This is a genomic window from Micromonospora sp. NPDC047134 (assembly GCF_040643455.1).
Lineage (GTDB): Bacteria > Actinomycetota > Actinomycetes > Mycobacteriales > Micromonosporaceae > Micromonospora.
Genome location: NZ_JBEYUI010000027.1, coordinates 1 through 57671, shown reverse-complemented (window position 1 = coordinate 57671; position 57671 = coordinate 1). Strand labels below are relative to the sequence as shown.

The 57671-nt window shown below is 71.6% G+C and carries 53 protein-coding genes (1 of these 53 running past the window's edge); 45 read left to right on the top strand and 8 right to left on the bottom strand.

Going from position 1 to position 57671, the window contains the following annotated elements:
- The 3 genes from alaS to mltG all read left to right on the top strand — a co-directional run.
- Positions 1-1009, top strand: partial view of an alanine--tRNA ligase gene (gene alaS / locus ABZ795_RS25045; protein WP_357532101.1) — the 3' end only. Its footprint begins 1670 nt before the window's first position; 1009 of the gene's 2679 nt are visible here — the last part of the coding sequence; the start codon falls outside the window, past its left edge; the stop codon is at positions 1007-1009.
- A gap of 72 nt (positions 1010-1081) precedes the next feature.
- Positions 1082-1540, top strand: a complete 459-nt coding sequence (gene ruvX / locus ABZ795_RS25040; RefSeq protein ID WP_357532100.1) for a Holliday junction resolvase RuvX — start codon at positions 1082-1084, stop codon at positions 1538-1540.
- On the top strand, positions 1541-2737 hold the full coding sequence (mltG, locus tag ABZ795_RS25035; RefSeq protein ID WP_357532099.1) for an endolytic transglycosylase MltG: 1197 nt from the start codon (positions 1541-1543) through the stop codon (positions 2735-2737).
- A gap of 30 nt (positions 2738-2767) precedes the next feature.
- Here mltG and ABZ795_RS25030 read toward each other — a convergent pair whose 3' ends face one another.
- Positions 2768-4024, bottom strand: a complete 1257-nt coding sequence (locus ABZ795_RS25030) for an endo-1,4-beta-xylanase (RefSeq protein WP_357532098.1) — start codon at positions 4022-4024, stop codon at positions 2768-2770.
- A 45-nt stretch (positions 4025-4069) separates the two neighbouring features.
- Between ABZ795_RS25030 and ABZ795_RS25025 the strand changes: the two genes are divergently transcribed.
- The 14 genes from ABZ795_RS25025 (at position 4070) to ABZ795_RS24960 (ending at position 20576) form a co-directional block, all read left to right on the top strand.
- Positions 4070-4903: a shikimate dehydrogenase gene (locus tag ABZ795_RS25025; RefSeq protein ID WP_357532097.1), complete on the top strand. Its 834-nt coding sequence runs from the start codon at positions 4070-4072 to the stop codon at positions 4901-4903.
- A gap of 194 nt (positions 4904-5097) precedes the next feature.
- Positions 5098-6810: a glycosyl hydrolase gene (locus ABZ795_RS25020; RefSeq protein WP_357532096.1), complete on the top strand. Its 1713-nt coding sequence runs from the start codon at positions 5098-5100 to the stop codon at positions 6808-6810.
- A gap of 227 nt (positions 6811-7037) precedes the next feature.
- The gene (locus ABZ795_RS25015; protein WP_357532095.1) at positions 7038-8960 is read left to right on the top strand and encodes a hypothetical protein; all 1923 of its coding nucleotides are present in this window, start codon (positions 7038-7040) and stop codon (positions 8958-8960) included.
- 149 nt (positions 8961-9109) lie between these two features.
- Positions 9110-10705: a lipopolysaccharide biosynthesis protein gene (locus tag ABZ795_RS25010; protein ID WP_357532094.1), complete on the top strand. Its 1596-nt coding sequence runs from the start codon at positions 9110-9112 to the stop codon at positions 10703-10705.
- A gap of 75 nt (positions 10706-10780) precedes the next feature.
- On the top strand, positions 10781-12058 hold the full coding sequence (locus ABZ795_RS25005) for an O-antigen ligase family protein (protein ID WP_357532108.1): 1278 nt from the start codon (positions 10781-10783) through the stop codon (positions 12056-12058).
- A gap of 67 nt (positions 12059-12125) precedes the next feature.
- Positions 12126-13724: a lipopolysaccharide biosynthesis protein gene (locus tag ABZ795_RS25000; protein WP_357532093.1), complete on the top strand. Its 1599-nt coding sequence runs from the start codon at positions 12126-12128 to the stop codon at positions 13722-13724.
- A gap of 7 nt (positions 13725-13731) precedes the next feature.
- Positions 13732-14634 (top strand): sulfotransferase domain-containing protein, encoded by a 903-nt coding sequence (locus ABZ795_RS24995; RefSeq protein ID WP_327026761.1) that lies wholly within the window; start codon positions 13732-13734, stop codon positions 14632-14634.
- A 37-nt stretch (positions 14635-14671) separates the two neighbouring features.
- Positions 14672-15919 carry a hypothetical protein gene (locus tag ABZ795_RS24990; protein ID WP_357532092.1) on the top strand — a complete coding sequence of 416 codons (1248 nt, stop codon included), beginning with the start codon at positions 14672-14674 and terminating at the stop codon, positions 15917-15919.
- A 71-nt stretch (positions 15920-15990) separates the two neighbouring features.
- Entirely contained in the window at positions 15991-16470 is a 480-nt protein-coding gene (locus ABZ795_RS24985) for a UDP-N-acetylglucosamine--LPS N-acetylglucosamine transferase (protein WP_327026759.1), read from the top strand.
- Positions 16471-16520: 50 nt separating this feature from the next.
- On the top strand, positions 16521-17144 hold the full coding sequence (locus ABZ795_RS24980; protein ID WP_357532107.1) for a glycosyltransferase: 624 nt from the start codon (positions 16521-16523) through the stop codon (positions 17142-17144).
- Complete coding sequence (locus ABZ795_RS24975) at positions 17141-18061, top strand: glycosyltransferase family A protein (protein ID WP_327026758.1); 921 nt, start codon at positions 17141-17143, stop codon at positions 18059-18061. The genes ABZ795_RS24980 and ABZ795_RS24975 overlap by 4 nt, the downstream gene beginning before the upstream one ends.
- Positions 18062-18096: 35 nt before the next feature.
- Positions 18097-18750: a class I SAM-dependent methyltransferase gene (locus ABZ795_RS24970; protein WP_357532091.1), complete on the top strand. Its 654-nt coding sequence runs from the start codon at positions 18097-18099 to the stop codon at positions 18748-18750.
- Positions 18751-18888: 138 nt separating this feature from the next.
- Positions 18889-20067 (top strand): chorismate synthase, encoded by a 1179-nt coding sequence (gene aroC / locus ABZ795_RS24965; RefSeq protein WP_357532090.1) that lies wholly within the window; start codon positions 18889-18891, stop codon positions 20065-20067.
- Positions 20064-20576, top strand: a complete 513-nt coding sequence (locus ABZ795_RS24960) for a shikimate kinase (protein ID WP_357532089.1) — start codon at positions 20064-20066, stop codon at positions 20574-20576. The genes aroC and ABZ795_RS24960 overlap by 4 nt, the downstream gene beginning before the upstream one ends.
- Here the strand turns inward: ABZ795_RS24960 and ABZ795_RS24955 are convergent.
- Positions 20569-21354 (bottom strand): cytochrome c oxidase assembly protein, encoded by a 786-nt coding sequence (locus ABZ795_RS24955; RefSeq protein ID WP_357532088.1) that lies wholly within the window; start codon positions 21352-21354, stop codon positions 20569-20571. The genes ABZ795_RS24960 and ABZ795_RS24955 overlap by 8 nt on opposite strands.
- Positions 21351-21893 carry a DUF2243 domain-containing protein gene (locus ABZ795_RS24950; protein WP_327026753.1) on the bottom strand — a complete coding sequence of 181 codons (543 nt, stop codon included), beginning with the start codon at positions 21891-21893 and terminating at the stop codon, positions 21351-21353. Before ABZ795_RS24950 ends, ABZ795_RS24955 begins: the two co-directional genes overlap by 4 nt.
- Positions 21894-22024: 131 nt before the next feature.
- Between ABZ795_RS24950 and aroB the strand changes: the two genes are divergently transcribed.
- From aroB to nusB, 4 genes are all read left to right on the top strand, one after another.
- Positions 22025-23119 (top strand): 3-dehydroquinate synthase, encoded by a 1095-nt coding sequence (gene aroB / locus ABZ795_RS24945; RefSeq protein ID WP_357532087.1) that lies wholly within the window; start codon positions 22025-22027, stop codon positions 23117-23119.
- The gene (gene aroQ / locus ABZ795_RS24940) at positions 23116-23556 is read left to right on the top strand and encodes a type II 3-dehydroquinate dehydratase (RefSeq protein ID WP_327026751.1); all 441 of its coding nucleotides are present in this window, start codon (positions 23116-23118) and stop codon (positions 23554-23556) included. The genes aroB and aroQ overlap by 4 nt, the downstream gene beginning before the upstream one ends.
- 396 nt (positions 23557-23952) lie before the next feature.
- Positions 23953-24510 (top strand): elongation factor P, encoded by a 558-nt coding sequence (gene efp / locus ABZ795_RS24935; RefSeq protein WP_327026750.1) that lies wholly within the window; start codon positions 23953-23955, stop codon positions 24508-24510.
- Positions 24511-24533: 23 nt separating this feature from the next.
- A complete protein-coding gene (gene nusB, locus ABZ795_RS24930) occupies positions 24534-24944 on the top strand; it encodes a transcription antitermination factor NusB (protein WP_357532106.1) in 411 nt (136 codons plus the stop codon).
- A gap of 79 nt (positions 24945-25023) precedes the next feature.
- Here nusB and ABZ795_RS24925 read toward each other — a convergent pair whose 3' ends face one another.
- A complete protein-coding gene (locus tag ABZ795_RS24925; protein ID WP_117229180.1) occupies positions 25024-25512 on the bottom strand; it encodes a transcriptional regulator in 489 nt (162 codons plus the stop codon).
- Between the two features lie 317 nt (positions 25513-25829).
- Between ABZ795_RS24925 and pyrR the strand changes: the two genes are divergently transcribed.
- The 18 genes from pyrR (at position 25830) to ABZ795_RS24835 (ending at position 46890) form a co-directional block, all read left to right on the top strand.
- A complete protein-coding gene (gene pyrR, locus ABZ795_RS24920; protein ID WP_327026749.1) occupies positions 25830-26417 on the top strand; it encodes a bifunctional pyr operon transcriptional regulator/uracil phosphoribosyltransferase PyrR in 588 nt (195 codons plus the stop codon).
- Positions 26414-27340: an aspartate carbamoyltransferase catalytic subunit gene (locus ABZ795_RS24915; protein WP_327026748.1), complete on the top strand. Its 927-nt coding sequence runs from the start codon at positions 26414-26416 to the stop codon at positions 27338-27340. The genes pyrR and ABZ795_RS24915 overlap by 4 nt, the downstream gene beginning before the upstream one ends.
- On the top strand, positions 27337-28614 hold the full coding sequence (locus ABZ795_RS24910) for a dihydroorotase (protein WP_357532086.1): 1278 nt from the start codon (positions 27337-27339) through the stop codon (positions 28612-28614). Before ABZ795_RS24915 ends, ABZ795_RS24910 begins: the two co-directional genes overlap by 4 nt.
- Complete coding sequence (carA, locus tag ABZ795_RS24905) at positions 28611-29774, top strand: glutamine-hydrolyzing carbamoyl-phosphate synthase small subunit (RefSeq protein WP_357532085.1); 1164 nt, start codon at positions 28611-28613, stop codon at positions 29772-29774. The genes ABZ795_RS24910 and carA overlap by 4 nt, the downstream gene beginning before the upstream one ends.
- Complete coding sequence (gene carB / locus ABZ795_RS24900; RefSeq protein ID WP_357532084.1) at positions 29767-33126, top strand: carbamoyl-phosphate synthase large subunit; 3360 nt, start codon at positions 29767-29769, stop codon at positions 33124-33126. Before carA ends, carB begins: the two co-directional genes overlap by 8 nt.
- Positions 33127-33264: 138 nt before the next feature.
- Positions 33265-34305 carry a quinone-dependent dihydroorotate dehydrogenase gene (locus tag ABZ795_RS24895; RefSeq protein ID WP_327026744.1) on the top strand — a complete coding sequence of 347 codons (1041 nt, stop codon included), beginning with the start codon at positions 33265-33267 and terminating at the stop codon, positions 34303-34305.
- Positions 34306-34446: 141 nt separating this feature from the next.
- On the top strand, positions 34447-35721 hold the full coding sequence (locus tag ABZ795_RS24890) for an adenosylmethionine--8-amino-7-oxononanoate transaminase (RefSeq protein ID WP_327026743.1): 1275 nt from the start codon (positions 34447-34449) through the stop codon (positions 35719-35721).
- Positions 35722-35798: 77 nt separating this feature from the next.
- Entirely contained in the window at positions 35799-36635 is an 837-nt protein-coding gene (gene pyrF, locus ABZ795_RS24885) for an orotidine-5'-phosphate decarboxylase (protein WP_327026742.1), read from the top strand.
- 171 nt (positions 36636-36806) lie between these two features.
- Positions 36807-37124: an integration host factor, actinobacterial type gene (gene mihF, locus ABZ795_RS24880; RefSeq protein ID WP_327026741.1), complete on the top strand. Its 318-nt coding sequence runs from the start codon at positions 36807-36809 to the stop codon at positions 37122-37124.
- Between the two features lie 25 nt (positions 37125-37149).
- On the top strand, positions 37150-37683 hold the full coding sequence (locus ABZ795_RS24875) for a guanylate kinase (RefSeq protein ID WP_357532083.1): 534 nt from the start codon (positions 37150-37152) through the stop codon (positions 37681-37683).
- A 51-nt stretch (positions 37684-37734) separates the two neighbouring features.
- Positions 37735-37998, top strand: coding sequence for a DNA-directed RNA polymerase subunit omega (rpoZ, locus tag ABZ795_RS24870; protein WP_007075826.1), 264 nt, complete (start codon positions 37735-37737; stop codon positions 37996-37998).
- A gap of 14 nt (positions 37999-38012) precedes the next feature.
- Entirely contained in the window at positions 38013-39239 is a 1227-nt protein-coding gene (coaBC, locus tag ABZ795_RS24865) for a bifunctional phosphopantothenoylcysteine decarboxylase/phosphopantothenate--cysteine ligase CoaBC (RefSeq protein ID WP_357532082.1), read from the top strand.
- Positions 39240-39332: 93 nt separating this feature from the next.
- Positions 39333-40526, top strand: coding sequence for a methionine adenosyltransferase (gene metK / locus ABZ795_RS24860; protein ID WP_327026738.1), 1194 nt, complete (start codon positions 39333-39335; stop codon positions 40524-40526).
- 65 nt (positions 40527-40591) lie between these two features.
- Positions 40592-42595 carry a primosomal protein N' gene (locus ABZ795_RS24855; RefSeq protein ID WP_357532081.1) on the top strand — a complete coding sequence of 668 codons (2004 nt, stop codon included), beginning with the start codon at positions 40592-40594 and terminating at the stop codon, positions 42593-42595.
- A gap of 293 nt (positions 42596-42888) precedes the next feature.
- The gene (locus ABZ795_RS24850; protein ID WP_357532080.1) at positions 42889-43878 is read left to right on the top strand and encodes an AAA family ATPase; all 990 of its coding nucleotides are present in this window, start codon (positions 42889-42891) and stop codon (positions 43876-43878) included.
- Between the two features lie 107 nt (positions 43879-43985).
- Complete coding sequence (def, locus tag ABZ795_RS24845; protein ID WP_327026735.1) at positions 43986-44546, top strand: peptide deformylase; 561 nt, start codon at positions 43986-43988, stop codon at positions 44544-44546.
- Between the two features lie 5 nt (positions 44547-44551).
- Positions 44552-45478, top strand: coding sequence for a methionyl-tRNA formyltransferase (gene fmt, locus ABZ795_RS24840; protein WP_357532079.1), 927 nt, complete (start codon positions 44552-44554; stop codon positions 45476-45478).
- Positions 45475-46890: a transcription antitermination factor NusB gene (locus ABZ795_RS24835; RefSeq protein WP_357532078.1), complete on the top strand. Its 1416-nt coding sequence runs from the start codon at positions 45475-45477 to the stop codon at positions 46888-46890. Before fmt ends, ABZ795_RS24835 begins: the two co-directional genes overlap by 4 nt.
- Before the next feature lie 42 nt (positions 46891-46932).
- On the opposite strand, the gene ABZ795_RS24830 is transcribed toward ABZ795_RS24835, so the two are convergent.
- Both ABZ795_RS24830 and ABZ795_RS24825 read right to left on the bottom strand, forming a co-directional pair.
- Positions 46933-47817, bottom strand: coding sequence for a septum formation family protein (locus ABZ795_RS24830; RefSeq protein ID WP_357532077.1), 885 nt, complete (start codon positions 47815-47817; stop codon positions 46933-46935).
- Between the two features lie 58 nt (positions 47818-47875).
- Positions 47876-48763: a septum formation family protein gene (locus ABZ795_RS24825; RefSeq protein ID WP_327026731.1), complete on the bottom strand. Its 888-nt coding sequence runs from the start codon at positions 48761-48763 to the stop codon at positions 47876-47878.
- A 245-nt stretch (positions 48764-49008) separates the two neighbouring features.
- Here ABZ795_RS24825 and rpe point away from each other — a divergent pair, with 245 nt between their 5' ends.
- The 6 genes from rpe (at position 49009) to ribH (ending at position 54639) form a co-directional block, all read left to right on the top strand.
- Positions 49009-49689, top strand: a complete 681-nt coding sequence (gene rpe / locus ABZ795_RS24820) for a ribulose-phosphate 3-epimerase (protein ID WP_357532076.1) — start codon at positions 49009-49011, stop codon at positions 49687-49689.
- A gap of 1 nt (position 49690) precedes the next feature.
- On the top strand, positions 49691-50671 hold the full coding sequence (locus ABZ795_RS24815) for a response regulator (protein WP_327026729.1): 981 nt from the start codon (positions 49691-49693) through the stop codon (positions 50669-50671).
- 378 nt (positions 50672-51049) lie between these two features.
- The gene (gene ribD / locus ABZ795_RS24810) at positions 51050-52111 is read left to right on the top strand and encodes a bifunctional diaminohydroxyphosphoribosylaminopyrimidine deaminase/5-amino-6-(5-phosphoribosylamino)uracil reductase RibD (RefSeq protein WP_357532075.1); all 1062 of its coding nucleotides are present in this window, start codon (positions 51050-51052) and stop codon (positions 52109-52111) included.
- A gap of 2 nt (positions 52112-52113) precedes the next feature.
- Entirely contained in the window at positions 52114-52758 is a 645-nt protein-coding gene (locus tag ABZ795_RS24805; protein ID WP_357532074.1) for a riboflavin synthase, read from the top strand.
- 94 nt (positions 52759-52852) lie between these two features.
- Entirely contained in the window at positions 52853-54133 is a 1281-nt protein-coding gene (locus tag ABZ795_RS24800; RefSeq protein WP_327026726.1) for a bifunctional 3,4-dihydroxy-2-butanone-4-phosphate synthase/GTP cyclohydrolase II, read from the top strand.
- A 5-nt stretch (positions 54134-54138) separates the two neighbouring features.
- Complete coding sequence (gene ribH, locus ABZ795_RS24795) at positions 54139-54639, top strand: 6,7-dimethyl-8-ribityllumazine synthase (protein ID WP_357532073.1); 501 nt, start codon at positions 54139-54141, stop codon at positions 54637-54639.
- Positions 54640-54664: 25 nt separating this feature from the next.
- On the opposite strand, the gene ABZ795_RS24790 is transcribed toward ribH, so the two are convergent.
- A complete protein-coding gene (locus ABZ795_RS24790) occupies positions 54665-55189 on the bottom strand; it encodes a hypothetical protein (protein ID WP_357532072.1) in 525 nt (174 codons plus the stop codon).
- Positions 55190-55419: 230 nt separating this feature from the next.
- Positions 55420-57411, bottom strand: coding sequence for an acyl-CoA dehydrogenase (locus tag ABZ795_RS24785; RefSeq protein WP_357532071.1), 1992 nt, complete (start codon positions 57409-57411; stop codon positions 55420-55422).
- Positions 57412-57671: the final 260 nt, after the last annotated feature.

Here is a 57671-nt window from a genome sequence, read left to right as displayed (position 1 = left end):
GGTGCGGGCCGGGGAGACCGGGTACGCCGAGATCGACACCAGTCGGCGGCGGGCCATCTCCCGGTCGCACACCGCGACCCACCTGGTGCACCAGACCATGCGCAACTTCCTCGGCGAGTCCGCCACCCAGGCCGGTTCGCTGAACGCCCCGGGTCGGCTGCGGTTCGACTTCAACACCGCCACCGGGGTGGCCCCTAGCGTGCTGCGGGACGTGGAGCAGCAGGTCAACGAGGTGCTCCTGGCCGACCTGGAGGTGCACGCCTTCGTCACCTCGCTGGACGAGGCCCGCCGCATCGGGGCGATGGCCCTGTTCGGCGAGAAGTACGGCGAGCAGGTCCGGGTGGTAGAGGTCGGTGACTACGCCCGGGAGCTGTGCGGCGGCACCCACGTGTCCCGTTCCGGTCAGCTCGGCCTGGTGAAGATCCTCTCGGAGTCCTCCATCGGGTCCGGGGTCCGCCGGGTCGAGGCGCTGGTCGGCATGGACGCCTTCAACTTCCTGGCCCGGGAGCACCTGCTGGTGGCCCGCCTGGCCGAGCTGTACCGGGTCCCCTCCGAGCAGGTGGCCGACCGGGTCGAGCAGACCGTCACCCAGCTGCGCGACGCGGAGAAGGAGCTGGAGAAGCTGCGCGCCCAGCTGGTGCTCGGGGGTGCGGCGGCCTTCGCCGCCCAGGCCAAGGACGTCCGCGGGGTCGCCTACGTCGGCATCGAGGCGCCGGAGGGTGCGGCCGGCAACGACGTACGCACCCTGGCCCAGGAGATCCGTGGCCGGATCGATCCGGCCCGGCCGGGGGTGGTCGCGGTGGCGGCCCGCTCCGGCGGCAAGGCCTCCCTGGTGGTGTCGGTCAATCCCGCCGCCCGTGGGCGGGGGCTGGCCGCCAACGACCTGGTCAAGGCGGCGTTCTCCGGTCGTGGTGGGGGCAGCCCGGATCTGGCTCAGGGCGGTGGCCTGCCCGAGTCGGAGGTGCCGACCCTGCTGATGACGGTCGAGAAGGCGATCGCCGAGGCGTGAGTCATCGGCACAGCGGGCCAGGGCGGACCGGTGGGTCCGCCCTGGCCTCTTTCTACCCAGAGGTGACTTTCGGTGACTGAGCTGTCCCGTGGTGTGCGGCTGGGGGTGGATGTCGGCCAGGTCCGCATCGGGGTCTCCCGGTCCGACCCGCACGGGGTGCTGGCCACCCCGCTGGTCACGGTCGCCCGGGAGCAGAATCCCAGGCCGGACGCGGTGTCGAGCGATCTTGCCCAGCTCGCCGCGTTGGTCGTCGAGCACGAGGCCGTGGAGGTGGTGGTGGGCCTTCCGGTCAACCTCGCCGGTCGACATGGGCCCGCAGCCGAGCACGTCAAGGCGTACGCTCGACAACTGGCCGAGGTGATATCGCCTGTCCCGGTGACGTTGACCGACGAGAGGATGTCCACGGTCGTGGCGAGTCGTAGGCTGGCCGAGCGAGGTGTCCGGGGGAAGAGACAACGTGCGGTGGTCGACCAGGCCGCCGCGGTGGAGATTCTGCAGAGCTGGCTGGACGCGCAGCGGAGGCGGACGTAGATGTTTGACGAGCTGGACCTCGGTCACGACGAGCAGGATCGGGGGGACAAGGGCAAGCACCGCAGGGGTCGTAAGCGGGGCGGTCGCTCCGGCGGGGGCCGGGGCAAGACCGCGCTTGCGCTGCTGCTGGCCCTGGTGCTGCTCGGCGGCATCGGCGGCGGTGCCTTCTACGGTTTCGACCGGATCCAGAACTACTTCGTCACCCCCGACTACGACGGCGCGGGCGCCGAGGAGGTGACGATCCAGATCCCGCAGGGCGCCTTCCTGGCCGACATGGCCGTGGTGCTCCGCGACGCGGACGTGATCAAGAGCACCAAGGCGTTCATCGAGGCCGCCGAGAAGAACTCCCGCAGCCGCAACATCCAGTCGGGCACCTACAAGCTGCGCAAGCAGATGAGTGGTGAGCTCGCCCTGGCCGCGATGCTCGACCCGGCCAACCGAATCGTCAACGGGATCACCATCCCCGAGGGACGCACCGCCAAGAGCATCTTCAAACTGCTCAGCGACAAGACCGACATCCCGGTCAAGGAGTTCGAGGCCGCCGCGAAGGACCCGGAGAAGCTCGGCGTACCGGACTGGTGGTTTAAGCGGGAGGACGGCAAGAAGGCCAAGAAGTCCATCGAGGGCTTCCTCTTCCCGGACACCTACGAGATCCCGCCGAACTCCACCGCCGAGACCATCCTCGGGCAGATGGTCGACCACTTCCTGAGCGTCACCGGGCAGATGGAGTTCGCCGACCGGGTGCAGAAGGAACGCGGCGGGATCAGCCCGTACGAGGCGTTGATCGTGGCCTCGCTCGCCCAGGCCGAGGCCGGCACCAAGAAGGATCTCGGCAAGGTCGCCCGGGTCGCCTACAACCGGGTCTACTCGGAGACCTTCCCCTGCGGTTGCCTGGAGATGGACGTCACGGTCAACTACTACTTCGAGTCGATCGGTCAGGAGGGCAAGACCTCCGGCCAGATGACCGCGGCCGACCTCGACAACCCGAAGAACCCGTACAACCGCAAGCTGCGCGGCATGATCCCGACCCCGATCAACAATCCGGGCAAGGAGGCCCTCGAAGGTGCGATGGCCCCGCCGAACGGCGACTGGCTCTTCTTCGTGGCGATCGACAAGGCGGGCAACTCCGCCTTCACGAAGGACTACAACCAGCACCTGAGGAACATCGATAAGGCCAAGGAGGCCGGCGTCCTGTGACGAGCCGGCCTCCGCACGGCGTGGCGGTGGTCAGGCCAGGTCGATCGTGGCAGTGGTGTCGGCCGCGTCGATGGTGAAGTGCGTGGTGCGCTCACCAGCCGAGACGGTGTAGTCGCCGAGGAAGCCTGCGACGGTGAGGGTGCCGTCGGCGTCGGTACGCATGGGGGTCGGCGGTAGCCACCATTCGCCCTTGATCAGGGCTTCGAGGGCGTCGTACGACGGCTTGCGGCTGCCGTCGGAACGAACGAGGCCGGCGGGGGCACCCAACCACGCGCCCCGGTCGGTGAGTCCCCAGTAGTTGACCGCCTGCACGGCGGGGTGGGCGAGCAGGGACCGGTAGTGCCGGACGATCTCCTCGGCCTGCCGGGCCTCGCCTTCGGGGGTGCTCGGCCACTGCGGGACCTGGTAGTCGTTCAGGTCCTCGATCTCCGGCGGCATGAGGTGGCCGGAGACCAGCGTGGTCTCGGTCAGGTGCAGCGGCAGGCCGTAGCGGGCGAACCGGTCGAGCATCTCGTGCGTGTACTCCTCGCCCCGGTAACCCTGGTGCATGTGGGTCTGCAGGCCGATCGCGTCGAGGCGGACGCCGGCTTCGAGGACGCCCTCGATCAGGCACTCGTAGGCCGAGCTGAGGTCGAAGTCGTTGAGCACCAGGGTCGCCGCCGGGTTGGCCGCACGGGCCTCCTCGAACGCCATCCGCACCATGTGGATGCGGCCCCGGGCCCGGGCCAGGTCAGTGATGGCGTTGTCCCCGTTGCCGAAGACGGGCATGATGACCGCCTCGTTGATCGCGTCCCAGGTGTCGATCAGACCGGCGAACCCACCGACCAGGTCACGGATCCGGGCCCGTTGCAGCGCCTCGACCTCGTCGAGGTCGAGGCCGAGCAGCCACGGCGGCTGCACGGTGTGCCAGACCAGCGGGTGGCCCTTGACCGTCACGCCGTGACCGGCCAGCCAGCGGGCGGTCCTGGTCAGCCGCTCGGTGTCGGGTGCGCCGCGTCGTGGCTCGTAACTACCCCAGTAGAACGGCAGCGTGGCGGTGTTGAACAGGTTGAGCCACAGCTCGCCGAGCCGGTCGAGATCGGATGAGTCCGTACCGCCGAAGGGCTGGCCGCCCCCGGGGCCGGGACCCCCGACCAGGTCGACGAAGTCGAAGCCGATGTTGCCGAAGGCGAAGGCGTGCCGCCGCTGCTCGACCGTCACGATCTGCTCGGCGAGCGGCCGTCGATCCGGCCCGCGCATGGTGAGGGTGGTCTTTCCGGTGCGGTGTCGCAGGCTGCTGTCGGACATTGTTGGATGTTAGGTGACAGTCGTCCCTGCGGTGGAGGAGCCTCGTTGGCGGTCACGGTGCACAAGGCGGCGGTGGTGGGCAAGCCGATCGCGCACTCGCTCTCCCCGGTGATCCACAATGCCGGCTACGCCGCCGCCGGGCTCGACGGGTGGTCGTACACCCGGATCGAGTGTTCGGCGGCCCAGCTGGCGGATCTGGTCGCGGGCCTGGGCCCGGAGTGGGCCGGGTTGTCGGTCACCATGCCTGGCAAGGAGGCGGCGCTCGCGGTGGCCGCCGAGGCCTCGCCGGCCGCCGCCGCCGTCGGCGCGGCCAACACGTTGGTACGCCGACCCGACGGTTCCTGGTACGCCGACAACACCGACGTCACCGGCATGGTCGAGGTGTTGACCGAGGCGGGGGTGGGTCCCGGCGCCATGGTCACCGTGCTGGGGGCCGGTGGCACCGCCCGGGCGGCCCTGGCGGCGGCGGCCCGGTTGCGGGCGGCCGGGGTCACTCTGGTCGCCCGCCGGCCGGAGGCGGTGGCCGAACTGGCACCGGTGGCGCACACCCTGGGTCTGGCCCTGACTGCCGCGCCCTGGTCGCAGGCGGCGACCCTGACGGACGCCGAGGTGTGGATCTCCACTGTGCCCAAGGGGGCCGCCGACGAGTTGGCCGACACGGTGGCCTGGCGTCCCACAGCGGTCCTCTTCGACGCCATCTACGATCCCTGGCCCACCCCACTGGCCGCCTCGGCTGCAGCCGCCGGCTGCCGCATCGTCTCCGGTCTGGATCTGTTGCTGGCACAGGCGATCGGCCAGTTCGAGCACTTCACCGGGGTGCCGGCCCCGCGGGCGGCGATGGCTGCCGCCCTGGCCGCCGTCCGCGCGGACCATTCCTGACCCGAACCGGGGGGGCGCGGTGTGGCCCGGTCCAGTCCCCCGAAATTGAAGGTGATCACGCAGCGGAAGCACCTTCCTGGGTGGAGTCTTAGGTAAGGGTTAAGACGCGCTTAGGTCCCCCTGTCATGCCCATGCTCTGTGGTGTACACCGATACGCTGCTCAGCGTTACCGCCGCAGACGCAAGGAGTTCTTCGTGACCAGGCGTGGACTGCATCGGCTCATCCGGCACCCCGGTCCTCGGCGCAAGGCCGTCGTCCTAGGTGCCCTCGGCGTCACGGTCGTGCTCGGACTCACCGCGACCATGGTGCCCCTGCTGGCCGACGACAACCTGTCCATCCCGGTGGTCGCCGACACCACGGCCACCTCGGTGGTGCAGGACGGGGACAACAGTGTCAAGACGACCCTGGCGACCTGCCCGGCCCGCTGCGACGGGAACACCCGTGGTGGCCGGGAGGCCGTGCTCGCCTTCATGGTCACCTCCCTGCCGAAGAACGCCACAAACGTCCGGGCGAAACTGCGGGTGCACACCTGGCAGGCCTTCAAGGCCACGGTGACCGCACACGCCTCGAATCTGGACGCCACCGCGCAGCGGCCCGCGCCGCAGCGGGCGGGTACGGTCCTGGACACCCTGACCGGGGTGGGCAAGGGCTTCAACGAGTGGGACGTCTCCGGGCTGGTCACCGGTAACGGCATCTGGACGTTGTCGCTGGCCCAGGCCGGGTGGGACACCCGCATCTACTGGGCCTCGGCCGAGAACCGCAACGCGGATCTGCGGCCCAACCTGGTGGTGACCTACGACCTGGCCGCCCGTCCGCCGTCGGCGCCGCCGAGCGCCACCCTGCCGGCCACCCCGGCACCGACGGCCACGGTCGCGCCGAGCGCCTCGCCCAGCGTGTCGCCCAGCCGGGCGCCGAGTCCCACCCCGTCGGCTCCGAGCACCACCCGACCCCCGGCCGACTCCGGCAAGTGTGGACAGGTCTCGGAGAAGCTGGTGCCCTCCTGTGGCGCCTGGTGGGGGATGTACTCACCGACCAACCCCCAGACCTGGGACCACGGTAGGGCCATCACCGATGTCGAGGCCCAGGTGGGTCGCAAGTTCGACATCGTGCACCGGTACCACGACTTCTCCAACAACGGCAGCAACGGCGCCTTCCCGGACACGTACCAGCAGCAGCAGATGCGTGAGGGCCGGCTGATGTTCTTCGCCTGGGAGAGCCGGGTGTTCTCCCAGGGCACGGTGTTGACCTGGAAGGACGTGTACAGCGGCCGGTACGACGAGACCATCGACGCGGTCGCCGGGCGGATCCGGGCGGTCGGGCAGCCGGTCTTCATCGGCTTCGACCACGAGCCGGAGGACGAGCCGGCCAAGGGCAGCGACGCCGACTTCGTCAAGGCCTGGCGGTACGTGCACGACCGGTTCGGCGCGGCCGGCGTACGCAACGCGGTCTGGGTGTGGACGATGATGGGCTGGTCCGGGCACTACGACCGGTACCCCGGGCTCTACCCCGGTGACCGGTATGTCGACTGGGTGGCCTGGGACCCGTACAACTTCCACGTCTGCAACGGCAGCACGGTCTGGAAGAGCCCGAGCACCACCATCGGATCCTTCTACCGCTGGCTGGACGAGAAGGGCATCGGCGCGGGCAAGCCGCGGATGCTGGCCGAGTTCGGTACGAACTTCGACGCGGCGGATCCGAACGCCAAACGGCGGTGGTTCGAGGAGTTCCCGGCGGCGCTGAAGGCCCACCCCAAGATCAAGGCAGCGATCTACTTCAATTCGCCCGGCGTGACGACCACGACCAAGACCTGCAACATGACGATGAATCACGACGCGGCATCGCTGGCCGGATTCACCGCCGCAGGACGGGACAGCTACCTCCGGCAGCCCACGGGAGGGAGCCGCTGACCGCGACCGGACAGCCGTTTGCGACACTCGGTGGCTGCTGAAGCCCCTCGCGTCGCTACTGTCCGACAACCGATGCACCGACCGCCCAATCGGCGGATGTCGCCCTGCTGGGTGGACGCGAGAGGCTACCGGCGCTATCCCGTCCACCCTGGAGGCGAAGCGTGCCCACCATCTCCTTCCAGCGGCATCCCACCCGTAGCCGTAGAGCACGGGTCGGAGCCGTAGCGTTGGTAACTCTCGCGGCCGTACTGGCCGTGCCGAAGGCGGCCGAAGCGGCCGTACTGCCCGTGCCGGAAACCGGCACCCTGGTGTCGACGAATCCGGTAGACCAGACCCCGCACGCCCGTGACGGTGAGGCCCGCGCCTTCGCCGAGGTGGGCGACGACGTGTTCGTGGGTGGCAACTTCACCCAGATCCGGCAGACCGCCAGTTCTCCCTGGATCACCCAGCGTTACCTGTTCTCCTACAACCGCAGCACCGGCACCATCAACGCCACCTTCGTGCCGGACCTGGACGGCGCGGTCAACTCCCTGATCGCCGGGCCGGGCGGCACGCTGATCGTCGGTGGGACCTTCAAGAACGTCAACGGGGTGTCGCGTCGGAACCTGGTCGCCCTGGACCCGGCCACCGGCGAGACCATCGCCAGCTGGGTCGGCCGTTCCGACGGCGGCATGATCCGCGACATGGTGCTGCACGGCAACGACCTCTACCTGGCCGGTGCCTTCAACTGGATCAACGGCACGGCGCACTCCGGCATCGCCCGGATCAACGCCAGCACCGGTGCGATCGACCCGACCTTCAACGTCAACGCCACGGTCGGTCGGCACGGCACCAGTTCGTACGCCTGGACCATCGACATCACCCCGGACGGCAGCACCCTGGCCGTCGGCGGCAACTTCATGTTCGTCGACGACCTGCCCCGCAACCAGATGGTGCTGATCGACCTGACCGGCACCCCCAGCGTCATCGACTGGAGCACGGAGAGGTTCGTGTCGCCGTGCGGGGCGCCGACCACCTTCGTGCACTACGTGCAGGACCTGCGCTTCGGTGGGGACGGCAGCTGGTTCGTCGTCGGCACCAACGGTGGCACCGGCTGGCCGGCCGCCTACTGCGACGCTCTGGTCCGATTCGAGACCGCCAACCGGGGACCGAACCAGGTGGGCACCTGGGTCAACTACACCGGAAACGACACCATCACCTCGGTCGAGGTGGCCGACAACATCATCTACCTGGGCGGGCACTTCCGCTGGCTGAACAACCCCAACGCCAGCGACCGGGCCGGCGCGGGTGCGGTCGACCGGCTGGGTATCGGCGCGGTCACCCCGGCCACCGGCATGCCGGTCAACTGGAACCCCGGTCGCCGGGGCGGCAACGCCCTGCCTTCGGGGGCCAGCAACTGGGGCTCGCAGGTGCCGGTGATCTGGCGGGGCAGCACCGGTCTGTACTTCGGGCACAACTCCGACGGCATGGCCAACGAGTACCACGGTCGACTGGGCATGTTCCCGATCGCCGGTGGTCGGACCATCACTCCGCGGAACCCGTCGGCGGCCAGCTCCGGCAACCTGTACCTGGGTGTCACTGCGGGCGAGTTGGAGCGGGTGCCGTTCGACGGCACCACCGTCGGCACCCCGACCACGGTCAGCCAGCCCAACTACACCGGTGCCGGCGCGACCTGGGGTCTGGGGGACCGGATCTACTGGTCGCGGACCGTCCCCGGCAGCCCCACCGGCAGCCGGATCGACATCTCGATGTTCAACGGCGGCAATGTCGGGGTCCCGTGGGAGGCCTCCGGTTTCAACGACTGGTACAACCCGGCGAACCTGACCGGCGCCTTCTTCCTCGACGGTCGCCTCTACTACACCCGTACCGGGGCCAACGGGCTCTACTACCGGTACTTCGAGGTGGACGGCAACTACCTGGGCGCCACCGAGTTCAGCCTGCCGACCACCGGCGTGACCTGGTCGGCGGTGCGGGGGCTGGCCTGGGTCGACGGCAAGATCGTGTACGGTCACACCGACGGCAGTCTGCGCAGCGTGCCGTTCGACCCGACGGCCGCGCCTGCGGTCAACGGTGCGGACAGCACGGTGCTTACCACGGCCGCGGACGGACTGTCCTGGTCGATCCCCCGAATGTTCTTCGCGGTGCAGTAGGGGTGTACCCGTTGTAGCAGAAGGTCGGTAACTTGTTCAGGTCGGGCCGGCGGCGGATTCCGTCGCCGGCCCGAGCGTTGGGCGGAGCTGTCCCGCGGGCCGCTGCACCCGCGATGCTCCTTTTCGACAACGTAGCGACGGTGGCGTTCATGACTGATGCACAGCCCGGTGGTTGGTCCGGCGGTACGGTTGCGGCTCGTACGGTCACACTGACCGATATGTTGCGGGTTCCGCTGCACCGGATCCGGCTGGTGGCCGCGGTGGCGGTGCTGGGCCTGCTGGCGGCGCTCGGGTACGTCCTGCTGGTGCCGGGCGCGGTCAGTGCGAGCGCGGTGGTAGCGGTCCGTCCGGTGGTCACGGACGCCTTCACCCCCAGCGGGGCGGCGGCCGACCGGGCGGTGAACATGAACGTGGAGAGCGGCATCGCCACCGGCACGGAGGTGGTCCAGCGGCTGGCCGACGCGGGTGACCTGCATCCCCGTGAGGTGCGCAACGCCCTGGACGTGGAGGTACCCGCCGGGGGGCAGATCCTGCGTTTCACCTTCACCGCGAACTCCCCCGAGGCGGCGGTGTCCAGTGCCAACCTGGCCGCCCAGTCATACCTGGAAGTACGCCGGGCGATGTACGAACGGCAGCGCGAGGAGATGCTGCGTTCCTACGACGAGAGCATCGAGAAGGTCGCCGCCCAGCAGACCGCCCTGCAGAAGCGGGTGGCCAACGCCCGCGACGGGGCCCGGGACGCGGCCGTCGCCGAGCTCGCCGGCGTGAACAACCAGTTGACCCAGCTCAGCTCGGCCCGTACCGAGATCGCCGCGGTCGACGTCAATCCGGGCTGGGTGACCCAGACCGCGGAGAAGGCCCTGGTCTCCGCCGGTGGGCGGGGTCCTCTCTACCTGGCGGCCGGGCTGCTGGGTGGGCTGCTGCTCGGTGTCGTGCTGGCCTTCGTCTGGGAGTCCATGGACCGGCGGATCCGTTCGGTCGACGACGGGCGGGACGCCACCGGCCTGCCGCTGCTGGGCACGGTACGGGGGCAGGGGCTGTTCGGCCGGCGCCGACCGGTGGACGCCGACATCCGCTATGTGGCGATGGCCATCGCGGAGCGGGTCCGCGAACCGGCCCGGGTGGCCCTGCTGACGACCCGGGAGGATCAGACCACCCTCACCGCCGGTCTGGCGGTGGCCCTGGCGGCCACCGGCCGGGAGGTCTACGTGGCCGACGACAGCGGCCGGCTGGACCGGTTGCGGGCGACCGTGATGACGGACCGGGGTCGGCTGCCGGCCGCGGTCAACCAGGCCCGACCCACCATCCCCAAGCCCCGCCCGGACGGCACCGGCCCCATCGACGACATCACCGAGCAGATCGCGGTACGCCGTCCCTCCCCGCATCCCAACCCGGCCCGGCCCGGCACCGACCCGGAGGCGACCATGATGCTGCCCCGGATGAGCGGTGGCCCGGTGACCGCGAAGAGTCCGGTGGCCGAGCACCCCGACGAGGTGCCGGTGGGCGGCGGTGGGGTCCGCTTCGGCACCTGGCGACAGCGGGCCGCCAAGGGGCTGGTGCTGTTCAACGCCCCCCCGGCCGAGGCAGACGAGCGTGGCGTGGCCGCCGCCCGGCAGGGCACCGCGGTCGTGGTGGTCGAGCAGGACCGGACGAAGCAGGACGATCTGCGCCGTCTGGCGGAGCGACTGCGGGCCGCCGGAGTGGCCCCGCTGGGATTCGTGCTGACCCGCAGCGGCCGGGGGTGAGCGGTGCCCATCCTCAGCCCGCCGTCGGTCGAGGAGCCGGCCGGCGAGCGACCGGTGGCCCGGCTGGCCGCCCCGATGCTGCCCCGGCTGCCGGTGTGGCCCCTGGTGGTGATGTTCGGGCTGGTGCCGGTCTGGTGGGCGGCCGGAGCCTTCTATCTGGGCTGGTCCCTGCTGGGCGCGGTGCTGCTGGCCCTGCTGCTGGTGCGGGGTCGGGTGCCCCTGCCGCCGGCCACCGGGGTGTGGTTGTTGTTCCTGGCGCTGGTCGTGGTCAGTGCCACCCAACTGACCTCGGTCGGCTCGTTGCTCGCCTTCGGTCTGCGGCTGGGCTTCTACGTGACCGCCCTGGTGGTGGGGGTCTACGTGTACGCGGTGGCGCGGCAGGGCATCGACCTGGCCGCCCTGCTGGTGCCGATCTGCCTGTTCTGGTTCGGGTTGGTCCTGCTCGGCTGGTTGGGGGTGCTGGCGCCCCGGTTCAGCCTCAGCACACCGATGGAGATGCTGCTGCCCGGTGGCGTCTCCGGCAACCCCTACATCCAGGACCTGGTACGGGTCCGGGCCAGCGAGTTCAGTCCCCGCGCACTGAATCCCATCTTCCGGCCCTCGGCGCCGTTCCCGTACACCAACAACTACGGCAGCGCGTACGCGATGACCCTGCCGTGCGTGGTGGCCTTCGTCATGCTCCGTCGGCACGGCCTGCTGCGCTGGGCGTTGATCGTCTCCCTGCCGCTGTCGCTGGCCCCGGCCTTCTTCACCCTCAACCGGACGATGTTCGTCAGCCTAGGGGCGGGTCTGCTGGTGCTCGGGCTGCGGGCCGCCCGGCGCGGCAACGTCCGGGTCGGCGCCTCCGTGGTCGGTGTGCTGCTCATCGGTGGACTGGCCACCCTGTTCATCCCGGTCACCGAGATGATCGACAACCGGGTCGAGTCCAGCGACACCAACAGCGACCGGTTCGCCCTCTACGGGGAGGTGCTGCGGCGGGTGGCGGAGTCACCCTGGCTCGGCTACGGGTCACCGGCCACGGTCGACACGATCAGCGCCCCCGTTCCGGTGGGCACCCAGGGTCAACTGTGGATGGTGCTGTTCTGTCACGGCGTACCGGCGTTGTTGTTCTTTTTGGGGTGGTTCGTGCTCGCGGCGGTGCTCTGCGCCCGGGCCCGGTCGGCGGCCGGGCAGTGGCTGGCGGTGATTCCGGTGGTGTGTCTGGTGCAGATGCCGTTCTACGGCATGGCCAGCCCGAACCTCGCGGTGGCCTTCTTCGCCATCGCCCTCACCATGGCCCTGGTGGAACGGGAGGCCCGACCCGCCGGCCCGGCCCTGCCCCAGCCGTCGGCGGCGCCGGAGGCGGTGGCATGAGCGAGCCGGTCGTCAGGTGCGGCGCGGTGGTCCCGCCGGGCCCCATCCAGTCCAGCGGAAGGCCCTCATGAGCATTCCCGTGCACCCGGCCCCCCAGCCGGCCGGCACCGGCGAACCGGCCCAGGCGGCCGCGGACCGCGACGCCAGCGAGGCCCGCCGGGGCGCCCGCAGTGGCGCCGCCGGGCTGTTCGGTGCCGCCGTCAACGGGCTGATGGGCTTCGTGCTGGTGGTCGTCATCACCCGCGGCTACGGCACGGAGGGGTCCGGGGTCTTCTTCGCCGCGATCGGGGTGGTGACCGTGGCGGCCGCGTTGTGCGTGCTCGGCGCGGAAACCGGACTGATCTGGAGCCTGCCCCGGCGTCGGCTCGGTCCGCAGGGAGACGCCGCCCGGATGCTGCCGGTGGCGCTGATCCCGCCCCTGACGGCCGCCCTGGCGGTGGCCACCCTGGGGATCCTCGCCGCCGAGCCGCTGGCCCGCCGACTGCTGGACGGCGCGGGCGCCGAGGGCGGCGACCTGCTGCGGGTCAGTTTCGCCGCCGTACCGGTGGTCGTGGTGATGACCCTGCTGTTCGCGGTGCTGCGCAGCGTACGGCCGATGCGAGCGTATGTGGCGGTGCAGTCGGTGCTGCTGCCCACCGCCCGACCCCTGCTGATCGCCGCGGCCGTGCTGCTGGCCGGGGGTGGCCTGCTGGCCGGCCTGACGGGCTGGGCGGTGCCGGCGCTGATCGCCCTGCTGGTGACCTTCCTGCTGGTCGCCGGCCCGCTGGGACTGGGCCGGGGGGCCCGGCTGCGGGCCCGGCCGCAGGAGTGGGGCTCCTTCTGGCGGTTCGCCCTGCCCCGGGCCGCCTCGGCGGCGATCGACGCGGGGGCGGTCTGGGTCGGGGTGCTGCTGACCACCATGCTCGCCGGTGCGGCCGAGGCCGGCATCTTCGGCGCGGTCAGCCGCTACATCCTGGCCGGTCAACTCGCCATGCAGGGGCTGCGGGTGGCGGTGGCGCCACAACTGTCCCGGCTGTTCGGCCAGGACCGCCACGACGCGGCCGCCGCCCTGCACCGGCAGTTGACCACCTGGGCCCTGGTGCTGTCCTGGCCGGTGTACCTGCTGCTGGCGGTCTTCGGCGCGGGCTTCCTGGCCCTGTTCGGGTCCGGGTTCGCCGGTGGCGCCACCGCGATGACCGTGCTCGCGCTGGCCATGCTCGTCAACACCGGAGTGGGCAATGTGCAGAGCCTGCTGTTGATGAGCGGGCGCAGCGGGCTGCATCTGGTGGCGACCGTGGCCGGTCTGACGGTCACGGTCTCCCTGGGCCTGCTGCTGATCCCCGCCCACGGGGCCACCGGGGCGGCCTGGGCCTGGGCCGCCGGCATCGTCACGGAGAACCTGACGGCGGTGACCTTCGCCCGGCTGGTCGTCGGCCAGCCCCTGGCCGACCGGGGCATGGTGCGGGCCGCACTGATCACCGCGGGCGGGGTGGGCGCCACCGCGACCCTGGGCGTGCTGGTCGGCGGCCGGGGCATCGTCGGCCTGGCGGTGGCCCTGGCGGTGCTGGCCGCCGGTTGCGTCGGCTTGCTGACGTTGCCTCGGGTGCGTGCCGGCATCCGGGCGACCATGGTGCAGATCCGTGGCGGGGCGCCCAGCGCCTCGGCGCGACCCTCGAAAGGCAGGTGACATCGTCGTGGCGTCCATCCGCGACCGGGTGAAGCAGTTGGTGCCCACCCAGGTGACGAGCCGGGTGCGGGAGGGCCTCGTCGACTACGGGGTACGCACCAGCGACCGTCGGCCGCTCCCGGATTTCCTCATCATCGGCACCAAGCGGGGCGGTACGACCTCGCTGTGGAACTACCTCATCCAGCATCCCCTGGTGCCGCGCCTCTTCCCGGCCTGGAACACCAAGTCCTCGCACTACTTCGAGGAGAACTGGGGCCGGGGCGAGGCCTGGTACCGGTCGCACTTTCCGACCCAGCGGCACCGGGAGGCGCTGGAGAGCCGCCACGGTGGTCCGGTGCGGGTGGGTGAGGCCGCCCCGCTGTACATGTTCCATCCGCTGGCCGCGCAGCGGGTGGCCGCGCTGATGCCCCAGGTGAAGCTGATCGTGTTGCTGCGCGATCCGGTGGAGCGGGCGTACTCGCACTGGAAGGAGCGGCGGACCAACGGGGTGGAGCCGTTGGACTTCGCCGCCGCCCTGGCCGCCGAAGAAGAGCGTACGGCGGGGGAGCGGGAGCGGCTGATCGCCGAGCCGGAGTACTTCAGTGAGCCCTACGACTGGTACACCTACCGGGCCCGGGGCCGCTACCTGGAGCACCTGGAGCCCTGGCTCACCCACTTCGACCGGGGACAACTGCTCTTCCTGCCCAGCGAGGACCTGTACCGCGACGCCCGGGCCACCTACCGGCGCACCCTGGACTTCCTCGGGCTGCCGGCGTACGACCTGCCCGACTTCAAGGTCTACAACGATCGGCGTTCGGCACCCCTGGAACCGGCGCTACGCGCCGAGCTGACGGAGTACTACCGCCCGTACAACGAGGCGTTGCGGCAGCGACTGGGGCTGCACCTGGACTGGCCGGACCAGGTCTCGTGAGGCCGATCGGTGCCGGGCGCCGCCCCGGGGCCCTGCGGTGACCGCCGCGGCAGACCTGCGGAGCCGCGAGGACGGACTGGGGTGGGTCACCCGGGCCGTCTTCGGTGACGAGCGGATAGCCCTGGCGGTGGACGCCCCGGCTCCGGCCGGGCACACCGTGGTGGCCCGCTACGCGGTCGTCCCCTCGGTGGACCGGGCCCGGTTCCTGCTGCCGCTGGGCTCCTCCCGGGCCACGGCGGCGGCGCTGCTGGCGTACAACGCGTTGCGGCCGGCCAAGGTGCGGGCCGTGCGGGCGGCCCTGGGCATGGCGGCCCGCTCCGGGATGCTGGCCCGGGCGCCCTTTCCGGTGCTGACCGTCGCCGTGCCGGCCGCCCTGGACCCGGCCGAGGTGCTGCTCGCCGAGCGGCTGGCCGCCGAGTTGGGTGGCCCCCGGGCGTACGCGGCCTGCGGGGTGCGTCCCCCGGACCCCAACCACAAGCCGACCCTGCAACTGTTCGACCACGCCGGCACCCCGCGCGGCTACGCCAAGATCGGCTGGAACGAGGCCACCCGGGCCCTGGTCACCGCCGAGGCGGCGGCCCTGCGCGAGGTGGCCGAGGTGGCCGGCACCGCCGGGCATCCGGGCACCCCCCGGCTGCTGGCCGAGACCAACTGGGCCGGACAGGCGGTAGCCCTGGTCGAGCCGCTGCCCACCGGGGTACGCGGAATGCCGGTCGAGGCCGAACCGGAGCTGGCGGCCCTGCTGGCGGTGGCCCGCCGGGGCCGGACGCCGGCACCGGCCCGCCCCCTGGCCGGCTCCGCCTTCCTGGCCCGGTTGACCGCGCAGGCCCAGCGGGCGGCCGAGAAGGACCCGGCCACCGGGGGGCGGGCGGTGGCGGCCGTGGCCGACCTGGCCCGCCGGCACGGGGAGGTGGCCGTCGAGTTCGGCCACTGGCACGGCGACTGGGTGCCGTGGAACCTCGGTCGGCACGCCGGTGGGCTGGTCGCCTGGGACTGGGAGCACAGCGGACCGGACGTACCGGTCGGGTTCGACCTGGCCCACGACGCCTTCCAGCGCTCCCTGGTGTTGCGGGGGGAACCGGCCGCGACCGCGGCCGAGCAGGTACGCCGATGGCTGGACCGGTACGGCGACCGGCTGGGTCTGGACCCGGCCCGCCGCCACCTGGTCGCCGACGCCTACCTGGTGGAGATGTGGCTGCGTACCTGGCGTCTGGCCGACGCCGGGGCCGGCTGGAATCCGGCGTTGCATCCGGCGCTGCTGGACGTCGTCGAGAAACGACAGTGAGAGAGGAGTCGGGCCACCGCTGGGAGTGCGACCCGACCCGGTGCAGGCACAGCGGACTTGTGGGGAGTCGCGTGGACAACTTCGACAACGACCGGCAGCGGTCACAGTTGCTGCTGGTCGGGTCGAGCGGTGGGCATCTGGCCCAACTGCTCGCCCTGAAACCCTGGTACGAGACCTGGCAACGCTGCTGGGTGACCTTCGACACCCCGGAGGCGGTGTCCCTGCTGGCCGGGGAGGACCTGATCCCGGCCTACCATCCGACCACCCGCAACGTGCGCAACCTGCTGCGCAACACCCTGCTGGCGGCCCGGGTGCTGCGCCGACGGCGGATCGCCGCCGTGGTGACCACCGGGGCCGGGGTGGCCCTGCCCTTCGTCGTGCTGGCCCGGCTCCGCCGGATCCCCACGGTCTACATCGAGGTCTACGACCGGATCGACACCCCGACCCTGACCGCCCGGCTGTGTCGGCCCTTCCTGTCGAAGATGCTCGTGCAGTGGGAGGAGCAGCGCCGCCAGTACCCGGAGGCCACCGTCGTGGGGACCCTGCTGTGAGCGGCGAGGCGACCCACACGGAGGAGCAGTTCGGCGGGGACCGGGCCAAGGTGCAGATCCCGGCCCCCCGCGAGGGTGGCCGGGTCGGCCGGGCCCAGCTGCTGGTGGCGGTCGGCACCGACAAGCATCCCTTCGACCGGCTGGTCGGCTGGCTGCGGGAGTGGTACGGCGAGGTCGCCGACGAGGTGGTGCTGACCGTGCAGCACGGCCACACCCGGGTCGAGGGTCTGCCGGACGCGGTGCCCTTCCTGGGGCACGCCGAGTTGCAGACCGCGATGGCCGGGGCCGACCTGGTGGTCTGCCACGGCGGCCCGGCGACCATCCTGGAGGCCCGTCGGCACGGACACCTGCCGATCGTGGTGCCCCGGGACCCGAGCCTCGGTGAGCATGTCGACAACCACCAGCAGTTGTTCGCCCGCCGCCTCGGCGCGGCCGGCCTGGTGGCGCTCTGCGAGTCCCGGCAGGAACTGCTGGCGGCGCTGACCGCCGGGCTGGCCGACCCGGGCCGGTTCGCGGTGACGGTGGACGCCGAGGCGGCCGAGGCGCAACGCGCCGCGGTACGCCGGGTGGGCGTGATCGTCGAGGAGTTGGTGGCCGAGGCCGCGCAGCGGCGTCACCGGCCCCGATGGCGGCCGTGGCGCGGGCCCGGCCCGAACGGAAGGCACAAGCAATGACCGCGTACCCGAGCGTCACCGCCGTCGTCCCCACCCGGGACCGTCCCGAACTGCTCCGGGCGGCGGTGCGGGCCATCGTCGGGCAGGACTATCCGGGGCAGGTCGAGACCGTCGTGGTGTACGACCAGTCCGAGCCGGACCCCGCCCTGGCCGAGTTGTCCGCCCCGGACCGGCCGGTCCGGGTGGTGACCAACACCCGCACCCCGGGACTGGCCGGGGCCCGCAACTCCGGCACCATGGCCGCCACCGGGGACCTGATCGCCTTCTGCGACGACGACGACGAGTGGCTGCCGGGCAAGCTGGCGGCCCAGGTCGAGGCCCTGAACGCGGTGCCCGGGGCGGAGTTCGTCAGCTGCGGCATCCGGGTCAGCTACGACGGGCACACCGTCGAGCGGGTATTGGAACGCGACTCGATCAGCCTGGCCGACCTGCTGCGGGACCGGATGACCGAACTGCACCCCTCGACCTTCCTGATCCGGGCGGCGGCCCTGCGCGACGGGTTCGGGCTGGTCGACGAGGAGATCCCGGGCAGCTACGCCGAGGACTACGAGTTCCTGCTGCGGGCCGCCCGCAGCGCCCCGCTGGTCAACCTGCGCACCCCGTACGTGCTGGTGCGCTGGCACAAGCGGTCGTACTTCGCCCAGCGCTGGGACACCATCTCCGAGGCGTTGCAGTGGCTGCTGGACCGCTATCCCGAGTTCGCCACCCAGCCGGCGGGACAGGCCCGGGTCACCGGGCAGATCGCCTTCGCCCGAGCCGCCTCCGGGGATCCTCGGGGGGCCCTGCGCTGGGCCCGGCAGACCATCCGCCGCAATCCGCGTGAGCCGCGGGCGTACCTGGCGCTGGCGGTGGCCGGCCGGGTGGTCCGGGCCGACGCCGTCCTGCGCACCCTGCACAAGCGCGGCCGGGGCATCTGACCATTCCACCTTCACCCCTACCGAAGGATCAGTCGATGGCACTTCACTCGCTCAGATTCCGTCTGGTCGACTCACCCAACTCCTACGGGGCACGACGGCGTGCCCAACGGGCCGCCTGGTTGTCGCAGACCTTCCCCGACCTCGCCGAGATGAGCGTCCTGGACCTCGGCGGACGGGTGGAGAGCTGGACCAAGGTGCCGGTCCGCCCGGCCCGGGTCCATGTCGTCAACCTGGAGCCCCTGCCGGCGCAGTTGCCCGACTGGGCCGAGGCCGATCACGCCGATGCCTGCGAGCTGCCGAAGGAGATCCTCAGCCGCCGGTACGACCTGGTCTTCAGCAACAGTGTGCTGGAGCACGTCGGGGGCCACGAACGTCGTCGCCGGATGGCGGAGGCGATCCGGGAGATGGCCCCGGCCTACTGGGTGCAGACCCCCTACCGGTACTTCCCGGTGGAGCCGCACTGGGTGGCCCCCGGCATGCAGTTCCTGCCGGTGCCGGCCCGGGCCCTCGTGGCCCGCAAATGGCCGCTGGCGTACACCCCCGGCAAGTCCTACGACGCGGCGATGCGGCAGGTGCTCACCACGGAGCTGATCGGCCGGGCGGAGATGCGGTACCTGTTCCCGGACGCCACCATCCGCGCCGAGCGCCTGCTGGGCCTGACCAAGTCGATCATCGCGATCCGCAAATAGCGCACGCGCTGGCGCCGCACGCGGGTGTGGCGCCGGTGCCGCCCCTGCGACCTCGGCGTACCCCCAGGTCCGGGACGGTGAGTCCGTAGGGCGGGACCGTGCGAGGCCGCGGACACCGGGCGTGACACACTCATGGCTGTGTTGCGCTGGCTTACCGCAGGGGAATCACACGGACCCGCCCTCGTCGCATTGCTGGAGGGGGTGCCGGCCGGGATCGAGGTGACCTCCACCGAGATCGCCGGGGAACTGGCCCGCCGCCGGCTCGGCTACGGCCGGGGGGCACGGATGGCCTTCGAGCAGGACGAGGTCGAGGTGATCGGCGGCCTGCGGCACGGGGTGACCCTGGGCAGCCCGGTCGCCATCCGGGTCGGCAACTCCGAATGGCCCAAGTGGCGCACCGTGATGGCCGCCGACCCGGTCGATGCCGAGGAACTGGCCAGCCAGGCCCGCAACGCCCCGCTGACCCGACCCCGGCCGGGCCACGCCGACCTGGCCGGCATGCAGAAGTACGGCCACACGGACGCCCGGCCGATCCTGGAGCGGGCCAGCGCGCGGGAGACCGCCGCCCGGGTGGCCGTCGGCACGGTGGCCAAGGCGCTGCTGCGGCAGGCCCTCGACGTGGAGATCGTCTCGCACGTCGTGGAGCTGGGCCCGGTGAGCGTCAAGGCGGGGCTGCGCCCCCGACCGGAGGACGCCGAGCGCATCGACGCCGACCCCCTGCGCTGCCTCGACCCGGAGGCCAGCGCCCGGATGGTCGCCGAGGTCGACGCCGCCAAGAAGGCCGCGGACACCCTGGGTGGGGTGGTCGAGGTGCTGGCCTACGGGGTGCCGCCCGGCCTGGGCAGCCACGTGCAGTGGGACCGCAAGCTCGACGCCCGGCTGGCCACCGCCCTGATGTCGATCCAGGCGATCAAGGGTGTGGAGATCGGCGACGGCTGGCAGCAGGCCCGCTCACGCGGCTCCGAGGCCCACGACGAGATCATCAACACCGCCACCGGGGTACGCCGGGTCACCGACCGGGCCGGTGGCCTGGAGGGCGGCATCACCACCGGCGAGCCGTTGCGGGTCAAGGCCGCCATGAAGCCCATCTCCTCCCTGAACCGGGCCCTGGCCACGGTCGACATCACCACCGGTGAGCCGGCCACCGCGATCAACCAGCGTTCCGACGTCTGCGCGGTACCGGCCGCCGCCGTCGTCGCCGAGGCGATGGTGGCCCTGGTGCTGGCCGAGGCGGCGGTGGAGAAGTTCGGCGGTGACTCGATCGCCGAGATGCGCCGCAACCTGTCCGGCTACCTGGACGCGCTGGTGATCCGGTGACCGGTTCGACCCGTCCGGTCTGTGTGCTGGTCGGCGCCCCCGGCTCCGGCAAGACCACCGTCGGGCAGTTCCTCGCCGCCGAGTTGGGGGTGGAGTTCCGCGACACCGACACCGACATCGAACGCCAGGCCGGCAAGCCGATCCCGGAGATCTTCGTCGACGAGGGCGAGGAGCACTTCCGGGCCCTGGAACGGGCGGCCGTGGCCGCGGCCCTGGCCTCCTGCGCGGGGGTGCTGGCCCTCGGCGGAGGGGCGGTGCTGGACGAGCAGACCCGCGCCGCGCTGATCGGGCACCGGGTGGTGCACCTGTCGGTGGAGTTGACCGACGCGGTGAAGCGGGTGGGTCTGGGTGTCGGGCGTCCGTTGCTGGCGATCAACCCACGGGCCACCCTGAAGTACCTGCTGGAGCAGCGTCGCCCCCTCTACGCCGAGGTGGCGACCGAGACCGTGGTGACCGACGGTCGTACCCCCGCCGAGGTCGCCGCCGAGATCCTCCCCCTGCTCAAGTAACCGCTGACGCGGCGGCCGGTGTCGGCACCCGGCGCGGCTGCGGGCGCCAACTGGCCAACAGGGCCAGGGCCAGCAGGATCTCGGCCAGGTCCCCGCCGTAGTACATCACCGCCGCACCGGAGCGCAGCTGCTCCGGCGAAGCGGGTACATCGACCAGTAGTCCCGCGTACAACAGCTGGGCCAGGCTGGCGTGCGCGACGATCGCGGCGCCGAGCACCACCAGCCGCACCGGTACGCGGGCCCGGTGCCGGTAGGGCTCCGGACCGGCGATCGACCAGGTGAACAGCAACCCGCTGAGCAGGAAGTGCAGGTTGACCAGGTCGTGCAGCGCAGAGCTGCTGAAAGTGGCCCGGTACAGGGGAGTCAGGTACAGCAGCCACAGCCCACCGGCGGTGAGCAGCAGCCCGGTGACCGGGTGCAGAAGAGTCCGCGCCACCGGATGTCCCAGCGCCCGCAGCGCCGCCCGCCCGAACCGCCGGTCGACCGTACGCAACAGCAGAGTGCCGGGGGCGCCGAGCACCAGACCCAACGGGGCGAGCATGCCGAGCAGCAGGTGCTGCCACATGTGTGCGGCGAACCCCTCGACCGGCAGCAGCAGGGCGGTGGCGAGCAGGGCGCACCCGGTGGCGAAGGCCGCCGTACGCCAGTGGCTCCAACCGGCCCGGTCCGGTTCGCGCTGTCGCAACGCGGCAGCCAGATAACACCACCCCACCACCAGGGGTACGAGCAGCGCCGGGCCGACCGTCGTGGGGTGCTGGGCGGTGTGCGTCAGGCTCATCGGTGTCGACGTACGGTCGACGAATCCTCGTCGCAGAGGTCCACCGCGGTGGCCCGGCGCTGCACCAGCAGGCCGACCACGATCAGCACCACCCCCAGGGCGAGGAAACCCAGGTCCCACCAGAGTCGATGCGACCCGGGGCGGACGTGGTGGATGGCCAGCAGGTGATGGTTGACGACGCCCTCGACCAGGTTGAACAGTCCCCACCCGAGCAGCGCCCAGCCCCACAACATCGGCGAGCGCCACAGTCGTCCTCGGGACCGGGTCACCCGGGCATAGAGCATCGCCAGGCCGGTCAGCACCGCCACCCAGGTGACCACGTGGAAGAGCCCGTCCCACAGGGTGTTCATCTGCAACCCGGCCACGGTGTCCACCGGGTACTCGCGGATCCCGATGTTGTCGGCACCGGTGTTGCTGAGCAGGTGATGCCACTGGAGCACCTGATGCAGCAGGATGCCGTCGACGAAGCCGCCGAGCCCGACGCCGAGGATGGCGGCCGGCAGCCGGATGTCGGCCCCGTCGATCGTTCGCTCGGTCATGGGCGTCTCCCTGGTGGTCTGCGATGCTGCTGCCCTGCCCCGAGCGGGCAGCGGTAAACCTGCGTTCCACACCTCGGGCACCCCCGGACGGATCCGGTCGAGGCGGTCATCGGTGGGCTAGGCTCCCGGCGATGGACAAGGTGACCCGGATCCCGGTCGGCGGCGAGCAGCCGTACGACGTGCTGGTCGGCCGTGGCCTGCTCGACACGCTGCCCGGTCTGCTGCCCGACGCCACCCGGGTGGCGGTGCTGCACGCCCCGCCACTGAAGGAGTTGGCCGATGCGATCTCCGACCGGCTGGGTGCCGCCGGCCTGACACCGCTGCCGATAGAGGTGCCCGACGCCGAGGCCGGCAAACATGTCGATGTCGCGGCGGCCTGCTGGGACCGGCTGGGGGCGGCCGGTTTCACCCGTACCGACGCGGTTGTCGGGGTGGGCGGCGGCGCGGTCACCGACCTGGCCGGCTACGTTGCCGCCTGCTGGCTGCGCGGGGTGCGGTGGGTGCCGGTGGCCACCTCCCTGCTCGGCATGGTCGACGCGGCGGTGGGCGGCAAGACCGGCATCAACACCACGGCCGGCAAGAACCTGGTCGGCGCCTTCCACCCCCCGGTGGGGGTGTTGGCCGACCTCAGCACCCTGGACACCCTGCCACCGGCGGACCTGGCCGCCGGCCTGGCCGAGGTGGTCAAGTGCGGCTTCATCGCCGACCCGGCCATCCTGGACCTGGTCGAGCGGGACCCGGCCGGGGCGGTCGACCCCACCGGCCCGGCGACCCGGGAGCTGATCGAGCGGGCCATCCGGGTCAAGGCCGAGGTGGTCGGGGGAGACCTGCGCGAGTCCGGCGTACGCGAGGTGCTCAACTACGGGCACACCCTGGCCCACGCGATCGAGAAGGTCGAGGGGTACCGCTGGCGGCACGGTCATGCCGTCTCGGTCGGCCTGATCTACGCCGCCGAACTGGCCCGTCTCGCCGGCCGACTGGACCCGGACACCGCCGCCCGGCACCGCGCGGTGCTGACCGCGCTCGACCTGCCCACCCGGTACGCGGCCGAGGCCTGGCCCCGCCTGCTGGAGACCATGCGGGTCGACAAGAAGGCCCGCGGCAACCTGCTGCGGTTCGTGGTGCTCGACGGCCTGGCCCGACCGGCGCTGCTGGAGGGGCCCGACGACGACCTGCTGCGAGCCGCCTACGCTGCGGTGTCGGCACCGGAAGGTGGCTCGGCATGAAGGTGTACGTGTTCAACGGACCCAACCTGGGCCGCCTGGGCACCCGCCAGGTAGAAGTCTACGGGGCGACCAGCTACGCCGACCTGGTGCAGCTCTGCGAGTCGACCGGGCGAAAGCTGGGCTTGGAGGTCGTCGTACGGCAGACCGACGCCGAGCATGAACTGCTCGGCTGGCTGCACGCGGCCGCGGACGAGGGTGCCGCCGTGGTGCTCAACCCGGCGGCCTGGTCGCACTACTCCATCGCGGTACGGGACGCCTGCGCCATGCTCCGGGGGCCGCTGGTGGAGGTGCACCTGTCCAACATCCACGCCCGGGAGCAGTTCCGGCACCACTCCGTCGTCTCGGCGGTGGCGACCGGGGTGATCTGCGGGCTCGGTGTGGACGGCTACCGCCTGGCCCTGCACCACCTGGCCTACCGCCGCGACCAGAACGGCTGAGGTCCTGCTGGTCATCCCGCTGGGCCGACGCGTCCCGCTCAGCCGCGGAGAGGCTGGACACCGCGACTACCCTCCGCTTTCGTCGCGCTGAGTGAGATCCTGGCCTCCCTCCCGACTGCCCCCCGCCTCCTTTGCTCTGCTTCAACGGACGCAACAGCCGCTGAGCAGCGCCATCGTGCCGTGGGTTGGCGGGGGTCGCGGCCCTGTTGTCACAGGGTGTGACCGTTGCGTGGGTTGAAGCAGAGCAAAGGGCGGGAGGGGGTGGGACTGCGGGAGAGGGAGTGGTTACCGAGGGTGGTGGGTGGGGCCTCGATGGGTCGAGGGGACGGCCGGTGGGTCCGCGCCCGGCTAGTAGACTTGCTAGGTCTGTCCGCCAAATGACGATCAAGGCAGGAAATGGCCACCACCAACGACCTGAAGAACGGCCTGGTACTCAACCTCGACGGGGAGCTCTGGGCCGTCGTCGAGTTCCAGCACGTCAAGCCCGGTAAGGGTGGTGCGTTCGTGCGTACCACGCTGAAGAACGTGCTCTCCGGCAAGGTCGTCGACAAGACCTTCAACGCGGGCACCAAGGTCGAGACCGCGACCGTGGACAAGCGCACCATGCAGTACCTCTACGCCGACGGCGAAGACTACGTCTTCATGGACATGGAGACCTTCGACCAGATCACCGTCCCGGGCGCCACGGTCGGCGATGCCGCCAACTACCTGCTGCCCGAGGCCGAGGCGACTGTGGCCACCCACGAGGGGGTGCCGCTCTACGTCGAGCTGCCGACCTCCGTGGTGCTGGAGATCACCTACACCGAGCCGGGCCTTCAGGGCGACCGGTCCACCGGTGGCAACAAGCCGGCGACGGTGGAGACCGGCGCGACCGTACAGGTGCCGCTCTTCATCACCACCGGCGAGAAGATCAAGGTCGACACTCGCGACGGCCGTTACCTCGGCCGCGCCTGATGGCCGAGGGTCCGAAGCAGCAGATGCCGGCGCGCCGCAAGGCGCGCAAGCGGGCGCTGGACGTGCTCTTCGAGGCCGACCTGCGTGATCGTCCGCCGGTCGAGGTGCTGGCCGGCTACATCGAGCGGATCGAGAAGCCGCGCCCGGACCATCTGGGGTACGCGGTCGGCCTGGTCGAGGGGGTGGCCGGTCACCTCGACCGGATCGACGAGTTGATAGCCAGCTACGCCGAGGGCTGGACCCTGGACCGGATGCCGGTGGTGGACCGCAACCTGGCCCGCATCGCGGTCTACGAGCTGCTCTACATCGACGAGATCGACGACGCGGTGGCGATCAGTGAGGCCGTGGAGTTGGCCCGGCAGATGTCCACGGACGACTCTCCCCGGTTCCTCAACGGCCTGCTCGGCCGCATCGCCGAGTACGCCACCCGCTGACCCCTCCTCGCACCGAGGAGGGCTCCGCAACGAAGAAAGGCCCGCGCCATCCGGCGCGGGCCTTTCGTGCTGTGGGGGGTCAGGAGGCGAAGAACGCCCGGGGGTCGGCGACCAGCACGCCGTGCTCGGTCAGCCGCTCGATCAGGCCGGAGGGGGAGGCGTCGTAGACGATCGCGAGGGCGCGCAGGTCGTCGGCGCGGATGGACAGCACCCGGCCGTTGTAGTCACCGCGCTGCTGCTGGATGGCCCGGGCGTACCGCGCCACGTAGGCGAGTTCCTCGCTGGCCTCGTCGTAGAGCCGCTCCAGGTCCAGAACGATCTTGCTGGTGGGCTCGTGCCGCACCCCACTGCCGTCCGGCAGCAGCTCCGAGACCGGGACGCGGTAGAACTCGGCCAACTCGGCCAAGCGGGACACCGTGACGGCCCGGTCGCCGCGCTCGTACGAGCCGACCACAACCGCCTTCCAACGCCCGTTCGACTTCTCCTCCACGCCCTGCAGGGACAGACCCTGCTGCTGGCGGATGGAGCGCAGGCGGGCGCCCAGAGACTTGGCGTATTCAGAGGGCATTCGGACACTCCCAGTGCTGCTCGGGGTTCTCCCAGCGATCGCTACGGAGCGTGACGGTACGGGGATTCGTAAACGTGGTCAAGTGGTGCTGAGACTCCAGTTGGGCACCCCGGTCGACTTGTCCCGTTCTGCCCGCTGAACCGATACGTCGACCGGTCCTCCGCCGACGTGGCCTGAGCCACTCGTGCCCGACCGTGGTCACGGCAACGACCACTGGTAACGTGGCCCAAGCCCTCCCGCCGGCCGCAACCCGGCTGACCTGGAGGATCCGACATCCTTTAACGACCCGTCCCGTGAGGCGGGGAAGGAGGTCCGCCGTGGCCTACCCACCGGCTGCCCACCCGTCGCCGCCGCGACAACCCTCGGTGAAGGTGATTTTGACCAGCGCCGAGGTGCAGCGGGTCGTCGACCGGATCGCCCACCAGATCCTGGAGAAGACCCAGGGGGCGTCGGACACCGTACTGCTCGGTGTGCCGACCCGGGGCGCTCCGCTGGCTCGCCGACTCGCCGACCGGATCAACGCCTTCGAGGGCATAGCGGTACCCGTAGGGGTGCTCGACATCACCCTCTACCGCGACGACCTGCGGCGCAACGCCACCCGGGCGGTCGGCCCGACCCAGGTGCCGCCCGGCGGGATCGACGGCATGCGGGTGATCCTCGTCGACGATGTGCTCTTCTCCGGCCGTACGGTGCGCGCCGCCCTCGACGCCCTGGGGGATTTGGGGCGCCCGGCGTCCGTACAACTCGCGGTGCTGGTCGACCGGGGCCACCGGCAACTGCCGATCCGCGCCGACTACGTCGGCAAGAACATCCCCACCGCCCTGGCCGAGAGCGTGAAGGTGACCCTCGCCGAGACCGACGGTGCCGACGAGGTCCGGCTCTACGCGGAGGACGCCCTCTCATGATCAGGCACCTGCTCTCCGGCGCCGACCTGGACGCCGACACCGCCCTGCAGATCCTGGACACCGCCGCGGAGATGGCAGCCGTCTCCGGCCGTGAGGTCAAGAAGCTGCCCGCGCTGCGCGGGCGTACGGTGGTCAACCTCTTCTACGAGGACTCCACCCGGACCCGGATCTCCTTCGAGGCGGCGGCCAAGCGGCTCAGCGCCGACGTGATCAACTTCTCGGCCAAGGGGTCCAGCGTCGCCAAGGGGGAGAGCCTCAAGGACACCGCGCTGACCCTGCAGGCCATGGGGGCCGACGCGGTGGTCGTCCGGCACCCGGCCTCCGGCGCCCCGCACCGGCTGGCCGACTGGGTCGACGGTTCCGTGGTCAACGCCGGCGACGGTACCCACGAGCATCCCACCCAGGCGCTGCTGGACGCGTACACCATGCGCTCCCGGATGGGCCGGCTGGCCGGCCTGTCCGTGGCCGTCGTCGGTGACGTGCTGCACTCGCGGGTGGCCCGGTCGAACGTGCTGCTGCTGTCCACCCTGGGTGCCAAGGTCACCCTGGTCGGGCCGCCCACCCTGATCCCGGTCGACATCTCCGCCGCCCTGGCCCCCGGTACCGCCGTCTGCTACGACCTGGACGCCGTACTGCCCTCGACGGACGTGGTGATGATGCTGCGGGTGCAGCGGGAGCGGATGGGCGACTCCTACTTCCCCTCCGCCCGCGAGTACGCCCGCCGCTACGGCCTGGACGGCACCCGGATGCGCCGGCTGCCGGAGCACGCGATCGTCATGCACCCCGGTCCGATGAACCGGGGCATGGAGATCACTCCGGAGGTGGCCGACTCGCCCCGCTCCACCATCGTCGAACAGGTCACCAACGGGGTCTCCGTGCGGATGGCCGTCCTCTACCTGCTGCTCGGGGGAAACAACCGGTGAACTCGTACCTGATCAAGAACGTCAGTGTGCTCGGCGCGGCACCTACCGACCTGCTGCTGCGCGACGGCATGGTCGCCGAAGCCGGCCCGGGGCTGTCCGCGCCGGAGGCCACCGTGCTCGACGCCACCGGCCTGGTGGCCCTGCCCGGCCTGGTCGACCTGCACACCCACCTGCGTGAGCCCGGGCGGGAGGACGCCGAGACCGTGGAGACCGGTTCCCGGGCGGCGGCGCTGGGCGGCTACACCGCGGTCTGCGCGATGGCCAACACCTCCCCGGTGGCCGACACCGCCGGAGTGGTCGAGCAGGTCTGGCGGCTAGGCCGGGAGGCCGGGCTGGTCGACGTGCAGCCGATCGGCGCGGTCACCGTAGGGCTGGCCGGCGAGCGGCTGGCCGAGTTGGGGGCGATGGCCGACTCCGCCGCCCGGGTCCGGATCTTCTCCGACGACGGGCACTGTGTGGCCGACCCCCGGCTGATGCGCCGGGCCCTGGAGTACGTCAAGGCCTTCGACGGCATCATCGCCCAGCACGCCGAGGAGCCCCGGCTCACCGAGGGCGCGCAGATGCACGAGGGTGAGGTCTCCACCCGGCTGGGCCTGACCGGCTGGCCGGCCGTGGCCGAGGAGGCGATCATCGCCCGGGACGTGCTGCTGGCCGAGCACGTCGGCAGCCGACTGCACGTCTGCCACCTCTCCACCGCCGGCAGTGTCGAGGTGCTGCGCCAGGCGAAGGCGCGGGGGGTCCGGGTCACCGCCGAGGTGACCCCGCACCACCTGCTGCTCACCGACACCCGGGCGGAGACCTACGACCCGGTGTACAAGGTCAACCCACCGCTGCGGACCGCCACGGACATCGCCGCCCTGCGGGCCGCGCTGGTCGAGGGGGTGATCGACATCATCGCCACCGACCACGCCCCGCACGCCGTGGAGGACAAGGAGTGCGAGTGGGCGTACGCCCGCCCGGGAATGCTCGGGCTGGAGACGGCGCTGTCGATCGCCCTAGAGGTGCTCGGCCCCGAGTGGGATCTGATCGCCGAGCGGATGTCCCGCACCCCGGCCCGCATCGCCGGGCTGACCGAACACGGGCACGACCCCGCCCCCGGAGCCCCGGCCAACCTGACCCTGGTCGACCCGGCGGCCCGCCGGACGATCGACCCGGCGGAGTCGGCCAGTCGCAGCCGCAACACCCCGTACGCCCGGATGACGCTGCCGGGTCGCATCGTGGCGACCTTCCTGCGCGGCGAGGCGACGGTCCTGGACGGAAAGGCAGTCAAGTGAGTCGTAGGCGTTCGGCGATTCTCGTCCTGGAGGACGGGCGCACCTTCCACGGCGAGGCCTACGGCAGCGTCGGGGAGACCTTCGGTGAGGCGGTCTTCAACACCGGGATGACCGGCTACCAGGAGACCCTGACCGACCCCTCGTACTACCGGCAGGTCGTGGTGCAGACCGCCCCGCACATCGGCAACACCGGTGTCAATGACTCCGACGACGAGTCCCGGCGGATCTGGGTGGCCGGCTACGTGGTGCGGGACCCCGCACGGATCAGCTCCAACTGGCGTGCCACCGGCGGGCTGGAGGACCGGCTGGCCACCGAGGGGATCGTCGGCATCAGCGGGGTGGACACCCGGGCCCTGACCCGGCACCTGCGCGACCGGGGCGCCATGCGGGTCGGCATCTCCAGCATCGACGACGACCCCCGCGCCCTGCTGGCCCGGGTCCGCCAGTCGCCGCACATGGTCGGCGCGGACCTGTCCGCCGAGGTGAGCACGACCGCGCCGTACGTGGTGCCGGCCGAGGGGGAGCACCGGTTCACGGTGGCCGCTCTGGACCTGGGCATCAAGCGCAACGTGCCGCGTCGGCTCGCCGCCCGGGGGGTTACCACCCACGTGCTGCCGGTGACGGCGACCATCGACGATCTGCTGGCCACCGGGGCGGACGCGGTCTTCTTCTCACCCGGCCCGGGTGACCCGGCGACCGCCGACGGGCCGGTCAAGCTGGCCCGTGAGGTGCTGCGTCGGAAGGTGCCCTTGTTCGGCATCTGCTTCGGCAGCCAGATCCTCGGCCGGGCGCTGGGCTTCGGCACCTACAAGCTCGGCTACGGCCACCGGGGCATCAACCAGCCGGTGCTGGACCGGATGACCGGCAAGGTCGAGGTGACCAGCCACAACCACGGCTTCGCCGTGCAGGTGCCCGGGGTGGCCCCGGGTGCGGTCGTGCCCGACCAGGTCATCGAGACCGAGTTCGGGGGCGTACAGGTCAGCCATGTCTGCCTCAACGACAACGTGGTCGAGGGGCTGCGGGCCCTGGAGGTCCCGGCCTTCACCGTGCAGTACCACCCGGAGGCGGCGGCCGGTCCGCACGACGCGGACTACCTCTTCGACCGTTTCGCCGAATTGATCGAGGGCCGGAACCACAGCAAGGGGCGCAGCAATGCCTAAGCGCGACGATCTCAAGCACATCCTGGTGATCGGCTCCGGGCCGATCGTCATCGGGCAGGCCTGCGAGTTCGACTACTCCGGCACCCAGGCCTGCCGGGTGCTGCGCAGCGAGGGGATCCGGGTCAGCCTGGTCAACTCGAACCCGGCCACGATCATGACGGATCCGGAGTTCGCCGACGCCACCTACGTCGAGCCGATCACCCCGGAGTTCGTCGAACTGGTCATCGCCAAGGAGCGGCCGGACGCGGTGCTGCCCACCCTGGGCGGGCAGACCGCGCTGAACACCGCGGTCGCCCTGCACGAGGCCGGGGTGCTGGAGAAGTACGGTGTCGAGCTGATCGGCGCCAACATCGACGCGATCCGTCGCGGCGAGGACCGGCAGCTGTTCAAGGACATCGTGGCCAAGGCGGGCGTACAGCTCGGCATGGCGGATCCCACGAGCCTGGTGCCCCGCTCAAGGGTCTGCCACTCGATGGACGAGGTCCGCGAGACCGTCGTCGAGCTGGGCCTGCCGGTGGTGATCCGGCCGTCGTTCACCATGGGCGGCCTCGGCTCCGGCATGGCGCACAACGACGAGGACCTGGAGCGCATCGCCGGCTCGGGGCTGGCCGCCAGCCCGGTGCACGAGGTGCTGATCGAGGAGAGCGTGCTCGGCTGGAAGGAGTACGAGCTCGAACTCATGCGGGACCGCCACGACAACGTGGTGGTGGTCTGCTCGATCGAGAACATCGACCCGATGGGCGTGCACACCGGCGACAGCGTCACGGTGGCACCGGCCATGACCCTGACCGACCGCGAGTTCCAGCGCCTGCGTGACCTGGGCATCGCGGTGCTGCGGGAGGTCGGGGTGGACACCGGCGGCTGCAACATCCAGTTCGCGATCAACCCGGCCGACGGGCGGATCGTGGTCATCGAGATGAACCCCCGGGTGTCCCGCTCCTCGGCGCTGGCCTCCAAGGCGACCGGCTTCCCGATCGCGAAGATCGCCGCGAAGCTGGCCATCGGCTACACCCTCGACGAGATCCCGAACGACATCACCCGCAAGACCCCGGCGGCCTTCGAGCCGACCCTGGACTACGTGGTGGTGAAGATCCCCCGGTTCGCCTTCGAGAAGTTCCCCGGCGCGGATCCGGAGCTGACCACCACGATGAAGTCCGTCGGCGAGGCGATGAGTCTCGGCCGCAACTTCAGCGAGGCCCTGAACAAGGCGATGCGGTCCATGGAGACCAAGGCCGCCGGGTTCTGGACGGTGCCCGACCCGGTCGGCGCGACCAAGGAGAACACCCTCGCCGCCCTGGCCACCCCGCACGACGGTCGGCTCTACACGGTGGAGCGGGCGCTGCGCCTGGGTGCCTCGATCGCGGAGGTCACCGCGGCCTCCGGTGGGATCGACCCCTGGTTCGTGGACCAGATCGCCGCATTGGTGGAGTTGCGCGCGGAGATCGTGGCCGCCCCGGTGCTGGACGGCGAACTGCTGCACCAGGCCAAGCGAGCCGGCCTGTCCGACCGCCAGTTGGCCGCGCTGCGTCCGGAACTGGCCGCCGAGGACGGGGTACGGACCCTGCGTCAACGGCTGGGAATCCGACCGGTCTACAAGACGGTGGACACCTGCGCCGCCGAGTTCGAGGCCACCACCCCGTACCACTACTCCTCGTACGACGCGGAGACCGAGGTGGTCGGCTCGGACCGGCCCAAGGTGCTGATCCTGGGTTCCGGGCCGAACCGGATCGGGCAGGGCATCGAGTTCGACTACTCCTGCGTGCACGCCGTGCAGGCGTTGCGGGGTACGGGTTCCGGGGCCGGGTTCGAGACCGTGATGGTCAACTGCAACCCGGAGACGGTCTCCACCGACTACGACACCGCCGACCGTCTCTACTTCGAGCCGTTGACCTTCGAGGACGTGCTGGAGGTCTGGTACGCGGAGGACTCCTCCGGCCGGGCGGCCGGAGGGCCGGGCGTGGTGGGCGTGATCGTGCAACTGGGCGGGCAGACCCCCCTCGGGTTGGCGCAGCGGCTCAAGGACGCCGGGGTACCGGTGGTCGGCACCTCCCCGGAGTCGATTCACCTGGCCGAGGAGCGGGGCGCCTTCGGGGCCCTGCTGGCCCGGGCCGGTCTGCGGGCCCCGGACCACGGCACCGCCACCTCGTACGAGGAGGCCAAGGAGATCGCCGACACGATCGGCTACCCGGTGCTGGTCCGGCCGTCGTACGTGCTGGGCGGGCGGGGGATGGAGATCGTCTACGACGACGCCACCCTGCGTGACTACATCGGGCGGGCCACGGACATCTCCCCGGACCACCCGGTGCTGGTCGACCGGTTCCTCGACGACGCCATCGAGATCGACGTGGACGCCCTCTGCGACGCCGACGGGGAGGTGTACCTCGGCGGGGTGATGGAGCACATCGAGGAGGCCGGCATCCACTCCGGCGACTCCTCCTGCGCCCTGCCGCCGATCACCCTGGCCGGCTCCCATGTGGCACAGGTCCGCCGGTACACCGAGGCGATCGCCCGGGGCATCGGGGTACGCGGCCTGCTCAACGTGCAGTACGCGTTGAAGGACGACACCCTGTACGTGTTGGAGGCCAACCCGCGCGCCTCGCGTACGGTGCCGTTCGTCTCCAAGGCCACCGCGGTGCCGCTGGCCAAGGCGGCGGCCCGGATCGCCCTCGGGGCGACCATCGCCGAACTGCGGGCGGAGGGTCTGCTGCCGGCGACCGGGGACGGTGGCACCCTGCCGCTGGACGCCCCGGTAGCGGTCAAGGAGGCGGTCCTGCCCTTCAAGCGCTTCCGGACCCCGGCCGGCAAGGGGGTGGATTCCCTGCTCGGCCCGGAGATGAAGTCGACCGGCGAGGTGATGGGCATCGACACCGCCTTCGGGTACGCCTTCGCCAAGTCCCAGTCGGCCGCGTACGGTGACCTGCCGACCCAGGGCAAGATCTTCGTCTCGGTGGCGAACCGCGACAAGCGCAGCATGATCTTCCCGGTGAAGCGCCTGGCCGATCTGGGCTTCGAGATCGTCGCGACGGCCGGTACTGCCGAGGTGCTGCGTCGGCACGGCATCGCCTGCGAGCTTGCCCCCAAGCACTACGAGGCCGGCTCCGACGACGACGCGGTGTCGCTGATCCGCAACGGCCGGATCGCTCTGGTGATCAACACCCCGCAGGGTTCCGGTGCCAGCGCCCGTTCCGACGGCTACGAGATCCGCAGCGCCGCGGTGACCGCTGACATCCCCTGCATCACCACGGTCCCCGGTGCCGCCGCCGCGGTCATGGGCATCGAGGCCCGCATCCGTGGCGACATGCAGGTCCGCCCCCTCCAGGCCCTCCACGCCACCCTCCGGACCCCCCAATGACCACCCCACCCACCCCCACCCCCTCACCCCACCCCGCTCCCTGTCGGTTGATCATGAGGTTGGCGGCAGTGGAGGAGATCCACACCGCCGTCAACCTCATGATCAACGGGGCGATGCCGGGGGCGGGGGAGGTGCTGGGTGATGTTTGAGCGGACGGTTCGGCGGGGGTTGTTCCGGGTCGGGGGCGGGGACGCGGAGGCGGCCCATGAGTGGACGTTGCGGCGGTTGAGCGCGCTGTCGCGGATGCCGGCCGCGTTGGCGGTGCTGCGGGCCCGGTACGCGGTGGCCGCACCCCGCACGGTGTTCGGGGTGCGGTTCCCCAACCCGGTCGGACTGGCGGCCGGGATGGACAAGGACGGGGCGGCGCTGCCGGCCTGGCCGGCCCTGGGCTTCGGCTTCGTCGAGGTCGGTACGGTGACGGCCCACCCGCAGCCCGGTAACCCCCGTCCCCGGCTGTTCCGCCTGCCGGACAGCGAGGCGGTGATCAACCGGATGGGCTTCAACAACGCCGGAGCCGAGGCCCTGGCGGCCCGGCTGGCGGCGTTGCCCCGCCCGTTGGGCGTACCCCTGGGGATCTCCCTGGGCAAGTCCAAGGTGACACCGCTGGAGGAGGCGGTGGCCGACTACCAGGCGTCGTACCGCGCCCTGCGCGGGCACGGCGACTACTTCGCGGTCAACGTCTCCTCACCGAACACCCCCGGCCTGCGCGCCCTGCAGGACCGGGACCACCTGGACGCCCTGCTGGCCGCCCTGGTAGGCGAGAAGCCCGTGCTGGTGAAGATCGCCCCGGATCTCACCGAGCCCGCCATCGCCGAACTGCTGGAGGTGTGTCTGGCGCGGGGGGCCGCCGGGGTGATCGCCACGAACACCACCCTGGGCCGCGAGGGCCTGGCCCCGAGCGACCAGCCGCGGGCCGGGGAGGCGGGCGGCCTGTCCGGTCGACCGCTGACCGACCGGGCCCGCCAAGTGGTCTCCTTCGTTCACCGCGAGACCGGCGGACGGCTGCCGATCATCGGGGTGGGCGGCATCCTCCACCCCGACGACGCGGCCCGGATGTTCGACGCCGGAGCCAGCCTGGTGCAGCTCTACACCGGCTTCATCTACCGTGGCCCGGCCCTGCCCCGCGCGGTCGCCCGCGCGGCGGCGGCCGCCCCGCAGCCGACCACCACCACACGATGACAGACCACGGTGGGGCGGGCGGTGCCGGACCTGAGGGGGAGACAGCGACCGGCCCGACCCACCTACCGAGGTGTACGAGCGACGGGCGCCGGGGGCGGGCGGGTCGGGGCCCCGCCCGGTCGGTGCCGGAGGGGAGACCCGGTGAGGCCGGAGGAGATTCTCGCCGCTGACGCCGCGCACGTCTGGCATCCGTACGCGGCCCTGCCGCCGGCCATGTCGCCGTACCTGGTCGAGAGCGCCCAGGGGGTACGGCTGCGGCTGGCGGACGGGCGTGAGCTGGTCGACGGGATGTCGTCGTGGTGGGCGGCGATCCACGGCTACCGGCATCCCGTGCTGGACGCCGCGGTGACCGACCAGCTGGGCCGGATGAGTCATGTCATGTTCGGCGGACTGACCCACGCCCCCGCCGTCGAGCTGGCCCGCACCCTTGTCGAGTTGGCCCCCGAGGGGCTGGAGCACGTGTTCCTGGCCGACTCGGGCTCGGTCAGCGTCGAGGTGGCGATCAAGATGTGCCTCCAGTACCAGCGGGCCACCGGCCGGCCGCAGCGCCGACGGTTGGGCACCTGGCGGGGTGGCTACCACGGAGACACCTTCCACCCGATGAGCGTCTGCGACCCCGAGGGGGGCATGCACCATCTCTGGGGCGAGGTGCTGCCCCGGCAGGTGTTCGCCCCGGTGCCGCCGGGCGGCTTCGACACACCGGTCGATCCGGGGTACGAGGCCGCGCTGGTCGAGGCGGTGCAGCGGCACGCCGACGAGTTGGCCGCGGTGATCGTCGAGCCGGTGGTGCAGGGGGCCGGGGGGATGCGGTTCCACAACCCCCACTACCTGAAGGTGCTGCGCGAGGTGACCCGGGCGCACGGGGTGCTGCTGATCTTCGACGAGATCGCCACCGGGTTCGGGCGTACCGGGACGATGTTCGCCGCCGAGCACGCCGGGGTGGTTCCGGACGTGATGTGTGTCGGCAAGGCCCTCACCGGCGGCTACCTGACCCTGGCGGCCGCGCTGTGCACCCCGCAGATCGCGGCCGGCATCCGGGCCGGTGGGGTGCTGGCACACGGGCCGACCTTCATGGGCAACCCGCTGGCCTGTGCGGTCGCCAACGCCTCGCTGGGCCTGCTGACCGGCGGGGACTGGGCCGGGCAGGTGGCCCGGCTGGAGCGCAACCTGCGGGTCGGCCTGGAACCGTTGCGTGGCACCCCGGGGGTGGCGGATGTCCGGGTCCTCGGCGGCATCGGTGTGGTGCAACTCGACCACGAGGTCGACATGGCCGCCGCCACCGCCGCCGCGGTTGCGGCGGGAGTGTGGCTGCGTCCCTTCCGGGATCTGATCTACACGATGCCGCCGTACCTCACCGAGGACGCCGACCTGGCGCTGATCACGGCGGCTATCGGTGCGGCGGCCCGGGTCGCCTGAGTAGTCGGACCCGACCTGGGTGCCGCGATTGAGTAGCCGGACAGGGCAAGTTGAGCAATGAGAGAAAGGCGCGAAGGATGGAGAGCTTCGGCACCCGACTGCACCGGGCCGTCCGTGAACGGGGTCCGCTCTGCGTCGGCATCGACCCGCACCCGGCCCTGCTGGCCCGCTGGGGTCTCGCCGACGACGTCGAGGGGCTCAGCCGGTTCGCCGCGACCGTCGTGGACGCCCTCGGTGACCGAGTTGCGGTGGTGAAGCCTCAGTCGGCCTTCTTCGAGCGATTCGGGTCCCACGGTGTGGCGGTGCTTGAGTCAACTATCCGACAGTTGCGCGAGCGCGGCGCGCTCGTTCTGCTCGACGTCAAGCGTGGCGACATCGGCTCGACCGTCCACGCGTACGCCACGGCGTACCTTCATCCATCCAGCCCCATGCATGTCGACGCGGTCACGGCAAGCCCGTTCCTGGGGGTCGGATCGCTCGCCCCCATGTTCGAACTCGCCGCCGAACACGGCGGCGGGGTCTTCGTTCTGGCGCTCACCTCCAACCCCGAGGGCGCTGCGGTCCAGCGGGCCACGACGGCGGACGGACGCACCGTGGCGCAGACGGTGATCGACGAGATTGCGCAGCTCAACGCGGGTGCGGAACCGCTCGGGAGTATCGGTGCGGTGATCGGGGCGACTGTCGGCGAGACCGGCTGCGACCTGTCGGCGATGAACGGTCCGTTGCTGGCGCCGGGGCTCGGCGCGCAGGGTGCCACGGCGGCCGATCTGCGGGTGGTGTTCGGTTCCAGCCTGCCCGCCGTGCTGCCGTCGTACTCCCGGGAGGTGTTGGGAGCGGGCCCACACCCGGATGCTCTGCGGGCCGCAGCTGACCGGGCGGTAACCGACTGCCAGGCCGCGCTGAGGATGTCCTGACTGACTGATGGCTCGATCACTTTGTGGTGATCATCGCGCGCCCACGTTGCCGAAAGCTCCGTTGACCGCTAGTTTTCCCGGCGCTGGGAACCCCTTGGTTCACAGCGACACCACGTTTCACAGATGCGGCGGTGCGTCCCGCCCGTCGCGATAGGGACCTGAGGAGAACTGGTGCCGCTCCCGTCACTGACCCCCGAGCAGCGCGCAGCCGCGCTGGAGAAGGCTGCGGAGATCCGCAAAGCCCGTGCCGAGCTGAAGGAGCAGCTCAAGCAGGGCAAGACCACCCTCGGTGCCGTTCTTGCGCGGGCCGAGTCCGACGATGTCGTCGGCAAGCTCAAGGTGTCGGCCGTGCTGCAGGCGATGCCGGGCATCGGCAAGATCCGGGCCACCCAGATCATGGAGAAGCTCAAGATCGCCGAGAGCCGTCGCCTGCGTGGCCTCGGCGAGCAGCAGCGCAAGGCCCTGCTTGGGGAGTTCGCTGCCAACTGAGCGAGGCTGCGTGTAGAAACAAGCAGTGAGCTTGGATGACGAGACGCGCCCGGCGGCTCGGCTCACTGTCCTGGCTGGCCCATCCGGTGCCGGTAGGGAGAGTGTCGTCGAGTTGGTCCGGGCGCGTTCTCCGTCCGTGTGGCGGCCGATCACGGTCACCACCCGACCCCGACGTGAGGGCGAGTGTGACGGGGTCGATCGTCACTTCCTGAGCCCACCGGAGTTCGACCGCCGCCTGGCCGCGGGCGAACTGCTGGAGTGGAGTTGGCTGGGCGCGCATCGCCGGGGCACCGAGACCGCCCCGCTGCGTCTCCGGCTCGCCGCCGGAGTGCCGGTCCTGCTGCCCCTGGATCTGGATGGGGCCCTGCTGGTGCGGGCCGCCTGGCCGCAGGCCCGACTGGTGTTGCTCCACCCGCCCGGCCGAATGCCGGCCATGACCGTGGCGTCGGCCTTCGACCACACCGTGTCGTACGACCGCACGGAGCGGGTCGTGGGCGAACTGGTAGGATTCATCGGTTCTTCCTTCCTGGCTCCGGCCCGGCCGCGCCCGCGCGGTTGAGCGCCGGCACCGCGCTAGCGCGGTCCGTGCGAAAGACGCAGAGGTTAATCCGTGGGATCCATCGCCAACCCAGAAGGCATCACCAACCCGCCGATCGACGAGCTTCTGGAGAAGACGACGTCGAAGTACGCTCTGGTCATCTTCGCGGCCAAGCGCGCGCGTCAGGTCAACGCCTACTACAGCCAGCTCGGTGAGGGTCTGTTGGAGTACGTCGGCCCGCTGGTCGAGACCACCCCTCAGGAGAAGCCCCTCTCCATCGCGATGCGGGAGATCAACGCGGGCCTGCTCACCGCTGAGCCGACCGACCAGCCGTAATCCCTGCGCGTGCGATGAGCGCCCGGATCATCCTCGGGGTCGGCGGCGGGATCGCCGCGTACAAGGCGTGTGAACTGCTGCGGCTGTTCACCGAGTCGGGACACCAGGTGCGGGTCGTGCCGACCGCCGCCGCGCTGCGGTTCGTCGGCGCCCCGACCTGGGCCGCGCTCTCCGGTCAGCCGGTGACCGAGGAGGTCTGGGCCGACGTGCACGAGGTGCCGCACGTACGCCTCGGTCAGCAGGCCGACCTGGTGGTGGTCGCACCCACCACCGCCGACCTGTTGGCCAAGGCCGCCCACGGCATCGCCGACGACCTGCTGACCAACACCCTGCTGACGGCCCGCTGCCCGGTGCTGCTGGCGCCGGCCATGCACACCGAGATGTGGGAGCACCCCGCCACGGTCGACAACGTGGCCACCCTGCGCGGCCGGGGGGTACGGGTCATCGAGCCCGCCGTGGGGCGGCTCACCGGGGCCGACACCGGCAAGGGTCGGCTGCCCGATCCGGCGGAGATCTTCGCGGTCGCCCGCCGGACCCTGGCCCGGGGCGCGGCCGCCCCGGCCGACCTGGCCGGTCGGCACGTGCTGGTCACCGCCGGAGGCACCCGGGAACCCCTGGACCCGGTGCGCTTCCTGGGTAACCGCTCCTCCGGCAAGCAGGGCTACGCCTTCGCCCGCGCCGCGGTGGCCCGGGGTGCCCGGGTCACCTTGATCTCGGCCAACGTGTCACTGCCCGATCCGGCCGGGGTGGACCTGATCCGGGTGGGCACCACCGCCGAGCTGCGGGAGGCCACGGTGCGGGCCGCGGCCGACGCCGAGGTGGTGGTGATGGCGGCGGCTCCGTCGGATTTCCGACCCGCCAGCTACGCTGAAGGCAAGATCAAGAAGGCGGACGACGGGGTGGCCCCGACCATCGAACTGGTCACCAACCCGGACATCGCCGCCGAGTTGGGCCAGCGGCGGCGGCCGGGACAGGTGCTGGTGGTCTTCGCCGCCGAGACCGGTGACGCCGAGGCCAACGGGCGGGCCAAGCTGGCCCGCAAGCGGGCTGACCTCATCGTCATCAACGAGGTGGGGCTGGACAAGGTCTTCGGCGCGGACACCAACGCGGCCACCGTGATCGACGTGGCGGGTGCGGTCACCCGGCTGGCCGAACAGTCCAAGGAGGAGCTTGCCGACGAGGTGTGGGATCTGGTCGTCGTCAGGCTTTCGGGGCGATCCTTCGTACGAGTGGCCCCCTAGACGACGATCGACGTACCCGTACCGTTTGGTGACTACACTGCCGCCCAACGACATCCACTGACTCCCAACGACTTCCACTGACTTAGGAGTGCCGTGACACGCCGCCTATTTACGTCCGAATCGGTCACGGAAGGCCACCCGGACAAGATTGCCGACCAGATCAGTGACGGCATCCTCGACGCCCTCCTCAGCCAGGACCCGCACAGCCGGGTGGCGGTGGAGACCCTGATCACCACTGGTCAGGTGCACGTCGCGGGCGAGGTGACCACCAAGGCGTACGCCGACATCCCGACCATCGTGCGGGAGACCATCCTCGGCATCGGCTACGACTCGTCGAAGAAGGGCTTCGACGGCGCCTCGTGCGGCGTCAGCGTCTCGATCGGCTCCCAGTCGCCGGACATCGCCCAGGGTGTCGACAACGCCTTCGAGTTGCGCACCGGCGCCTCGGAGAGCGCACTGGACGCGCAGGGCGCCGGCGACCAGGGCATGATGTTCGGCTTCGCCTGCTCCGAGACCCCGGAGTTGATGCCGCTGCCGATCGCCCTGGCCCACCGCCTGGCCCGTCGCCTGGCCGCGGTCCGCAAGGACGGCACCGTCCCCTACCTGCGGCCGGACGGCAAGACCCAGGTCACCATCGAGTACGAGGGCCTGCGGCCGGTACGCCTCAACACCGTCGTGGTCTCCAGTCAGCACGCTGCGGACATCTCCCTGGAGTCGCTGCTGACCCCGGACGTCCGGGACCACGTCATCGCCCCGGAGCTGGAGGGCCTGGGCCTGGACACCGAGGGCTACCGGCTGCTGGTCAACCCGACCGGCCGCTTCGAGATCGGTGGCCCGATGGGTGACGCCGGCCTGACCGGGCGGAAGATCATCGTCGACACCTACGGCGGGTACGCCCGGCACGGTGGTGGCGCCTTCTCCGGCAAGGACCCCTCGAAGGTCGACCGGTCGGCCGCGTACGCGATGCGGTGGGTGGCCAAGAACGTGGTCGCCGCCGGCCTGGCGGAGCGGTGCGAGGCGCAGGTCGCCTACGCCATCGGCAAGGCCCACCCGGTGAGCCTGTTCATCGAGACCTTCGGCACCGAGACCGTGCCGGTGGCCTCGATCGAGAAGGCCGTCACGGAGGTCTTCGACCTGCGTCCGGCCGCGATCATCCGGGACCTGCACCTGCTGCGTCCGATCTACGCGCAGACCGCTGCCTACGGTCACTTCGGCCGGGAACTGCCGGAGCTGACCTGGGAGAGCACCGACCGGGCCGCCGACCTCAAGTCGGCCGCGGGAGCCTGACCGGCACCAGGCGAGACGACCGGCGACCCGCTGACGGGTCGCCGGTCGCTCGTGTCTGTGTCGATGTGCCGCTGCCCCACCTGGACCGTCCCTTCGACTACCTGGTCCCGCAGGCGCTGGACGCGCAGGCGCGCCCCGGGGTGCGGGTCAAGGTGCGGTTCGCCGGTCAGCTGGTCGACGGCTGGTTGCTGGAACGCCACGACAGCTCCGAGCATCCCCGGCTGGCGTACCTGGAGAAGGTGGTCTCGCCGGTGCCGGTGCTCGCCGCCGAGGTGCGTCGGCTGGCCCGTGCGGTCGCCGACCGGTACGCCGGCAGCCTGGCCGATGTGCTGCGCCTGGCCGTCCCACCCCGGCATGCCCGGGTGGAGAAGGATTTCCTGGCCCGCACCGGTACCGGCGAACCCCCGACCGACCCGACCACCGAACCCAGCGAGCCCGCCGATTCGAGTCAGCCCACCGCGTCGGGTGAGGCCAACCAGCCGAGCGAGCCCACCGAGCCGAGCGGTTCGGGCGGGCCGGAGCCGGGGGGGTGGGGGGACTATCCGGCCGGGCCGGCCCTGCTGCGGGCCCTGGCCGCCGGGCGGGCACCCCGGGCCGTCTGGTCGGCCCTGCCGGGGGAGGACTGGGCGGCGCGGTACGCCACTGCGGTGGCGGCCACGGTGGCCGCCGGTCGGGGCGCTCTGGTGGTGGTCGCCGACGGCCGGGACCTGGACCGGCTGGACGCCGCCCTGACCGCCATCCTGGGACCGGACCGGCACGTCTGCCTGTCCGCCGCGCTGGGTCCGGCCCGCCGGTACCGCGCCTTCCTCACCGCCCGCCACCACGATGCCCCGGTGGTCATCGGTACCCGGGCCGCGATGTTCGCCCCGGTGTCCCGGCTGGGCCTGGTGGCCATCTGGGACGACGGTGACGACCTGCACGCCGAGCCCCGGGCGCCGTACCCGCACGCCCGGGAGGTGCTGCTCACCCGCGCCCACCTGGACGGGGCCGCGGCGCTGGTCGGCGGCTACGCCCGTACCGCCGAGGCGCAGTTGCTGGTGGAGACCGGGTGGGCCCGCGAGGTGGTGCCGACCCGGGAGGTGCTGCGGGCGCGGGCCCCGGCGGTCGCGCCGACCGGGGACGACCCCCAGTTGGCCCGGGACCCGGGAGCGGCTACCGCCCGGCTGCCCAGCCTGGCCTGGACCGCCGCCCGGGAGGCGCTACGGGCGGAGTCCCCGGTGCTGGTGCAGGTGCCCCGGCGGGGTTACCTGCCGTCGGTGGCCTGCGACGACTGTCGTACCCCGGCCCGCTGTCCGCACTGCGCCGGGCCGTTGGCGCTGCCCTCGGCCGGTGGGGCCCCGCACTGCCGCTGGTGCGCCCGGGTGGCGGCCGCGTACGCCTGCCCGCACTGCCATGGACGGCGGCTGCGGGCCTCCGTCACCGGGGCCCGCCGCACCGCGGAGGAGTTGGGCCGGGCCTTCCCCGGGGTGCCGGTACGCACCTCCGGTCGGGAGGAGGTGCTGGTGGAGGTCCCCGGCGGCCCCGGACTGGTGATCGCCACCCCGGGGGCCGAGCCGGTCGCCGCCGGTGGCTACGGGGCGGTGCTGCTGCTGGACACCTGGGCCCTGCTGACCCGGGCCGACCTGCGCGCGGGGGAGGAGGCGCTGCGGCGGTGGGCGGCGGCGGCCGCCCTGGCCCGCCCGGCTGCCCAGGGTGGCCGGGTGGTGGTGGTCGCGGACGGAGCCCTGGCCCCGGTGCAGGCGCTGCTGCGCTGGGATCCCGCCTGGTTCGCCGCCCGGGAACTGGCCGAGCGGCGGGAACTGGGCTTCCCACCGGCGGTACGGATGGCCAGCCTGACCGGTGCTCCGGAGGCGGTGGCCGACCTGTTGGCGCAGGCCCGCCTGCCCGAGCAGGCACAACTGCTGGGTCCGGTGCCGGCCGACGGTGAGCGGGAGCGGATGCTGATCCGGATGCCCCGGGCCCGGGCCGCCGCGCTGGCCGAGGCGTTGCATGTCGCGGCCGGGGTGCGCAGCGCCCGGAAGGCGGCCGATCCGGTACGCCTGCAGATCGACCCCCTGGCGATGTTCTGACCCGGACACCCCTACGATCGGGTGATCACGGAATGTGATGCTCGGCACGACAATTGTCGCCATATGTGAGGCGATCAACGCCCTCTGTGGCGATGCCCCCATCGCTGGTCGTGTCCCCGGGGCGGTCCCGCCGAAGGTGATAGAGTCGCCCGTCATGCCGGGGCGCACGACCGCTCCAGGTCACGGTGCGGCGGCAGGCGCGCAGGGTAGGGGTTGTCGCAGGACGGCGCGACCGCGTCGGTCCGGCGCGAAATCGATGCTTCAATTCAGCCGTGATCAGGGGTGGGCCAGTCGTGACCGTTCGTCAGTCGATCGTCTTCAACGGTGACCTCGGCAGCGGCAAGAGCACCGTGTCGGTGGAGATCTCCAAGCGGCTGGGGCTGCGCCGGGTCAGTGTCGGGGACCTCTACCGGCAGATGGCCCAGGATCGTCAGATGACCGCCCTGCAACTCAATCTGCACGCCGAGCTGGACCAGGCCGTCGACGGCTATGTCGACCAGCTTCAGCGCGACATCGCCGCCTCCGGTGAGAGCCTGGTCATGGACTCGCGGCTGGCCTGGCACTTCTTCACGGACGCCCTCAAGGTGCACATGATCACCGAGCCGGGTGAGGCGGCCCGTCGGGTGCTGCTGCGCCCCTCCGGGCCGGCCGAGAGCTACACCTCCATGGAGGAGGCCAAGGCCAAGCTCCGGGAGCGCAGCGAGAGTGAGCGGGGCCGGTTCCTGATCCGCTACGGCGTGGACAAGGCCCGGCTGCGCAACTACGACCTGATCTGCGACACCACCCGGGCCCCGGCCGACGAGGTGATCGAGCGGATCATCGACGCCTACGAGGGGCGGCTGGCTCCCGAGGTGCTGCGGGGGGCGCCTCCGCTGCTGCTGCTGGATCCCGCGCGGGTCTACCCGACCGAGGACGTCTCCGGTCTGCGCGGCCTGTGGGACTCCGACTCGACCTTCCTCGGGGAGGTGGCCGAGGCCGGCGAGACCGGCCTGGAGCCGCTGGAGATCGGCTACACCGGTGAGTACTTCTTCGTGGTCAACGGGCACCGGCGGCTCAGCGCCGCCCTGCGCAACGGCTTCCGGATGGTCCCCGGCCGCCTGGTCGCCGAGGTCGACGAGCCGGTGGTGGGTACGACCAGCGCGGTCGACTTCTTCGCCGCGCAGGCCCGCCCCAGCCTGATCCACGACTGGGAGGCCGCGCACGACATCCGCCTGCCCCTGCCGGAGCACGCCCTGCTGGCCGGGGACGCGGTGCTGGCCGGGGAGCCCGGCAGCATCGGCTGACCACGGCCCGCCGCCCGGCCGGCGATCATGATGCGCCGGTCGGGCCGACCCGGGACACTCCGTAGACTGGTGAGGCACTGCTGTCCGCCGCTAAGGAGTCAAACCGCGTGACCGTCCAGCCCATCCGTCTGTTCGGCGATCCGGTGCTGCGCACGCCGGCCGATCCGGTGGTCGATTTCGACGTCGAGCTGCGCAAGCTCATCGCCGACCTGACCGACACCATGCGTGACAGCAGCGGGGCGGGTCTCGCCGCGCCACAGCTCGGCGTGGGCCTGCGGGTGTTCACCTTCGATGTCGACGACGTGGTGGGCCACCTGGTCAACCCGGTGCTGGAGTTCCCGGACGCCGAGGAGCAGGACGGCCCGGAGGGCTGCCTGTCCATCCCCGGGATGTACTTCGACACCAAGCGCCGGCAGAACGTCATCGCCAAGGGGTTCAACGGCTACGGCGACCCCCTGCAGATCGTCGGCACCGGCCTGATGGCCCGCTGCGTGCAGCACGAGACCGACCACCTCGACGGCGTGCTGTTCATCGACCGGCTGGACCCGGCCGGTCGCAAGGAGGCGATGAAGGCCATCCGCCAGGCCGAGTGGTACGACGATGCCGCCCCGCCCACGGTCAAGCTGAGCCCGCACAGTGCCGGCAGCCCCTTCGGTCTGGGGCGGTGACCGGCATGCGTGTGATCTTCGCCGGAACCCCGGCCGTCGCCGTACCCGCCCTGGCCGCCGTCGCCGAGTCCCGGCACGAGGTGGTCGCCGTGGTCACCCGTCCGGACGCCCCGGCCGGTCGCGGTCGCGGCCTGGTCCGCTCCCCGGTGGGCGCCTGGGCCGACGAGCACGGCATCGAGGTGCTCACCCCGGCCCGCCCCCGCGAGCCGGAGTTCCTGGACCGGCTGCGCGAGCTGGCCCCGGACTGCGTACCGGTGGTGGCCTACGGGGCCCTGGTGCCGCCGGTGGCGCTGGAGATCCCCCGGCTGGGCTGGGTGAACCTGCACTTCTCGCTGCTGCCCGCCTGGCGGGGGGCCGCCCCGGTGCAGCACGCGGTGCTGCACGGTGACGAGATCACCGGGGCCAGCGTCTTCCAACTGGAGGAGGGGCTGGACACCGGCCCGGTCTACGGCACCCTCACGGACGAGATCCGGCCGGCCGACACCTCCGGTGACCTGCTGGAGCGGCTGGCCCACTCCGGTGCCGGGCTGCTGGTGGCGGTGCTGGACGCCCTGGCCGACGGCACCGCCCGGGCCGAGCCCCAGCCCGCCGAGGGGGTAACCCTGGCCCCGAAGCTGACCGTGGAGGACGCCCGGGTCCGCTGGTCCGACCCGGCCTTCGCGGTGGACCGCCGGATCCGCGCCTGCACCCCGGCACCCGGCCCCTGGACGACCTTCCGGGGCGAGCGGGTGAAGCTGGGACCGGTCGTAGCGGCCCCGGACGCCGCCGCCCTCAAACCCGGTGAGCTGCTGGTGGAGAAGTCGCGGGTACTCGTCGGCACGGCTACCGTCCCGATCCGCCTGGGCGAGGTGCGGGCGGCCGGCAAACGGGCCATGCCGGCCACCGACTGGGCGCGGGGCGCCCGGGTCAGTGCCGGGGAGGACTTCGCGTGAGGGACGCCGCACCCCGCCGGGAGACGGACCGCCGGGGCCCGCGTGCCCCGCGCCCGGCCATGGACCGCCCCCGGTACGCCGCGTACCAGGCCGTCGCCGCGGTCAACCGGGACGACGCGTACGCAAATCTGGTATTGCCGGCGATCCTGCGGGACGAGGGGCTGTACGGGCGGGACGCCGCCTTCGCCACCGAGCTGACCTACGGCACCCTGCGACACTCCGGCACCCTGGACGCGATCCTCACCGCCGCGGCCGGGCGGGACGTGGAGCGCATCGACCCGCCGGTCCGCGACGCCCTGCGCATCGGCGCGTACCAGCTGCTGCACACCCGGGTGCCCCCGCACGCGGCCGTCTCCTCGACGGTCGACCTGGTGCGGATGGTCGGTCAGGGGGCCACCGGGTTCGCCAACGCGGTGCTGCGCGAGGTCTCGGCATCCGACATCGACAAGTGGGTGGCCCGGCTGGCGCCGTCGATGGAGACCGACCCGATCGGTCACCTGGCCCTGGCCCACAGCCATCCACAGTGGATCGTCCGGTCCTTCGCGGAGGCCCTCGGCGGGGACCTCGGCGAGACCACCCGGCTGCTGATCGAGAACAACGAACGCCCACCGGTGCACCTGTGCGCCCGGCCGGGCCTGGCCGACCCGGTCGAGTTGGCCGACGCCTCCGGTGGCGCCCCGGGTGCCTTCTCGCCGTACGCGGTCTATCTCGCCGGCGGCGCCCCCGGGGACCTGGCCGCGGTGGTCGACGGGCGGGCCCACGTCCAGGACGAGGGTTCCCAACTGGTGGCCGCCGCCCTGGTGCAGGCACCGGTGGAGGGCCCGGACGGCCGCTGGCTCGACCTGTGTGCCGGGCCGGGTGGCAAGTCCGGGCTGCTGGGGGCCCTGGCGGCCCAGCGCGAGGCCCGGCTGACCGCGGTGGAGGTGGCCGAGCACCGGGCGCGTCTGGTCGAGAACGCCACCCGGGGCCTGCCGGTGACGGTGCTGCACACCGACGGACGGCTGGTCGGTGCCGAGCCTAAGCTGCCGGAGGGGCACTTCGACCGGGTGCTGGTCGACGCCCCGTGCACCGGGCTGGGTTCCCTGCGCCGTCGACCGGAGTCGCGGTGGCGGCGTCAGCCCTCGGATCTGCCGGCGTTGACCCGGTTGCAGCGTGAGCTGCTCACCGCCGGGATCCGAGCGGTCCGCCCGGGTGGGGTGGTGGCCTACGTGACCTGTTCACCCCACACGGTGGAGACCCATGTGACCGTCACCGAGGCGGCCCGCCGCAGTGGCACCCCGGTGGACTTCATCGACGCCCGGCCGTTGCTGCCGGCGGGGATGCCGGGTCTAGGGGACGGGCCCACGGTGCAGTTGTGGCCGCATCGGCACGGCACGGACGCCATGTTCCTCGCCATGCTGCGCCGCAGTTGACCCCCTGCGGGGCGGGTTGACCCCGAGCCCTGCCGGTCGCACTCAGCCGATCGGCAGGGCTCGGGTGCCGGCCCCCTTCACCGAACGGGTCAGCTCCCGCCGGTTGCTCCACAGGAAGCACCGCACCCCCCGGTCGCCGCTGCGCCACTCGTCCTCATCGGGGTGGTAGAAGATGGTGCCGGTGCGGTACTCGAGGTTGCCGTCGTCCGGCACCTTGGCGTACTTGGCGACCAGGCTGCGGCAGGCCCGATGGTTGCGGGTGGAGTTGTTCAGGAATTTCTCGTAGCTGCTGTTCGGGGCCTTCCAGACACCGACGAACTCGGCCCGGTGCCGTGCCGTGCACTTCACGGCGACCATCTCGGTCACCAGATTGCCGTCGGTCTTGGCCTGGAAACACCCGTGCCGCAGGGGGGAGGACCCGGACAGGGCCCCGGCCAGGCTGGCGGTGCGGCGTACCGAAGTCGAGTCCTCCAGGTCGGACAGTTCGCGAACGTCGCAGCGGAACCAGCGTGCTCCGCCGGTCCACCCCTGCGGCGAGGGCAGGACCACACTCAACCTGACCCGAGCGATCCGCCAGTCGGCGCCGAGGGCTTTGCGCACCTGCTGGTCACACTCGGTGAAGGCGGTCCGCATTCCGGCGCTGCCGACGACCGGCGGCTCCTTCTCGTCGGTCTCGGGCAGGGTGCCGACATGCATGGTCTCGGCCTGGTGCGGTTGATCGCAGGCCACCGGGGTGTAGTCGCGGAGATGACCGACCACCACAGGCTGGGGGTGACAGGTCTGTGCCGCGGGGGTGAACACCACCGGTGCCGCCATCGGCGCCCAGTCGTCGCTGAGATCGCCGTCGGTCCCCTCCGGTGTCGTGCAGCCGCCCAGCGCCAGGGCCACCACAGTGCCCAGTGCGATTCCGGTCAGCCACCGTCGCATCCGTAGACCTCCCCCGTACCCGTGCACCCCGCACGCGCAGCGGCAGCATACGGCACCCTCAGGTCACCGGGAGCCCCTGCGGGCCGACCCCCCGCATCGATCCGGTGAGCTTGCGGTCGTCGCTCCACAACAGACACCGCACCCCCCGGTCGCCCTCCTCCCATTCCCGCTGGGAGGGCGGGTAGAAGATCGAGCCGGCGCGGTAGGGCAGGTCGGAGTTGTTGGGCACATCCGCGTACGCGGCGATCAGCGACATGCAGCGGCGGTGGGCCTGGCCGGCGGACCGGCTGAACTCCTCCCAGGTCATGTCCCGCTCGATGTAGACCCCGACGAACTCGGCGCCGTGCGGTTCGGTGCACAGCACGGGAGCCATGTAGTTCAGGCTGTTGCCGATCAGCTTGGGGTCGAAGCAGCGGTGCACCAGGGGGGAGTCACCGATCAGGGCGCCACGCAGACTGCCGGTGCGGTTGACCGGCCGGGTGTTGTCGATGCTGTCGGTCTCGCTCAGGTCGCACCGGAACCATCGCGCGCCGCCGTTCCAGGCCGACACCGACGGCAGGGCGATGTTCAGGGTCAGCCGGGCGACATGCCAGTCGCCGCCGAGGACCAGTCGGGCCCGCTGGTCGCACTCGGCCCGGGCGGCGCGCAGGGCCGCGGAACCGGGGGAGGGACGTGGGCCGCGGGCCGCCGCACCGGTGAAGAAGCCGACGTGCACCGCCTCGGCCAGATGATTGCGGGCGCAGTCCACGGTCTCGTAGGTGCTCGCCTGCACGATCGCGGTGACCCGGGGCAGGCAGGCGTCCGTGGCCGGGACGAACATCGTCGGTGCCCGCAGGGCCGGCCAGTCGTCGGTGAGGTCGCCGTCCGTCGCGCCCTGTCGTACGCAGCCACTCAACGCAATCACAGCCGCACTGGCCAACGCCAGCGCCGCGAACCAGCGTCGCATCGTCCGCCCTTTCCGGGAGCCGGTGCCCGGCTGCGGCTCCCGTGCCCACGGCCAGCAGGTTACCGTCACCGTCCCGGATGGAGTGTCGCCGCGATTCGGCACTTCGGCCAGTCGGAAATCACCTTTTCGCGTGCCTCCGTCTCCGGAGGGTGTCATTCTGCACCATTGGTCACCTCTGGGTCACGTGGTGTCCGGTTCGGTGCCGCGCTGCCGGCGGCCGGTCACCGCCTTCGTACACTGGCCCGGTGACCGTACCGCCGCTGATCGTCGCGCCCAGCATCCTCGCCGCCGATTTCTCCCGCCTCGCCGAGGAGGTCCGCGCCGTCGAGAACGCCGCGGACTGGCTGCACGTGGACGTGATGGACAATCACTTCGTACCGAACCTGACCATCGGGCTGCCGGTGGTGCAGAGTCTGCGCGCCGCCACCGAGATCCCCTTCGACGTCCACCTGATGATCAACGATCCGCATCGGTGGGCGCCCGGCTACGCCGACGCCGGGGCCTACAACGTCACCTTCCACGCCGAGGCGTGTGACGATCCGGTGGCGCTGGCCAAGGACCTGCGCGCGGCCGGGGCCAAGGCCGGACTGGCGATCGACCGGGACACCCCGATCGAGCCGTACCTGGACCTGCTGCCCCACTTCGACACCCTGCTGGTGATGACCATCAAGGCCGGGTTCGGCGGTCAGCGGTTCATCCCGCAGCTGCTGGACAAGGTCCGCGCCGTCCGCCGGCACCGCGACGCCGGTCACCTGGAACTGCGCATCGAGGTCGACGGCGGGATCGCCGCGGACACCATCGAGCAGGCCGCCGCAGCCGGTGCGGACGCCTTCGTCGCCGGGACCGCGGTCTACGGGGCGGACGATCCGGCCGAGGCGGTACGCCGGCTGCGGGGGTTGGCGGAGCGCGCGGTCGACGGGCTGTGAGGTGGAGGCCGCCGGCGATCGCAAGGACGTGATCCTCGTCGTCGACGACGACGAGGACATCGCCCGTTTCGTCGAGTTCAACCTGCGGTTGCACGGTTTCGAGGTCATGCTGGCCAGCGACGGTCAGGAGGCGTTGGAGCTGATCGCCCGTCAGCGTCCCGATCTGGCCGTGGTCGACCTGATGATGCCCCGCATCGACGGCCTGGAACTGACCCGGCGGCTGCGGGCCGACCCGATGACGGCCGTCCTGCCGGTGATCATGCTGACCGCCAAGGGGATGACCCAGGACAAGGTCAACGGGCTGAGCGCGGGCGCGGACGACTATCTGGTCAAGCCCTTCGACACCCTGGAACTGCTGGCCCGGGTCACCTCGACGTTGCGCCGCAACAAGGAGTTCCGTGAGGTCTCCCCGCTCACCGGGCTGCCGGGTAACAGCCGCATCCGGCGGGAGATCGCCGATCGGGTCCGCATCGGCACGGACTACGCGGTCGGCTACATCGACATCGACCGGTTCAAGAGCGTCAACGACCGGTACGGGTTCGTCCGGGGCGACGACTTCATCTCCGCCCTGGCCCGCACCCTGCATCAGGCGGTGGTCTCGGTGGCCCCGCCGCCGGCCTTCCTGGGGCATGTCGGTGGGGACGATTTCGTCTTCGTCTGCACCCCGGATCAGGTCCGGCCGCTGACCTCCCGGGTTTCCGCACAATTCGAGAAGGCGGCGGACGCCCTCTACGACCCCACGGACCGCGAACGGGGGTACGTGGAGCTGAAGGACCGGCGCGGAAACATCCGAAAAGCGGCCTTGGTGACCCTGTCCATCGGGGTCTGCATATCCGACTCCGACAAGCGTCTGACCAGCCCACTTGAGGCCATGACGATCGCTTCGGAAATGAAAACCGTGGCCAAGAGCCAACCCGGTTCGTACGTGGCGGTGGACCGTCGGCGCGGCGTCGGTGACCCGGGTAACCGTCATGTGAAGTAGCTCGCCGGGCTGGCCAAATCACCCGCCCTACGTGTAAGACTTTCCCTCAGTACCCACCACGCGCTGGCGGGACTCGGTGTAATTCCGAACCGGCGGTGATCCACGGTCTGACCGTGGTAAGCCCGCGACCCGGGAGCGGTCAGTCCGCCCGGTGGACCTGGTGAGAATCCGGGGCCGACGGTTGGGTGCGGTCCGTCCGCGCCCAGACAGTCCGGATGGGAGACAGCGCGCGGATCGGAAGGGTCGGTGCTCGCCGCAGCTCGGCGTGCGCACCCACCCGTCCCGGGGGCGGCTGTGCCGTTCCTGGGCTCCGCCGCCGCATGCTTGTTCCCCGCTCCCCGCCCGCGCCAGGACCAGCGAGAGGGCAGGGACCAGGCGATGGCGAGCGTCTCCGTGGACGAGGCGATGCGTCGCGCGATCGAACTCGCGGCGCGCGGGCTCGGCACGACAAGTCCCAATCCCGTGGTCGGCTGCGTGTTGCTCGACGCCGACGGCGAGGTCGTCGGCGAGGGCTTCCACGCGTACGCCGGTGGGCCGCACGCCGAGATCGTCGCGTTGGCCCAGGCCGGTGACCGGGCGAAGGGTGGCACCGCGGTGGTCACCCTGGAACCCTGCGACCACACCGGGCGTACCGGCCCGTGCAGCAACGCCCTGGTGCAGGCCCAGGTGGCGCGGGTGGTCATCGCGGTGCCCGACCCCACCCCGGTGGCGGCCGGGGGCGCGGCGACCCTGCGGGCCGCCGGTGTCCGGGTGGACCTGGGGGTCCGGGCCGCCGAGGCGGAGCAGGGCAACATCGCCTGGCTGACCGCGATGCGCCGGGGCTGGCCCTACGTGATCTGGAAGTACGCCGCGACCCTGGACGGGCGCTCCGCGGCGGCCGACGGCACCAGCATGTGGATCACCTCCGAGGCGGCCCGGATGGACGTGCACGCGCTGCGCGCGACCGTCGACGCGGTGATCGTCGGGGTGGGCACCGTCCTGGCCGACGACCCCCGGTTGACCGTACGCAATCTGCGCGACGGCAGCCTGGCCATCCGGCAGCCCCTGCGGGTGGTGGTCGACTCCGCCGGGCGTACCCCGGCCGACGCCCAGGTCCGCGACGGCGCGGCCCGCACCTGGATCGCCACCGCGGCCGAGGTGGGCGCCGGCCCGGACGGCGGGGTGGATCTGCCCGCGCTGCTGGCCGCCCTGCACACCCGGGGGGTACGGGCGGTGCTGCTGGAGGGCGGGCCCAGGCTCGCCGGGGCCTTCCTGGCCGCCGGCCTGGTCGACCGGGTGGTCGGCTATCTGGCCCCCCGACTGCTCGGCGCGGGCCCGGCCGCCCTGGTCGACGCGGGTGTGACCACCATCGCCGAGGCCATCGACCTGGAGATCACCGACGTTACGCAGATCGGCCCCGATCTGCGGATCACCGCGTCACCCCGCAAGAGGGAGGGCTAGGCATGTTCACCGGCATCGTCGAGGAACTGGGCGAGGTCGTCGGGGTGACCCCGACGGCGCAGGATTCCACCCTGGTAGCGGTCCGTGGCCCCCTGGTCACCTCCGACGCCCGCCATGGCGACTCGATCGCGGTCAACGGGGTCTGCCTGACCGTCGTCGAGGTCGACGGCGGGGTGTTCACCGCCGACGTGATGGGGGAGACCCTGCGCCGTTCGGCCCTGGGCGGGCTGCGCCCCGGTGACGGCGTCAACCTGGAGCGGGCCGCCGCGCTGGGCAGCCGCCTCGGCGGGCACCTGGTGCAGGGGCATGTCGACGGCGTCGGCGAGGTGCTGGCCCGGGAGCCCGCACCCCGCTGGGAGACCGTCCGGTTCCGGCTGCCGGCGGGGCTGTCGCGGTACGTGGTGGAGAAGGGCTCGATCACCATCGACGGGGTCTCCCTGACCGTGGCCGAGGTCGGCACCGACTGGTTCACCGTCGGCCTGATCCCGACCACCCTGGCGCTGACCACCCTGGGCACCCGAGCCGTCGGCGACCCGGTCAACCTGGAGGTGGACGTGTTGGCCAAGTACGTCGAGCGGCTGCTCGGCACCAATCCGCCCGGCCTCGACCTGTCCGGCCTCAACCTGTCCGGGCCGGTGGCGTCGTGACCGCCGCCGGCGGGTGCGGCCCGGTCAGCCGGTCGGGCACCGCCACCACCGCGATGTCCGTCCCGATTCCGCCCATCTACTCGGAGGCCGTCGCATGAGCGAGCACAGCGAGCCGGGACCCTTCACCGACATCGAACAGGCCCTGGCGGACATCGCCGCCGGTCGGCCGGTCGTCGTGGTCGACGACCCCGACCGGGAGAACGAGGGCGACCTGATCTTCGCCGCCGAACTGGCCACCCCGGAACTGCTGGCCTTCACCGTGCGGTACACCTCCGGGTTCATCTGCGTACCGCTGACCGAGGGCGAGTGCGACCGGCTGGACCTGCCGCCCATGCACCACACCAACCAGGACCGCCGACAGACCGCGTACACCGTCACGGTGGACGCCCGGGAGGGGGTGAGCACCGGCATCTCCGCGGCCGACCGGGCGCACACCATCCGGCTGCTCGCCGACCCCTCGACCGGCCCGGCCGACCTGGCCCGGCCCGGGCATGTGGTGCCGTTGCGGGCCCGCCCGGGCGGGGTGCTGCGGCGGGCCGGCCACACCGAGGCGGCCGTCGACCTGGCCCGGCTGGCCGGTCTGCGACCGGCCGGGGTGCTCTGCGAACTGGTCAACGACGACGGCACCATGATGCGCCTGCCGGACCTGGAGAAGTTCTGCGCCGAGCACTCCCTGGCCCTGATCACCATCGCCGACCTGATCGCCTACCGGCGGCGTACCGAGAAGCAGGTCGAACTGGTCGCCGAGGCCCGGATGCCCACCGAGCACGGGGTGTTCCGGGCGTTGGGCTACCGCAGCGAGAACGACTCGGCCGAACATGTCGCTCTGGTGATGGGGGACATCGGTGACGGCCGGGACGTGCTGGTGCGGGTGCACTCCGAGTGCCTGACCGGGGACGCCTTCGCCTCGGTGCGCTGCGACTGCGGCCCCCAGCTCAACGCCGCCCTGGACCGGGTGGCACGGGAAGGGCGGGGAGTGGTCCTCTACGTACGCGGCCACGAGGGTCGGGGCATCGGGCTGCTGCACAAGCTGCGGGCCTACCAGTTGCAGGACCAGGGCCGCGACACGGTCGACGCCAACCTGGACCTGGGCCTGCCGGCCGACGCGCGGGACTACGGCACCGGAGCCCAGATCCTCTACGACCTCGGGGTGCGCACCATGCGGCTGCTCACCAACAACCCGGCCAAGCGGGCCGGGCTGGAGGGCTACGGGTTGACCGTCACCGGCCGGGAGAGCCTGCCGGTACGCACCCACCCGGAGAATGTGCGGTACCTGCGCACCAAGCGGGACCGGATGGGGCACCTGCTCGACGTGGACGAGACCGCCGAGGCCCCGATGGGCCGCCCGGTGGCCGGCAACGAGATCGGAGCGTAGGACAGATGGCGGGTTTCGGTGAGCCGGGCGCGGCCCCGGTCGACGCGGCGGGGATGACCGTGGGGGTGGTCGCCGCCCGCTGGCACGGTGAACTGACCGACCACATGCTCGACCGGGCGGTGGCCGCCGCCCAGGCCTGCGGGGCCCGGACCGTGGTGGCCCGGGTGGCCGGCTCGGTGGAACTGCCCGTGGTGGCCCAGGCCCTGGCCCGCCGCTGTGACGTGGTGGTCGCCCTGGGCGTGGTGGTGCGGGGCGCCACCGCCCACTTCGACTACGTCTGCCAGTCGGTCACCGAGGGGCTGACCCGGGTGGCCCTCGACGAGGGCAAGCCGGTGGCGCACGGGGTGCTCACGGTCGACACCCTGGAGCAGGCCCGCGACCGGGCCGGGCTGCCCGGCTCGGCCGAGGACAAGGGCTGGTCCGCCACCGTCGCCGCGCTGGAGGCCGCCCTGGCCATCCGTCAGGTCGCCACCGGCGGCACCCAGCGCGTCGGCTTCGGGGTCTGACCGGGATTCCCGGCCCTCTACCGGCTCAGACTTCGGTCCCGTCGGGGTCGAACTGTTCCTGGACGGCCTCCTCGACCGCCGTCGCGGACAGTGTGGTGACCACCTGCCCGCTGATCGAGCAGCCGGCCCAGTAGCTGCCGGTGGGCTGCGAGCCCTGGATGCTCCAGTAGTCGCTGTCGTACCGGGCCACGTCCTTGTTGACGGTGCCGAGGTCCGCCTCGCTGAGCAGCACGTGCGGGATGCCGGTCTTGCTGATGTACATGAAGTCCGTCGGCATGTAGATCGTCACGTTGTCCACCCCGGCGGCGGCCAGCAGGCCGGCCAGCGCGGTGACGTCGTGCCCGGTGTGACAGACCAGGAACCAGAGGGTACGGCCGCTGAGGCCGGCCGGGGTGAACTTCAGCGTGACGTCCTGGACGAACTCGTCCAGCCAGCGCCCGCCGATCCAGGGTGCCTCCCGGTTGTGCCGGGCGTCGAGGTCGTAGCCGGAGTGGGCGAGGACCAGAACCGGCTCGCCCGGGTCCAGCGCAGGCACGAGCGGGGTCCGCATCTCGGCGATCGTACTGTTCAGCACGGACCGCAAGACGTGTGTCGCGACCGCCTCATTCGCACCCAGGCGCTCGAGGTCGGCCGCGAACACTCGGCTCAGCTTGCTCTTGCTCTCGATGATCCAGATCATCAGGGGCTCCCGTCGATGAAGGATGTGGCCCCAGGATCCGGTGGCACTTCGCGATGGCGGTCGCTACGGTCCGTTACCGAACAGTCGGGAATCAGGCCCGGTCACGCCGGGACGGTCTGCGGGTCACCGGCGGCGTCGTGGGCGGCCATGGCCTCCTGCCGGTCGCCCTCCTCGCGCAGCATGGCGCAGTGCAGCCACGCCGGCGGGATGCCGAAGCCCTCCACCAGGGTGCCCATCTGCGGGCGTAGCTCCTTGAGCAGGCTGTTGACCACCCCGGTGATCGCCTTGGCGCGGGCCGGGGTGAGCCGGCCGTGCTCCAGGAACCAGCCCTTGTGGGTCTCGATGACGCTGAGGGCGTACAGGTCGCAGACCCGGGACAGCAGGGCCTTGACCGCCGGGTCGGTGGTCTTCTCGATGCCGGCGACGAAGGCCTCCAGGGTGACCCGGTCGACATGGGCGGCGGCGACCGTCAGGACGTGGTCCTGCACGTCGTTGAAGATGTCGAAGGGCCGGTCCTTCTTGCTGGCGGCGCCGTTGCGCAGCCGCCGGACCGCGCCGTCGAGCAGGTGCTTCTCCCGGTCCTCGAAGACCTTGAGCTGCCAGCCCCGGTCGGTGACGGCGACCTCCTCGTCACGGCCGGGCACGGCGCCGACGAGTCGCTCGATCAGCGCCCGCGCGGCGGTACGCTCCAGCACCATCTCCCGGACCTGTTCGGCGACGAAGGAGGCCCGTCCCCAGCCGTCCAGGGAACCGAACTCGTCCCGGTATCCGGTGAGCAGCCCTTTGGCCACCAACTGCAGGAGCACGGTGTTGTCGCCCTCGAAGGTGGTGAAGACGTCCGTGTCGGCCTTCAGGCCGGGTAGCCGGTTCTCGGCCAGGTAGCCGGCGCCGCCGCAGGCCTCCCGGCACATCTGGATGGTGCGGGTGGCGTGCCAGGTCTGGGCGGCCTTCAGCCCGGCGGCCCGGGACTCCAACTCCCGCTGCCGGTGCTCGTCGACCGGCTCGGCACCGCCCTGCACCTCGTGGATCGCGGCCACCAGCTCGGCCTGAGCGAAGTGCAGCGCGTAGGTGGTGGCCAGGGCCGGCAGCAGCTTGCGTTGGTGGGCCAGGTAGTCGTTGAGCAGCACCTCCCGGTCGGCGTCGGGGGCGCTGAACTGGCGGCGCAGGTCGCCGTAGCGCACCGCGATGGTCAGCGCCACCTTGGTGGCCGCCGCCGCGGCGCCCCCCACGCTGGCCCGGCCCCGGACCAGGGTGCCGAGCATGGTGAAGAAGCGCCGGGAGTCGTTGTCGATCGGGCTGGAGTAGGTGCCGTCGGGGGCCACCTGGCCGTACCGGTCCAGCAGCGCCTCCCGGGGCACGGTGACGTGGTCGAAGCTGAGCCGCCCGTTGTCCACCCCGAGGAGGCCGGCCTTGGGTCCGGCGTCGCCGATGGTCACCCCGGGCATCGGGTTGCCCTGGGCGTCGCGGATGGGGACCAGCCAGGCGTGCACCCCGTGCCGCCGCCCTCCGGTGATCAACTGGGCGAAGACCACCGCCATCCGACCGTCCCGGGCCGCGTTGCCGATGTAGTCCTTGCGGGCCGCCTGATGCGGGGTGTGCAGGTCGAAGGTCTGGGTGGCCGGGTCGTAGGTGCAGGTGGTGCGCAGTTGCTGCACGTCCGAGCCGTGTCCGGTCTCGGTCATCGCGAAGCAGCCGAGGAGGTCACCGGCGACGATGTCGCGCAGGTGGGCGTCGTGGTGCCGCCGGGTGCCCAGGGACAGCACGGCGCCGCCGAACAGCCCCCACTGCACCCCCGCCTTGACCATCAGGGACAGGTCGACCTGGGCCAGCATCTCGGTGGCCACGATCGAGCCGCCGATGTCGCCGTGGCCGCCGTACTCCGGCGGGAAGGCCGCCGGCATGCCCGCGTCGACCGGTAGTCGGCCCAGCAGCCGGGTGATCCGCTCCCGGGCCTGGTCGCCGGTCTCGCCGTACACCGGCAGGAAGCTGTCGTCGAGCTTGCGACGATGAGCCTCGCGGACCCCGACCCACGGGCCGTCGAGGACCTCCCGCAGGCGGGCGGGGTCGACAGGCTCGGACGGACGACTGGACATGGCGGCAACCTCTGGCGACATCGTCATGGGCGCGTTTCGTACCCGATCGAGCTTACCCAGCCACCTTCTTGTGGCCTCGATCATTACCCCCAACCCAACCCCAACACCGTCCGGTAGTCCCGCCCTCCGGAGGGTTGATCATGAGGTTGGCGGCGGGCCTCGATCGGCGGATTCTAGGGTTCAGTGCAACTGATCTTGGTTGTGCTGGAGGTGTTGGTGGCGAGGCCGGGTGTGGTGACGTTCGGGCATCGGCAGGTGTT

Bases quoted from the DNA above. Each gene is read 5' to 3' on its own strand.
- mltG (WP_357532099.1), top strand. From the start codon at position 1,541: ATGTTTGACGAGCTGGACCTCGGTCACGACGAGCAGGATCGGGGGGAC.
- ABZ795_RS25030 (WP_357532098.1), bottom strand. From the start codon at position 4,024: ATGTCCGACAGCAGCCTGCGACACCGCACCGGAAAGACCACCCTCACC.
- ABZ795_RS25010 (WP_357532094.1), top strand. From the start codon at position 9,110: ATGACTGATGCACAGCCCGGTGGTTGGTCCGGCGGTACGGTTGCGGCT.
- ABZ795_RS25005 (WP_357532108.1), top strand. From the start codon at position 10,781: ATGCTGCCCCGGCTGCCGGTGTGGCCCCTGGTGGTGATGTTCGGGCTG.
- ABZ795_RS25000 (WP_357532093.1), top strand. From the start codon at position 12,126: ATGAGCATTCCCGTGCACCCGGCCCCCCAGCCGGCCGGCACCGGCGAA.
- ABZ795_RS24975 (WP_327026758.1), top strand. From the start codon at position 17,141: ATGACCGCGTACCCGAGCGTCACCGCCGTCGTCCCCACCCGGGACCGT.
- ABZ795_RS24970 (WP_357532091.1), top strand. From the start codon at position 18,097: ATGGCACTTCACTCGCTCAGATTCCGTCTGGTCGACTCACCCAACTCC.
- ABZ795_RS24955 (WP_357532088.1), bottom strand. From the start codon at position 21,354: ATGAGCCTGACGCACACCGCCCAGCACCCCACGACGGTCGGCCCGGCG.
- ABZ795_RS24950 (WP_327026753.1), bottom strand. From the start codon at position 21,893: ATGACCGAGCGAACGATCGACGGGGCCGACATCCGGCTGCCGGCCGCC.
- aroB (WP_357532087.1), top strand. From the start codon at position 22,025: ATGGACAAGGTGACCCGGATCCCGGTCGGCGGCGAGCAGCCGTACGAC.
- aroQ (WP_327026751.1), top strand. From the start codon at position 23,116: ATGAAGGTGTACGTGTTCAACGGACCCAACCTGGGCCGCCTGGGCACC.
- efp (WP_327026750.1), top strand. From the start codon at position 23,953: ATGGCCACCACCAACGACCTGAAGAACGGCCTGGTACTCAACCTCGAC.
- nusB (WP_357532106.1), top strand. From the start codon at position 24,534: ATGCCGGCGCGCCGCAAGGCGCGCAAGCGGGCGCTGGACGTGCTCTTC.
- ABZ795_RS24925 (WP_117229180.1), bottom strand. From the start codon at position 25,512: ATGCCCTCTGAATACGCCAAGTCTCTGGGCGCCCGCCTGCGCTCCATC.
- ABZ795_RS24915 (WP_327026748.1), top strand. From the start codon at position 26,414: ATGATCAGGCACCTGCTCTCCGGCGCCGACCTGGACGCCGACACCGCC.
- carB (WP_357532084.1), top strand. From the start codon at position 29,767: ATGCCTAAGCGCGACGATCTCAAGCACATCCTGGTGATCGGCTCCGGG.
- pyrF (WP_327026742.1), top strand. From the start codon at position 35,799: ATGGAGAGCTTCGGCACCCGACTGCACCGGGCCGTCCGTGAACGGGGT.
- coaBC (WP_357532082.1), top strand. From the start codon at position 38,013: ATGAGCGCCCGGATCATCCTCGGGGTCGGCGGCGGGATCGCCGCGTAC.
- fmt (WP_357532079.1), top strand. From the start codon at position 44,552: ATGCGTGTGATCTTCGCCGGAACCCCGGCCGTCGCCGTACCCGCCCTG.
- ABZ795_RS24830 (WP_357532077.1), bottom strand. From the start codon at position 47,817: ATGCGACGGTGGCTGACCGGAATCGCACTGGGCACTGTGGTGGCCCTG.
- ABZ795_RS24825 (WP_327026731.1), bottom strand. From the start codon at position 48,763: ATGCGACGCTGGTTCGCGGCGCTGGCGTTGGCCAGTGCGGCTGTGATT.
- ribD (WP_357532075.1), top strand. From the start codon at position 51,050: ATGGCGAGCGTCTCCGTGGACGAGGCGATGCGTCGCGCGATCGAACTC.
- ABZ795_RS24805 (WP_357532074.1), top strand. From the start codon at position 52,114: ATGTTCACCGGCATCGTCGAGGAACTGGGCGAGGTCGTCGGGGTGACC.
- ABZ795_RS24800 (WP_327026726.1), top strand. From the start codon at position 52,853: ATGAGCGAGCACAGCGAGCCGGGACCCTTCACCGACATCGAACAGGCC.
- ribH (WP_357532073.1), top strand. From the start codon at position 54,139: ATGGCGGGTTTCGGTGAGCCGGGCGCGGCCCCGGTCGACGCGGCGGGG.
- ABZ795_RS24790 (WP_357532072.1), bottom strand. From the start codon at position 55,189: ATGCGGACCCCGCTCGTGCCTGCGCTGGACCCGGGCGAGCCGGTTCTG.
- ABZ795_RS24785 (WP_357532071.1), bottom strand. From the start codon at position 57,411: ATGTCCAGTCGTCCGTCCGAGCCTGTCGACCCCGCCCGCCTGCGGGAG.